The organism is endosymbiont 'TC1' of Trimyema compressum (genome assembly GCF_001584725.1).
Classification (GTDB): domain Bacteria; phylum Bacillota; class TC1; order TC1; family TC1; genus TC1.
This window is the reverse complement of record NZ_CP014606.1, coordinates 393,933-448,160: the sequence shown is the minus strand read 5'-3', so window position 1 is coordinate 448,160 and position 54,228 is coordinate 393,933. Positions and strand designations below refer to the sequence as shown.

Here is a 54,228-nt window from a genome sequence, read left to right as displayed (position 1 = left end):
GTTTTACTCAAGAGGATCTTTTAAAATATGCTGCATATGGTGAAAACTATTCAACCCACCCTATTGCTTGCTATATCTATTAGAAATGCTTATAAAGAAACAATTGATGAATCAAAAATTAGCAACTATAAAGAAATAGCTGGAAAAGGTATTTCAGCAACAATAGAAGGAAAAGAAATCCTCTTAGGTAATCAAAAACTCCTTGATGAGCAAAACATAAATAATCAACTTATTGAAGAAAGTGATTCACTTGGTACAAAAATAAATGTAATTATTAACAATGAATTTGCTGGTTACTTAATCATTGCTGATGAAATTAAAAAAGATAGTAAAAAAGCAATTGCTAGTCTAAAAAACTTAGGTGTTGAAAAAACTTTAATGCTTACTGGTGACAATGATGCCTTTGCAAAAATGTAAGTAAAGAGCTGGGAATCGATACATACTACAGTGAATTACTACCAGCTGATAAAGTTACTCAAATTGAAAAACTTGAAAAAGAAACTACTGGGAAAGGCTCTCTAATTTTTGTTGGAGATGGCATTAATGATGCACCTGTACTTGCTAGAGCAGATGTAGGTATTGCTTATGGGCGGTGTAGGATCAGATGCCGCAATTGAAGTAGCCGATGGTAGTCATTATGACGGATGAACCTTCTAAAATCCCAATTGCTATATCTATTGCTAAAAAACACGTAGAATAGTTTGGCAAAATATTATTTTCGCAATGGGCTTCAAAATTGTATTCCTCATATTAGGTGCATTTGGAGTTGCTACTATGTGGGAAGCTGTATTTGCAGATGTAGGGGTTGCTTTAATTACTTCTCTTCTATTTTTATAAATTACGAACAATAACTTCTCTTATTAAAATGGTACCCATTAACATAATAACTATTCCAATAGCTAGAATAACCATATTCCCAGTTTTAGGAAGGACAGCACCAACTTAAACTACCGTCAGCATCTTTTGGAATTTCTTTTTCAGTAAAAGTACCTGCTGTTCTTTCCATAAGGAAATCTTTGGTAGTTACTTCTCCAGCAGAAATAATAACATTTGAAAGTATTGTTGTATAACCTTCTGCAACAGCTGAAATAGTATATTCTTTAGCCTCTAAATCATTAATTTCATATTTACCATCCGGATTTGTTTGACTAGTCGCTATAACAATATTACCATCATTAAGTTCAATAGTAGTATTCATAATTGGTAAGTCAGTATCTTTATCCTTAACTGTACCAATTAAAGCTTGTTCTACTACTGGTTTACCAACAGCAATTGGCATTATATATTCTGAACCGGCTAAAAAAATCAAATGAATTCAAACGAAATGTAGGTACTAATTCACTAACCTTAAACTTCAATAAATAATTACCATAACCACCTGATAAAATATCCCTAATTAATGCTCCTTGTCCCCCCCAGAAATAAATACTTCTTCAAGATTTGGCTTAACAACAGTCCAAGTAACTTCATATTCATTAAACTGACCTTTAATTTCTTCAAATTGCTTTATAATTTCAGGTAAAACATCATATAACTCAAAATCTAGTAAATCATCTTCATTTACTTTTATATAAGCGTTAATATCCATAGTTACTTTTTGATTTTGCGTTGATATAGTCCGTATATTCTCAGGAATTCTTTCCACTAATGCATTTCCTGATAAATTAAAATAATAATTAATAGTACTACTAGCAAAATCTGGAAGTCTTTGTATTTTATTTTCCTCAAGTGATAAATGATATAGATTTGGCATATTGTCACTATTATAAACAACGGGAATTTCAGTAATATTATTAAAATCCAATATAATTGAATTCAAAGAAGTTAGCTTAGTAAGCGCATTTGGAATTTCAGTAAAATCATTATGAGACAAATTAATTGCTGTTAAACTACTCATATTTTCAATAGTATCTGGAATAGAAAATAAGTGATTTTCATTTAAGGCTAAATAACTTACAGATTCCATATATTCCAGTCCTGCTGGAAAATTAATTAAATTGTTCCTATCTAGAGTAACCGTTTGTATATTAGTATTTGCTAAACTACTAGGTAACTCTGTAATTTGATTATCTGATAAATTTAAATTATATAAATTAACTAGATTACCATATGAATCTGGCAAACTTGATAATTGATTATTCTCTAAAGATAATTCAGTCAAATTAACTAGGTTACCAATATTACTTGGCAATTGAGTTAATTTATTATCATTTACTTGCAAGTAATATAAATCTGTAAAATTACTTAAACCATCTGGTAATACAGATAGCTGATTCCCATTTAATTGCAATGATTGTAGTTTTGTCAAGTTAGCAAATGAATTTGGCAAAGCAGTTAAAGCACATTCTCTTGCATTTAAGTAAATCAAATCAGGGTAACTGCCATTAAACTCTGGTAAACTAATCAAATTTTCATTATTAGCTAAATTCAAGCTTTTTAATTTTTCAAGATTTCCAATGCTATTTGGTAAACTTGAAAACTTCGAATATTCTAATGATAAATACTCTAAATTAGCCATTTCACCTATTGACTCTGGAATGGAAGTTAAATTTAGTATCGCTTATTGTTAAAACGCGTAATAATGTTAAATCATCAATATTTTCTGGTAAAGTATCAATTGGATTGTTCCAAACTACTAGCGTATCAAGCGATGTAAATGTTTCAACGCCTGTTAAATCCCTTATACCTTTATTATATGATATTGACAGTGTTTTTAAGTTTTGTACATCAGTTGCTGTTATTGTATCATCTGCAGTTTTATAAAGCTTTTGGGCAACAATACTCGCCAGATTATTATCTGCAAAATTCTCATTGAATGTTTGTCCAACTCCAGCTGACACTTCTTTATCCATTGACATTAATCCTAAAATACCAACAAGCAGAACAAAATAACCAAGTAAAATCCCTTTTAAATTTTTTCCCATAATAAAACACCCCTATATGTATTATTTTACTGTTACATCACCATTGTAACCGGTACCTATACATCTAGAAGCATACACTACATATGAAAAAACAACAAAAATAAATAATTATTCAAAAATAGCTCCCAGCAAAACACTGTGAGCTTAAGCTTAAAGTATAGATTTCTAACTTTTTGCTGAGGTTTCTTTTTCACTCTTTGTAATAAATTTCCAAACAAAAGCTTCTATTAGTGCTCCAATTAACGGCCAACAATGAATAACCATAATTGAGAAAGCACTTCTCCTCCTACAAAAATTGCAGGGGCAATACTTCTAGCCGGATTAACAGAAGTATCTGTTAATGGAATACCTAAAATATGAACAAATGCTAATGTTAAGCCAATAACTATTCCTGATACAGTCGCCATTTTATCTGTAGAGGTAACTCCTAAAACAACAATAACAAACACAAAAGTTAAAATAATTTCAATAATTAATGCTCCCCACATACCTGTACCTAAAAAAGATTGTTCTCCGAATCCATTTTGCCCAAAGACCAGAAATTTCAGTTGCAGTGTCCATAATCAAAATTTTTAAAATTGCAATAGCTCCAATAGCACCAAGAATCTGAGCAATAACATAGCCAACAAAATCCTTACCACTCATTCTTTTACTTATAAGCATTGCAAAAGAAACAGCAGGATTAATATGACACCCCGAAATATTTCCTATCACATAAGCCATTGCCACAATAGATAATCCAAAAAGCTAAAGCAATCGCTACTATACCAGCAATTCCTGATATACCTCCTGAAAGATTTTACAATTACAATTTTGTTGGTTTCGCTTAACAACTCTTTCCCATCGAAAGCTTGAGGCGCAAACTCTAAAAAAGATTCATCAATAACAATAACTATGTTTAATAATTCAGCCTTCTTAACAATTTTTTTCTAAAAGCCTTTCTGAAATCAACTGTCCAGTAGGGTTATTGGGATAACATAAAAAAGTATATCAATGGTCTCATCTATTGCCTCCAATATAGAATGGTTTATTTTAAATTCAGGGGCATTTAAATAAAAATAAGATACTTCAACAATCATAACCTTTGCATGCCCTCTCATACTCCATAAAAGTAGGTACTGGAATTAAAGCTTTTTTTGGTTTCTGACTAGCAACTAAGAAAAAAATAACTCAACTGCACCATTTCCTAAAAAACAGTCTCATAATCTATCTTTTCATACTTAGCAATAATATTTTTTAAATCTCTATACTCTATATCAGGATATGAACTAATCCACTGATTATCCTCTAAAGCTTTACGTCCTATATACGATAATCCTAAAGGATTAATATTGGCTGAAAAATCTAAATAATCTAAAGGTTTTTTATTTTCATTTCTACTAACTTCAAATATATTACCACCATGAAAAAAGTCACTCATAATATGCCTCCCGAACCAATAATCGCAAATGCAACACCAAGTAAGAAAACACAGTTAATTAATTTTCTTCCTTTGATAAAAGTATATTCACTAATCCCATATACGTAATCTCCAATAAAAGGCTTATCTATTTTAATACCTGCATAATATGTTGGTCCACCAAACTGAATGCCAAGAGCACCAGCAAAAGCAGCCTCTGTATGAGCACTGTTTGGACTGGGATGATTTTTCCTATCTCTCAAAAAAACATGCCAACTTCTCTGCCAATCCAGCCTTAAAATTAAAGAACTCATTACAATAAATAGTCCACTAACTCTTGCAGGAATAAAATTTGCAACATCATCAACTTTAGCTGAAAAATAACCAAAATCAACATATTTTTCATTTCTATATCCAAACATAGAATCTAAAGTATTAATTGCTTTATAAGTTATCCCTAAAGGAGCACCACCAATCATAATAAAAACAAAGGAGCAATAATACCATCACAAATATTTTCCGCTAAGGTTTCTAAAGCTCCTTTTAGAACTTTTGTTTCATTTAGTTTCTCAGTATCTCTACCAACAATAAAAGACAATTCTTTCCTAGCAGCCTTAAGCCCTTGTGTTTTTAATGCTAAAACAACTTTATTGCCGGCTTCAATTAATCCTCTTGCAGAAATCGAAAAATAAATAAAAACACCTGAAATTATAATACCCAAAACCTGATTATAACTATCGGCTACCATAATAATAAAAACCATAGCAAAAGAAGTACTGGCTGTAATCAGCACAGCCAATAGCCCTCCAAACTTCAAATGATTTGACATAATTTTAAAAGCAATCTTCTCCTGTAATTTTGCAAACCAGCCAATTATGCGTACTGGATGTCCGGGATTATTAGGCTCTCCTATTAACCAATCAAGGAATGCCCCAATTAAAATAGCCATAGAACTCCTCTCAATTCTTAAGTGTGATAATTCTCTGATTGGCTGATCCTTTAAAAGGTTCCAGCATTGATTTTTCTTCCTCTATATAAGGACCATCTACTAAAATATCTGTTACAGCTAATAAAGCAGCCCAATAAGGTTCTTTATCTTCCCTTAACTGTTCTAATGTATAGCCAGTGTAAGTCATTAAGTTAAGACCTGCCTCTTTAATAGCGCTTCCTAAAATAGCTAATGCTTCGGACTGAACAAAAGGTTCTCCTCCACTAAATGTTACCCCGTCTAATAGGGGATTTTCCATAATTTTATTAAAAAGAGATTGTAGAGAAATAAAGGTTCCACCGTCAAATGAATGTGTTCCCTTATTATGGCAATTTAGACAATGATGAGGGCACCCCTGTACAAATATTACAAAGCGAATCCCTGGTCCATCAACAATTGATTCTTCAATTATATTAGCAATTCTCAGCTGATAAGCGTCCATGTTTAACACGATCTTTCTCCTCTGCTTTTTTACCATTGTTAAAACGATCTAAAGTACCAACTAAGTAACCTGTAATTCTTCTAATTCTCTCAAAAGGCTCATACCCTTCCAATCGATTACATTGAGGACAACGGTCTTTAATAATTCCTGTATAGCCACAAACAGGGTCTCTATCAACAGGATGATTAATGGAACCATAACCCATTCCTGCATCTTTCATAGCTTTAACAATTTTTTCAAAAGCATTAATGTTATCAACAGGATCACCATCAACTTCAACATAACTAATATGTCCACCATTGGTTAATGCATGGTAAGGACTCTCTATTTTGATTTTATTAAAAATGGTGGTATTGTAATAAACAGGTACATGGAAGCTATTGGTGTAATATTCTCGATCAGTAACACCTTCTATTGAACCAAATTTCTCTTTATCAATTGCCACAAAGCGTCCACTTAAACCTTCAGCAGGTGTGCCTATTAATGAAAAATTCATTTGATACGACTTAGAAGCTTGGTCTAATTTTTCTCGCATATATCCAATAATCTCAAGTCCCAGTTTTTGAGCTTCCTCAGATTCTCCATGATGTTTTCCAACAAGAGCCTTTAATGTTTCCCCTAAGCCAATGAAACCAATGGTGAGAGTACCATGTTTAAGGACTTCTCCAATTTCTTCATCTGGTTCTAATGTATCGGAATCTAGCCAAACCCCCTGCCCCATTAAAAATGGGAAATTCTTAATTTTCTTTTTAGATTGTATATAGTAGCGTTCCAGTAACTGATCGATTACTAAATATATTTTTTCATCTAAATCTTTATAAAATCCTTCTAAATTATCCTGATTTAAAATAGCTAAACGGGGAAGATTGATAGTTGTAAAGCTCAAATTACCGCGTCCATTTACTACTGCTCTAGAAGAATCATATTCATTGGCTATAACTCTGGTTCTACACCCCATGTAAGCAATTTCTGTTTCTGGTTTACCTGCTTCATAGTACTGAAGATTAAATGGAGCATCAATAAATGCATAATTTGGAAATAATCTTTTACCACTAACTTGGCAACTCATTTTAAATAAATCATAGTTATTGTCATCAGAAAAATAATTTATACCTTCCTTAACCTTGAAAATCTGAATTGGGAAAATAGGCGTTTCACCATTACCTAAGCCTTCTTCTGTAGCTTTTAAAATTCCTTCAATAACTAAACGGCCTTCTGGAGAAGTGTCTGTTCCATAGTTAATGGAACTAAAAGGGGTTTGGGCCCCTGCTCTACTATGCATTGTATTTAAATTATGAATAAATGCTTCCATTGCTTGAAATGTTCTTTTTCTAATTTCTTCTTCACTAACTTTAACAGCAAATTGCTGGGCTTTAGCTATAAAATCCAATTCCTTTATTTTTTCTAAAAGTTGCTCTTCTTCTTCTAAATAGGTTTCCATATTTTGTAGTTTAGGAATGAATCCCTTGTTTTCTAGCTCTACAAAAACTGCAGACACTTGGTTTTCGATTTCTGAAGTATCTAGTAATAATTCTAAACTTTTTAGGAGCTGATTTCTATATAATTTCTTATAAGTTTTTTCAACACCTAAAGCCATTCCATAGTCAAAATTAGGAATACTCTGTCCTCCATGTTGGTCATTTTGATTAGATTGAATAGCAATACAAGCTAAAGCAGCATAACTTTGGATATCATTAGGCTCTCTTAAATACCCATGACCTGTATTAAAGCCTCCAGCAAGTAGCTTGACAATATCGATTTGGCAACATGTTGTTGTCAATGTTAAAAAATCCAAATCATGAATATGAATATCACCATCTTGATGGGCTTTTTTATGTTCGGGCTTTAAAACAAACATTTTATAAAACTCTTTTGCGCCTTCTGAACCATATTTAAGCATAGTACCCATAGCTGTGTCACCATCTATATTGGCATTTTCTCTTTTAACATCGCTATCCTTAGCCTCTTTAAAAGTTAATCCATCATAGATTTTCATTAAACGGGTATCTTTTTCTCTAACTTGAGTTCTCTCATTTCTATAAAGAATATAGGCTTTTGCTACATTAATTTCTTTTTCCTCAATTAGTGTTTTCTCAACCATATCCTGAATACTTTCAATAGTAATAGGGTTGGTATTTACTTCTAAACTCCTAGCTACTTTTTTACCAATAGAAAAGCTTCGTTCATAATCATTTATACCTACACTTAATGAGGCCTTATAAATTGCATTAACTATTTTTTCAATATTAAAAGGTACTGCTCTACCGTCTCTCTTATAAATTGTTTCTAACATATTTTATCCCTCCATAAAAACCTTCTTTTATTTGCTGCAAATAAAAGAAGGCACTCGTACACCTAAATGTAAAATAGCCACAAACTCTATCTACCGCAGAGTATATATATGTGTGATGTTTCAGACAGGTATTCTGACTCAAAAGCATTTTATATTTTAACCTTCCCAGTTTCCCAGTGGTCTATCTAAAATATATTTCTTTTTTACAGGGGCGGGACCATTTAGGATTTTCGCCTAATTCCCTTTTAGCCTTAAAAAGGCACCTGTCACATGAATATTAACTTACATAGATAATTATAGAAAATACAAGATAGGCTGTCAACACATTTACAAAAACACTACATATAGTATTTATCTATTGAAATCTAGGTTTTCTGCCCTTTATTCTCATATAAAAATACAGGATTAAAGTTGACGTTAGAGAGCCTATAATAGCACCCATTAAAACATACGTCGGGAAATGAACTGCTAAATATAATCTTGAAATTGCAATTAATACGGCTAATCCTAAAAAATAATTTTTATATTTTGGCAAACCATAACTTAACATAATAGCAGCTGCAAAAGAAGTAGCGGAATGACCAGATGGAAAAGAAGCCATCGGTGCCTCACTAACTAAAACTGGTGATATAGGAAGCACAACAAAGGGTCTTGGTCTTCCAACAAAATGCTTTAACAATTCAACTTCGACTGTTGTCAACAATAGATTAAATAAAACTAAAACACCTAATAAACGATATTTCTTAGTTATTAAAAGCACAATACTAAACAAAATCCAGATAAATCCTAAATCCCCTAGTTTTGTAATAATTAGAAATAAGCTATCAAAAAAGGGATACTCCCCATATGGGTAAACTGATATAATTGCCAAATAAAGGCTTCTTCTATTGACTGTATTGTTGAGAACATAAATAATAATCCCCCTTGCTAATTTTTCAGTTAGTGTTAAAATTGTAGCATAGACCATTCTCTTTGTAAAACACTAAATGAGGTTTAATTATGAATGAAACAATAAAAAAACATTTTAGAAAGACGTTCTATCAGAAGTTATAGAACAGAGCAAATAAAAGAAGCAGATTTAAAACTTATTTTAAAAGCTGGCCAATATGCAGCAACAGGCAGAGGTAAACAACCTTGGCATTTTACAGTGGTTCAAAATGATATTCTTATAGATGATATTGCAGAAACATGTAAAGAAATGCTATTGGCATCAAAGAATCCTTTCCATAACCAAATAGCAGCCTTTCATACCCTTCCACCATGCCCCTAACGTTGTTTTTATTTCTGCTGAAGAAACTGAAGCTTATGGCGCTGTATATGCTGCCAATGCTGCTCAAAATATGGCAGTAGCTGCATGGTTATTAGGAATAGGATCATGCTACATTGCACCCTTCCAAGTAGCTTTCAGTGGTTCTAAAAGGGAATCCTATCTTGAGCGCTTAAATTTACCTGATAAAAATATGCGCCTCAGTTTTGTTTAGCTTTAGGCTATCATAAAGAAGATATTCCTGAAGCTACAGGTAGAAAACAAAATACAATAAACTTTATTCGCTAATTAATAATATTTCAAGAGCACTGGGTAACACCAGCGCTCTTCTATTTGTTAGCTGTTTTTCAATGTCTACCTATGGTACAATAACAGAAAGTAAAGGAGATTTATATGGATTTTATTGCTATTGACTTTGAAACAGCTAATCACTACAAAAACAGTGTTTGTTCTCTAGGTATGGTTTATGTAAAAAACAACATAATAAGCAAAAAAATGTTTCTAATGCTCTTTCAATTCACTTAAATCACCACCACGCCTTATCAGATGCTGAAGCTTGTGCAAAAATAGGGATTCAAGGCTTTCAAAAACTGGAAATTAATACATTTGAATACTCTAAAAAACAAATTACCTGTAGGCACATTCTACACATTAGAAAAAGGAGATTAACAATGGAAGAAATAGCAGATAAATCAACTTTTAGAAAAGATAGCAAAAGACTACGTGAGATACTCTCAGCTTTTAGAAAAGATAACATTATTGAAACAATTGTTTTTGGCAAAAATTCAGAAAACTTACGTTTAGCTTTTGAAGATTTAGGTCCAACATTTATTAAAATAGGTCAAATATTTTCAGTTAGAACGGATCTTCTTCCTGAGTCTATAATAAATGAATTAAAAAAACTTCAGGATAACACAAAAAGCAACGCCTTCGAAGCTGTCAAAAAAACAATCAAAGATTCTCTTGAAAAGCCACTAACATCACTCTTCTCAACATTTAATGAAACACCACTGGCATCTGCTTCTATGGCTCAAATCCATTTAGCTACATTAATGAGCGGAGAAACTGTAGCTGTAAAAGTACAGCATTCCAATATTAAAGAACTAATGCTTCAAGATATGGCTTTAATGGAAAAAGCCATTAAAATTCTTAAAAAATTACCTCTCAAAAAAGCAGTAGATCCGTAAGCCATTGTTAGAAAATTAAAAGCATCTGTTGAAAAAGAATTAAACTTTTTTTGAAGAAGCAGAAAACATACATCAATTCTATACGTTCAATGCCATGGTTAATTATATGTACTGTATAAAATGCTATGATGACTATACGACAGAAAAAATATTGGTAACGGAATATGTTGAAGGTACAAAAATCGATTCTATTATAAATGACAATAGCCAACCTGAAAGAAAACATCAAATTGCACTTCATTTAGTTAACAACTATATGAAACAAGTATTTGAAGATGGCTTTTTTCATGCGGATCCTCACCCAGGCAATATCTTTATTCTAAATAAAACAACTATAGCTTATATTGATTTTGGCATGATGGGTATCTTAACTGAAAAACTCATAAAACAGTTTAACCAATTTCTATATGCCATCTATTTAAAAGATATTGAACAATTAACTGAATCAATATTAGCGATTTGCACAGTTAATACACCTATTGATGAAAATAATCTTTATGAAGATGTAAATATTTTATTCAATACCTATTATTGATTTGCCTATTGAAGATATTGATATGGCAGCTATTTTTCAGCAAGTATTCTCCATTTGTAGGAAACATAACTTAATAGTACCAAATAATATTACACTCCTTTTAAAAAGCATGGTAACTATTGAAGGCATTATTCATGATTTAGATAACAATTTAACTATTATGAGTGCTGTATGCCCTTACACGAAACCGTTACTTAAGTAAAAATTTTGATTTAATTGATGAATTGAAAAAATATGGTGGTTCCCTAATACAAATGACTAAAGATGTTCCAAAAGTTCCTAGTAAAATTATTGGTTTAATCGATGGCATAAAAAAGGTAGAGTAAAACTACAATTAGAACACACAATGGCTTAGATAAAGTGGTTAAAGAACTAGATTCTATTGCTAACAAATTAATAATTGCCTTAATAGCCAGTGCCCTTATTATTGGTTCTTCACTATTGGTCCAAACGGAAAGCTTAAGAACAATTGATATTATTGGTTATTTATTAGCAGCTATAATGGGGCTGGTATTGATTCTTTCAATTTTATATAATAAAAGAAAGAAAAAATAAACTTGACTAAAACATAGGAGGTCCATTAATTGAATATAAAAAAAATAACTAAAAAAATCTATCTACCCAAGTTAAAGAAGTTCTATTAAATGAGATTGCCAATGAAAACTTTATAAAAAACGGACAACTACCTAATGAAATACTGCTAGCTGATTTATTAGGTGTTAGCAGAATAACCATTAGAGACGCTCTCAAAAGCCTTGAACAGGAAGGCTATATTACAAGAACTGCAGGCAGAGGAACATTCGCTAACTATGAAGCACTTAGCATAAAAAGCAGAATCTCAAACTCTTATGCTTTTTATGAGCTTTTGGAATTAAATGGATATCAGCCAAATTCAAAAGTATTTTCTATGAAAAAAGGCTCTGTTCCTACTACTATTTTAGATAAATTAAAAATAGAAGATGAGCCAATCTATATAAGGGAAGTACTATTTTATGCAGATGGTGTTCCAGCTATTTATTGTGAAAACTATATTAATGGAAACTTTATGAATGACTCAATATTAGAGGCAGTTCTCAAGGAAGATAATTCTTTTTTAAATACACTAAAAAACCTATGACTTTCCTGATACTGCTTACGACATTGCAACTACAGTGCCTTCATTAGTCGATAAAGAATTAGCAAAACTATTCAACAAGGAAGAAAAGGAACCGTGTTTATTAATAGAGTCTATTATTTACAATTTAGATAATCAGCCTTTAATATATAGCAAGGAATACTATAATAATGAAATTATCCAATTTAGTGAAATAAGAGTTAATAACTTTATCAGACCTTAAAAGGCTACTTCAAAACAAATTTGAAGTAGCCTTTTCCTTATAAACAAACTAACGAAAACAAGCTGCCACAATTCTTGCCTCATTACTAATTTTTTCTTCATCTAGATTTTTTAAAACACCATTTTCCCATACAATGCTACCATTTACCATAGTCATTTTAGTTGGTTTATGATAACCAACTTTACCAAGAAAGCTAGTTGGATCTTCTAAAGCACCAACAAATTCTAATCCAGATACATCAACTAAAAATAAATCAGTACCCTTTCCCTCTTCCAATATTCCGGTATCATTTTTGCCTAAAACTTTAGCGCCATTTACTGTTGCATTTTTCAAAACAGAATAAGCAGTAGGCCCAGCTTCTCTGCCTAATATTCTAGCTGCACACTGAAGCAAATAAGTTGTTCTCAGCACCTCTAAAATATTTGAACCATCTTGAACGCCTTGACCATCTGTTCCTAAACTAATACTTACCCCTAAGGATTCACATAAAGGAATATTGAGAATTTCTGCTCCTAAAATCATTTGAGGAATAGGACAATAGGCAATTGAACCACCATGGTTACCTATGGCTTTCAATTCCTCTTCATTAAAATAATTGCCATGAGCATACCAAACATCAGAACCAATCATCCCAATATACTGAGCCCATGCTAAGGAACGTTTTCCATAGCGGTTAAACATATATTCAATTTCCTCTTCATCTTCAGCTAAATGCGATGAATATGAATTCCTTTTTCTCTAGCAAATAGAACTATATCTCTATAAGTTTCCTCAGCTACTGAAAAAGGCGAACAAGGAGCAGCAACTACTCTTTGCATACCTAAATACTCTTCCTGATGATAGGTTTTTACAATACGCTCTAAATCATCAATAACCTCAGCTGCTGTTTCACCTAAAACATCAGGTGGCAATCCCCCATCTTTTTCAGTCATAGTCATACAACTTCGCCCTGAATGATAGCGAATACCAATATCTTTAGTCGCTTTAAACTGACTATCAATTAAATGGTCACGATTCCCTTCTGGATAAATATATTGCTGTTCAAAAATAGTTGTGCAACCATATTTTAATCCCTCTGCCATACTGATTAATGAGGCATAGTACAAATAATTTTTATTATTGTTTTTCCAGAGCAGATAGCAATAGGTCAGCCATTCAAAAAGAGTAATCCCTTTATTAAACTCAAGCTCAGGAATATTTCTTGTAAATACCTGAACATGTGATGATGGGTATTAATAAGACCTGGATAAGCAATAGCGTCCTTACCATCAACAACTTGAATAACAGTTTCATTTAAGTCCTTTCCAATTTTTTATTGTATTTCCTTCAATTAAAATATCGGTATCATAAAAGACTCTATCATCACTACTACATCTTACAATAGCTTTTACATCTTTAATTAATATTTTCTCCATTATTTAATTCTCCTTTGACTTTATTTTCTTTTCTAAATATTTCTTTAAAATTAAATACAATATTTAGAATAATAGCAACAACAGCTGCTACAATAGTACCACTATTACCTGTTAACATCTGAATATTTTCTGGGTAAACCACTTAAATAAGCCGGAACTACCCCAATACCTAATCCAAGGGCAATAGAGGTTCCAGCAATTAGCATATTTTTATTTTTACTAAAATCTACTTTCTGAAGCATTTCAATCCCCAACTGCTACCATTGAAAACATAATAATAGTTGCACCACCAAAAACAGATGCTGGTATGATAGTTGCCAAAGCCGCAAACTTAGGTATAGTTCCTAGAATAATTAAAATAATACCAGCAGCAACAGCTACAAAACGACTTGTAACTTTTGTCAAAGATAACAAACCAATATTTTGTCCAAAAGTAGTGTAAGGAAAACAGTTAAAAACACCACCTAAAATTGCACCTAGCCCTTCTGCTCTATAGCCTCTTGTTAACGCATTCTTATTAATTTCTGTTCCTGTTATATTGCCAATTGTAAAAAACAACCTGTTGATTCTGTCATAACAACTAAAATAACAATACACATAATAATACTCTGGATATCAAATACCGGTAATCCAAATGCAAAGGGTGTTACAACTCTAAAAAAATCTGCTTCTATTACCTGGCTAAAATCAACCATGCTAAATCCTGCTGCTACAGCAGTGCCACCAACTAAGCCAATAATAACTGCTATTGAACGTACAAAACCTGTAAAAAACTTATTGACTAATAGGATGATAATAATAACAAATATAGATAATAAAAAGTACTTTAATGCCCCAAAATCCGGATTGCCAATTCCACCCTGCCGCATTGTTAATACCAACTGGAATTAATGTAAGACCAATAACCGTAACAATAGAGCCATTGACAATATTAGGAAAGAAGTGCACTAATTTACTAAAAATGGAGCAATGAGTAAAGAAAAGATCCCTGCTACAATTACAGCTCCAAAAATGGCCTTAATCCCATGTTTCCCTCCAATGCCAATCATAGGAACCAACTGTCGCAAATGAAACCCCCATTATGGCAGGTAAACGTATCCCCACAAATTTCCCAATGCCTAATGATTGAATAATAGTTGCCAACCCACAAGTAAACAAGTCAGCAGCAACTAAGATTGCAATCTCATTCTGATTAAGTCCAATACTTCCACCCACAATAATAGGAACCACTACAGCCCCAGCATACATAGCTAACACATATTGTAACCCCAATACTGATAGTCTTCCAAAGGATAGTTTCTCTTGACTTTTCATTGAGCTCCTCCTATTGTCCTATTGTATTACAATAGGACATTTTCTTTCGTTTTAACTGCCCTTATTATTAATGTCAAGTATATTCTCTTTTAGAAATAAAAAAGAAGCTTGCACTATGGCTAACTTCTCTACTTATATTTCCAAGTAATTTATTAAATTCATTTTCTTTTCTCGGCTTAACTTTTTAAGAGCATATTCCCTTTTTAAAGCCATACTTTTATCATCATAAGACTCATAATAAACAAGTACTACGGGGCTTCTGCCTCGCGTATATTTTGCTCCTTTACCAGCATTGTGAACATTAATCCTTTCCTCTAAGCTATTGGTATAGCCTGTATACAAAGTATTGTCTGAACATTTTAATATATACATAATGCATAAATTCAATCACTTTCCTTTTACTTCATCCTACTATGTTTGAAAAACATTATCAACTCCATAAACTATCTTTTTTAAAAAATAAATACAATAAAGAAAAGTGAATCCATGGAGGTAAGTATGTTAGAAAAATTTGAAACCAATAAAGAAGATATCTTTATACTAGTCATTGACATACAAGAAAGACTCATAAAAGCTATGGAGGAAGGCCCTTCCCTTATAACCAATGTTCAAAAACTTTTAATGGGTGCTACTATTTTGGATATTCCTGTTATGGTTACAGAACAATACCCAAAAGGATTAGGATCAGCTATTCCGGCAATAACTGACTGCTTAAAAAATACCACGCCTATTTCTAAAATGACATTTTCAGCCTGTGCCCCTCAAGTACTTGAAGTTCTTAAAACACAGAATGTTAAGAATATTGTTATTGTAGGTATGGAAACCCATGTATGTGTATTTCAGACAGCACGCCAACTTCTAAAAGAAGGTTATGATGTTTTTCTTGCAGCCGATGGTATTTGTTCAAGAAACAAAGAACTAAAAGAAAATGGTCTTAACCTAATTGAGAATATGGGAGCTGTTATTACAAACGTTGAGACCCTTTTATTTAATTGGCTAGAAGTAGCAGGAACCGATAGTTTTAAAGCTATTTCAAAGATTGTTAAATAATTACTTTTAATAGAACTAGAGTGCCCATATTATTTATGGGCACTCTAGTTCTTGTCAACATCACTTTTTTCAATAATGGCTGTTTTTAGTGTTTCGTACTCTTCTTCTGTTATATTCTTTTGCTCTAACAAAGTTACCAATCTCCCAATTGATTCAACTGGAGAAAGTTCATAAAAATGTTCTTTCATACCCTTAAACTGATTTTCTATTTCAGCCACTATTTTATACATCCTATTTTTTTGAATAAAACCAGTACTAATAATAGTTGTGGGTATAGAAAAACTGGCAATACCTAAAATCGATAGTATCATAGCAGCTAATCGCCCGGGGACAGTAATAGGTACGATATCCCCGTACCCTACTGTAGAACCAGTTTGAAAAGACCACCAAACTGCATCAAATAAATTTCTAAACTTTTCTGGCTGAGCAGCATGTTCAAAGGAAAACACTGCGAATGCAGAAAAAATCATTAATACAATTAAAATAAAAAGCTTTTGATTAAAAGTCCTTTTTCTTTTTTGATTGCACCTTTAATCTGATTACCTAGCGTAACTGTATTTTGTTCTTCAATGTTCAGATTTCTAAATGTATTTAAACCAATAAGCACCTTTATTAGACGAAAGGCCATAGCTTCCGGTCGCACAATTGGTACAATAGATAATAATTGGATAATGCCTGCAAATGAAAATATATATTTAAACTTATGTTTACTTTGTGTAATATTCCAAATATATTCAATAAAAACACTTGTAGTCATAAATGTAAATATTATAAAAACAGGATGTTTAAAGTACAATTTTGGCATTAATGCTACTATTAAAATAACACCTGCATTAAGAAGTGTGTATAAATAAAATATAACCTTTAACTTCAAATTAAAAGTTAATTTTTCCCAATTAATAAAAATTTCTTTTAACTTCATCTTTATCACTCCAATTACAAAAATTGATGGTTATTATTCACTTTTTGTAAATTCAAACCATCAATTTAATGCTCTACCTTATAAATTTCTGTTGTTTCTTTATAAAGTATATGTTATTCTATTTTTTAGTCAACATGTAACTATTTATCAATTCCATTTTTTCTGTAGGCTATAATGAAAACTACAATTGAAATAATTAGCCAAGCAGCCATTACAAGAATATTTTCAATAGTAACGGGATACGAATCATGAGCCACCAGTTTTTGAAGAATACTGTTTAATGCTCCAGTATAAATAAATCTGGAAACAAAAGCTAATCCTTCATTAAATGTTGAGAACATTGGTAATAATAAAAATATTAACATAAATGGTGTAGAAATTAAAGATGTTGACATCTGATTTTTAGCTAATAAGCCAATGACAAATCCTAAAATAACGGTTATCATTGATGCCACTGTTGTCGATAAAACATATATTGGTATATTAATACCGTCAGTGCCACTTAAAGGTAAAATAATTAAATTAACAATTATCATAAGAATTAGTGCTGGTAATAAACTGCCTACAAAAAATTCCACTTTATTTACTGAAGATGTCATTAATGCTCTTAATGTATTTTTTCTTTTTCTTCAGCTAAAGGCATACTGCTAGCCATAATGCCAGTCATCATAACATTAAATAAAACACCAATTATTAAAAAAATGATAATAAAAAGCTACCTTCTGGGTTTTCTAAAACTTCTTTTTGCAAAACATACTGAAAAATAACTACACATCCAATTGCCATAATTTGACCTATTAATATTGAAGGATTTTTTAATATTGTTTGTAATTTCATCATAAAAATAGCACTTAGCTTTCGCATTGATATTGTCATTGTAATTCCCTCCCAGTTACTTTTAAAAATACTGTTTCCAGTGTAGGTTCTGCTGAGTGTATAGTTAATAAATCATCATTTTTCATCCACTGGCAAATTGAATCAATATTATCTGCCGTATTAACTAAAGTTATTGTTTCTCTATCTTTTAATAAAATTCTATATTCTTTTTGTTGATTATGCTTTAAACAAATTTCTGTTGGTGTTCCATATTCAACAATATAACCATCATTTAATAAAGCCACATGATCACAAAGTTTTGCTGCTTCCTCCATATTATGAGTTGTTAAAAAAATGGCTGTTCCATTTTCTTTTAATTCTAATAGCAATTTATGAATTTCAAGAGATGTAGATGGATCAAGTCCGGGGCTGGTAGGCTCATCTAAAAACAAAACCTTAGGTTCATGAAGAATAGCTCTAGAAGGAATTCGACTCTTATCAGCTGCTAGCAATTTTGCAAAAACAAAAGATTTTCTACAACTGTCATTCTTTCATATAGGCCACTATTATCTGTGACAATACCAATCTGACTATAAATGCTTTCAGTAATCTTTCTCGTATCTTGATTTAAAAGAGTTGCTGTACCACTGGTTTGCATCAATTGCCCTGTCAAAATTTTAATGGTAGTTGTTTTTCCCTGCTCCTGATGGCCCTAAAAAACCAATAATTTCTCCTTTGTTTACAGAAATACTAACATCTTTTAATGCTACATTTTCTCCAAAACGCTTGGAGATATGATCCATTTGAATCATAACCTTTTTTCATCCCCTGACCCTCCTTTTTGTAAGCCTAAATTGACTACTTATTAAAATTACTAAAAAATCCACTTCTGTCATTTAGTTAGCAATAAATGGTTAATTATTTAAGGTGAACTGTAACTTATTCAGCTTTAATAGTACCCTAAATATCAAGAAGTTTTCTTAGTTCATCTAACCTGGTCCTAGATAAAGGGACTTTTGATTGTATATTATTGCCCAATACTAATGTGTAATTATTTTTAGAATAACTGATTAACTCCCTTATAATCTGTAAATTTACCATATAAGATCGATGGCATCTAAAAACCAAATTTATTTAAACGATTTTCCAATTCACTCATTGTTAATCCAGAAGGAAATGATTCCTTACCAATTTGAATTTGGCTAACAGAGTTAATACTCTTAATATAATCTATTTCCTTAGGACTAAATAGAATAATCTTATCCTCGAATTTACATGAAATTTTAAAAACAGAGGGTTTAGCCCCTAACATCGACCCATCTATGCTTCTACTTTTATCTTCACTGACTTCTATTTTTTCCAGCCCTCCAAGACGATTGATGTAAATATTATCGGATAATAAAAAAGCTCTTCAAGGTAAGAAGCTGTAAAAATAATGCTTGCATTATTTTCTTCGAATACTCGAATACATTTTAAATATAATTCAATTCCCTCATCATCTAAATCTGTTAATGGACTTTCTATTAAAACTAAATCAGGGTTAAACAAAAAAATTCTCATTAAAGAAATTCTTTTTGTTGGGATAATGTAACTTTCTTTATTGACAAGTGCCAACTATCCATTAATGAAAATTGACTCATTAAAAAATCTAAATCATTATTGTTTCTTGATAACTTATTAAAGTATTTTAAATAGCTACCCACAGTCATAAACTTATATAAATCATCTTTTTTACGGTCAGATAGAATGGATTTAAAAGTTGATTTAATATTACCTATAGTTGGTAACATTGCATTTTCAATTAAATCAAATAAAACCCTAATTTCATTCTTAGTACACTTTATACCAATCAATTGATTCTCCGAAATTTTGAAATCAATATTTTTAAGCACAGTTTTACCATTAAGTTCTTTTAATATTTCTTTTAGTTCTAATACTGCCATTTATTCTCCCGCTTTTATATATTCATTAAACCTATTTTCCACTCAACTTTTATCGCTTTTTTATTATTAATGGTATTTTATCAATAAGATAGTATACATAACCAAGAAAAGTAAAGCCAATTGAAATTAAAAACACATTTCTCAATACTGCTACTCAACCCAGTAGATTTACATCAATAAAAAAGTAAGGATAATAGCTTCCACTTGGCGTTATAGGTCCTCCAGTATACGCTCTTATTACTGTAAAAACAAAGTAAGAAAAAGGTATAATTAGCCAACGAAAAGGATCATGCCATTTATAAATATTTCTTTTATCAAATAAAAACCAATCTAAAATAACCATTATTTGTACATAATAATGAGCAATAATACCCTTAGCAGAATATACTACATAGTCAGTAGACATTGTAAATAATGTTGGCACTAAAACAAAATGATATATTAAAAAAGTAATTGTAATCATTAATGTAAAAGCACCTTTTAGACTATTGCTGTAAGAGGATTCTTCTTTTTTTTGCAGAAAGTCCTTTTATTAAGCGCAATATTAATATTAAAAAATAAATAAAGCAAATTAAATTACTTAAAATAGTATAATACAAAAATATAGATGGCTTAAATCCACCCTCTAGGATACCTGTGTTTAGAAACAATCCATATCCGCAACCAATTAGCAAAGCTATTCTAAACAATAATACCACATATTTATTTTTTATAATCACGAACATCCCCTTTCTGATACCAAAATAATAATCTAAATACTAAAAATTAATAAAAATAACCAAAGGTAATTTTCACTCTTATAATAAGCAAAAAAACTTAAAATATAAGATGCCAACAATAGCAGAATAGTCATATTTGAAAGAACTGGCATTAAGTAAATAAAATCCATGGTTTAATGCACTCATTTATTGCTCTTATATTAATTAATAAACACATTATTGCCAAAATTATAGGCTACATAAGCACCTGACAGTAGAAAAACATGCTCTATAAGTATCTATAAAAAATATGACAGTACTTACCTCCTTAAAAATATAAACTAAAAGCCCCTTTAAAAGTGGCTTTTAAAATTATGGTGCCGAAAAGGGAAGACTATATAAACGATTTTTCATTGTCTGATTGGATGTAACTATCTTTATTTAAGTGTATTTAGGTTCATCAAAGTTTATATAATATACATATTCTATCTCTTGTTGCCAAAATGTTGCCACAAATATAGCAAAACTCCCCAAGCTCTTTGCATGGAGAATTGTACCACTATATAATTTCAATATAAGGTGGTTTATTTAGTCATTTTAATTATTACTAAATAATAATAACACGACCTTTTGTTTTTTTGTAAATAACTTAATTCTTTCTAAATCCTCTAACACTAGCAACTACTCCACTACCTATACTCAATAAGCTAAATAATAAACCTTCATAACCACCTGTTTTAGGCAACATCATTCATCTTGAAATATTACCTACCTTGTTATTTTGATTATCTAATTTATTTCCAGAATTTAATGATTCTGACTTCATATTTTGTTGCCATTGGGCATATAGTGTGATATCACTATTCGGCATAGTTGTTGTATCAAAATCCCACACTAATCCACTTCCGTCAGGAGCTGTATTCCAACCACTAAATATATAGCCTTCTCTTATTGGATTGTCTAATACCTTTGCTAAATCTCCTATTTTAACAACTTGGTTTTCTGGAGCAATTCCATTACCACCATTTAAATTAAAGGTTAATGTGTGAGCTGTAATTCTATTATTAGCTTTTAATGGTTGAATTACAGCTCCTGAAAAATCAGAGCTAATATAACCAACTGTTATTGTTTTATTAAAGTTAAAATTGACAGAGGTTGTGTCTTTTGTTAAACCATCCCATGTAATATCATTTCCATTTAGTGTATAATTTCCTGTTCCACTATTAGGTAGTACTGATTCTCCCATTGCTTCAATTGGCGTCACTAAAGTAAATCTTGGAGAATCAAAATATTTAAATTCTAAAACTATTATTTGATTACTTAAATAATAACCTTTCCAAATCTGTTAACTTTTATATGCTTTTAGGTAATACCATTAATTGGTTATCGCTTGAATCTAACCATTGCAATTTAGTTAAATTACCAATGTTTTCTGGTATTTTTACTAATTGATCATTATCTAAATACAGCACTTGTAAATTAGATAGAGCGGCCATACTTTCTGGCATAATCATTATTTGGTTATAGCTTAAACCTAATTCTTGTAAGCTAGATAAAGAACCTATACTAGTGGGTAGCATCATTATTTGATTATTATCTAAAGACAGTCTTTGCAAATTAGATAACTCACCTACGCTATTTGGAATACTGGTTAATTGATTGTTTTTTAAAAATAATGTTTGTAATTTAAATAAAGAACCTACATTTTCTGGTAGTATCTTTATTTGATTATTATATAAATTTAAATATTGCAAACTTGTTAAAAACCAATGCTTTGTGGAATGCTTGTTAATTGGTTGTAACCTAAAGATAATGTTTGTACGTTAGATAAATTGTCTATACTATTCGGAATACTTGCTAGCTGGTTACTATCTAAATACAATTTTTGTAGGTTAGTAAAGATATCTATACCTGTAATATCTATTAACATATTATCACTTAAATAAAGATACTCTGTTTCTAATATATTCTGGTCAATAACATCACTAACACTTTTTCCAAAATAACTTGCCATCACATCAGCAGTATGGGCGTTAGGAAATTGTTGTGCAAAAGTAACTTGTCCTTCAGTAGCAAACTTCACTCCAGTTGGAATAGTTGCATTCCCTACCCCTTGAGCATCAACAAGTGATTCTTTCGCTTTTAAAGAATAAGTTTGAATAAAGTCAAAGCTAGTAAACAATATAGCTATTATTAATAAACATACAATAGCTTTTTGAACATGGCCAGACTTTGACTTTTCATAATTTGACCCTATTTCTTATTTTATCTTGTCATTTTTATATTTTCTCAAGTGTATGCTATAATACGTTTATTTGTCAAGACTAAAAGTAATAAAAAATATATTTTTGAATAGGTATCGAAGTGATTGGTTAATAAAGGGTAAAAAATAAGAGCTAGAAATTAATCTAGCTCTTTTACTTGTTGCTTGTCTGTATATAGCAAAACTCACCAAGCTCATCGCCCAGGGAGTATTACCAAAAATAAAAATAATAAAATGGTTAGCGAGTCATATCAATTACTACTTATATGTCTTTTGTAAACATTTTTTATAATTTACCATTATTTTAACCATTGGGCATATAGCTTGACATTGTTTGCTGGCATTTTGCTTTTATTAAAATCCCATTTTGTACATTTTCCATCAGCTTTTGGACATATACTAAAAAAGTAGACAGGAAAAAGTGAAACATGTTTTAAATAAGTAGACACATAAGAAAGGATAAAATTATGAATAATTACAAGAAATACGATGAAGAATTTAAAAAAAGTATTGTTAATTTACACCAAAACGGTAAAACTCAATCCCAACTTTCTAAAGAATATGGTGTCTCCATGTCTGCTTTACACAAGTGGATTAAACTTTATTCTCAGGTTAGAATTGATGATGATACTATTCTAACCGCTAAGCAGATTAAGGATCTTCAAAAGCGTAATGCTCGACTCTAGGAGGAAAATATCATTTTAAAAAAAGCAATTGCCATATTCACGCCTCACTCAGACAAAGATTAATGGCTGTTCATACCCTTCGTTTTCAGCACGCTATCTCTTTTCTTTGTCATGTCCTTAAAGTGAACCGCAGCTCCTATTACAAATACTTTTCGGAAAAACTTTCTCCTAGAACTATTGAGAATTAAAAACTCCGTCAGCTTATTCTCGGAGATTTGTCATCTTACTAAGAGACGTATTGGCCCATCTAAGATTAAGGCTCTTCTTTCCTATGACTATGGCATCAACATCAGTATTGGTAGAGCGAGCCGCCTGATGACTGACATGAATCTTCCTAAAATGCCTACTATCAAACTTCGGTTTATTCATCCGAGGTCTATTCCCAATTTTGATTGCCCTAACTACCTAAATCAAAATTTTAATGTTCCTCAGCCCAATCAAGTCTGGGCTAGTGACATTACCTATATTAATTTAAATGCCTCTTTTGCTTATCTCTGTGTTATTATGGATTTATTTTCTCGTAAAATTATTGCTTGGAAGCTCTCTCTTAAAATTGATACTTCTCTTGTTAAGGATACTTTTATCAAAGCCTTTTATTCTCAAAAACCTTCTACTTCTCTTATTTTTCATTCTGACAGAGGTTCCTAATATACTTCTTTTATCTTTAGAAAGCTCCTTGATTCTTTTGGTATCATTCAATCTTTTTCTAAGCTTTCTCATCCTTGGGACAATGCTGTCGTTGAGTCCTTTTTAAATATATGAAAAAAGAAGAAATTCTTCGTAGGTCTTTTTCTTCCTTTGCTCAAATTAAGCTTTCCTGCTTTGAACACATTGAGGGCTTCTACAACCCCCTATACGTCCCCACTCTGCTAATAACATTCTTTCTCCTAATTCCAAAGAAGACTATTTTTTCACTTCTATTAAAACTTAATTTCACTTTTTCTATCTACTCTATTGACATTCTTCCAAGCCTTATCTATATAGGTAACATTCAATTTACTCTTGCGCTCCTCATTTCTATGTCGATTGTATATACTTCATTTGATCCAAAGACAAAGAGTTCATACAGAACAGTATCAAAGCCTCAAAAGGCATTTAAACCACTTCTAGAGTATATTAATGAATGCAAGAGAATAGATGGTTACAAAGATGAGTGGTTTCTTTTTGGCTTTACAAATCCACTACCAAACACAACAATTGAAATAAATAAAAATAAAGCATGTGAAGAATGTGGATTAAAAAAAATAAGACTTCATGACTTTCGGCATTCTCATGCTTCACTATTAATAAACAACAATGCTAATATTAAATTAATTTCAAATATGGTGATGTTTCAATGACACTAAATACATACAGCCATATGTTTCCAGAAGAAGAAAATAAAATCATAAAAATTATAGATAATTTATAATTTTGCCCCCCCAAAAATGCCCCCACAGAAAAATAAAAAGCTAGGATTACCTATTAAAAGGTATCCTAGCTTTTTTGGTGCGGATGAGAGGACTTGAACCTCCACGGTGTTACCCACTAGAGCCTAAATCTAGCGCGTCTGCCAATTCCGCCACATCCGCATTGGTGATCCATCCGCGACTCGAACGCGGGACAACCCTGATTAAAAAAGTCAGGTGCTCTGCCGACTGAGCTAATGGATCGTATGGGGTGGATGACGGGACTCGAACCCGCGACACCCAGAACCACAATCTGGTGCTCTACCAACTGAACTACAACCACCATACAAGAGCATTCATAACAAAATGCTACAGTTGATATTCTACTATTTTTTCACTACAATTACAAGAGTTTTATGGTTATTTATTAATAAATAACCATAAAACAGACAATCTTTTTAAAAAGACTGTCTGTTTTATATTATTTCTTATTGAATTTTTTACGCTTCAGGTTTAAACTGATCTTTACCTACACCACAAACCGGGCATTCGTATGAATCTGGTAAATCAGCGAATGCAATACCCTCAACGGCAGGGTCATGCACATAACCACAAACTGTACAAACATATTTTGTCATATCCATAGCATTCTCTCCCCTTTCTTTTTTAATTTCAGGTTGTTTTTCTGCTTTAGCTTCTGTACTTTTAGCTACTGTACCACCTTTTTTTAAGGTTCTGAAGTCACTGTAAGTCATAGGCTCGATACCTTTTTTATCTTCATTGACAAAGCCATCATCTACATTGACTACAAATAGAGTGTGGGTACCCACATCTAATGCATTAACAACATGGCCTTCTAAAATGCTTAATACTTCTTTTTTTAAAAGAGGCAAATCATTTTCTATTTCACAAGGGTAGTTTTTAAATTTATCAACTGTTCTACCACTTTGAAAACCAAAATGTCCAAGAATTCCTAAACTATCTTGTCCCATTACATGGACTGCAAGCTTTTTTGATTCCTTAACTAACTCATTTGTATAGTTTCCATTATTAAGAGCTACTCCTATCTGATTTGGTTCACTGGTTAACTGAAAAACTGTGTTTGCAGTTTGTCCATTTACTTTATCTCCAGATTTAGTCGTTACAATAAACATACCATAACTAAATTGACGGATACTAGTCTTTATTCTTTTAAGAGTCCCCTCATCAATTGCATTGGAATCTCCTTTTGTTTCAACTAATTCAAACATTGTATGATCAACACCACAAACTGGACAAATATCTGGTGGGTCATCCCCTTCAGCTTCATAGCCACATACTGTACAACTCCATTTTTTCATTGTTTATCATTCCTCCTTACATCTATTATCTTTCTCCCATTATAACACTTTGAATCTTGGATATATACTAAAAAGTAGACAGGAAAAATTAATGAAAGACAAACAAATAGAAAAAGGATTGAGGAAAACTAAAGAAATTCGGGGCATTGATAGGTAATTAGCTATATTGCTAGTATAATGTTTCTTAATAATTGCTATGGACGATAGTCCTAGAAAAAGTGTAAAGAAAATATTTTTAAAGCCAAAAAAAGACAGTATTCAATGTAAAGGAATTACCCTCTACTAAAATGAATACAGCCTGAAATATTATCCCTGAAATAATTAAATTTCTTAAATAGCGCCCCACATGTTTAGTGTAAAAACCTCCTTCACTAATTGCCCAAAAAAAGATAGGAGCAGCCAAACTGCCAATACCTCTACCAATATAATAAAAGGTAGAAGTTTGGGGAACAAGTATCATGGTAGTATGGTCAATTAACATAAATAAGCAGCCGAAATATTTTAGACTGCTATTTGTTAATTGAATGTTATCTTTAAGTGTTGCTATCATAATTCATATCCAGCTAATTTTTCTTTTAAAACTGCACCAGTATAGCCTCTATTAATACGAATCCGTTTTAGCTCAAAAGCGCCTTGTTCAGTTTTATTAGCAAAACCATTTACAGTTGTTACTGCTGAAAGATAACCAGATTTTTCTAAATAATTTTGAACATTGGTGCTAAATTTTCCAGCAGGATAACAGAAGCTTACAACAGGTTGTCCTACTAGAGCTTCTAAATCTTTTTTAGATTGAACAACTTCTTGCTCTAAAGTAGAGTCTGAAACATTGGCTAAATCTAAATGGCTATATGAATGAGAGCCAATTTCATGACCAGAAGCAGCCATTTCCTTTACTTGCTCTTTTGTCATTACACCACCATTGTCCAAATGGCTACTAATAATAAACTGTGTAGAAACAAAACCATACTTTTTCATCAATGGATAGGCATTATTATAAACTGTTACACTACCATCATCAAAAGTAAGCAATATAGGTTTTTTGGGTAAAGCCTTAGTCCCCATCCAGTACCCTTGTAAATCATTCATAGTAATAGGCGTAAAATTGTTGTCTTTAAAATATTGAAGATGTTCTTCAAGCTCACTAGTTCGCAAATAAAGTCCCTCTAATGCACCAGCCTCCTCATCAACTAAATGATACATTAAAATTGGAATCGTTGTATTTTCTCTTTCCTCTTTAGGTGGCAAAGATAAAGGTTTTTTTACTTCTGGTGTAACTGAAGCTTCTTTATTCTGCTCAGGAACATTAACTGGCTTATTGTTGTTCATAAAAAAAATAATTGTACCTGCAATACATCCAACAATGAGCATTAGCAGTACTAGTGCAACTATTAATTTCTTGCTTTTTTTGATTTTTTCTTTTTGTCTATTTGCTCTTTTCCCCATATTGTCCTCACTTATTCAAATCAAATTCTTTTAATAAATTATATTCATTAAATAATACTTTAAAAATCCTATTATTCACAGTATCAAATTTAAAATTTTCAATACCTGAAATTGGTAATAAATCCAAGGAAGTTCCCGTAATAAAAACGCCCTCATATTGTTCTAAATCCTGTATATTAATATCAGTTTCTACTATAGTAATTTCCTTTCTTTTACAAGCTTCACAAACTTTTCTTCTAGTAATACCAGGCAAAACCTTACTTGTGTATGGTGTGTAAATAGTACTATTTTTAATAAAAAATACATTAGAACGACTACCTTCCTTAATAGTACCATTACTTACAAGAAGCCCCTCAAAAGCTTTTTTAGCTTCAAGCTCTTCCTTTATTCTCTTTTTATACTCTTCTCTGAAAATCTTATTATTGGGATCTTCTCTCTCCATTTCAATTAAAGGTACCCAAATCCCTTTTTGATACCAAGATTTTGGTGGGTAAAAGCTAGGATTAAAAAACATCACATATTCCTTATTTTCTTTGTGAATACTTAAATAAATATTCTGCGAAATTAATGAATCAACGGCCATAATTAGCTTGTCGATACTTTTGGTTAAATCTCTTTCATTAAATTGACCAATCCCATTTTCAAGTCTTTCATAATGTTCTTTTAAAAACAAAGGCTTCCCTTCAACTATCCGAATAACCTCATAAAAATAATCTGTACCATACCACTTCCTATCAATACTATCTACTTCTAAAACTTGACCATTAATAATACATTTCATTTCGATTCTCCTTAATAACTTTTGCGCCAACTTTTAGGATACTTGTTTTTAAAAAAATCTGGAGCAACTTTTGCCCAACCTAAAGGATAGTTTTCAAGAAAGATTCCATAATACCCTTTTTCACCTTTATAGTCTAGTGTCTCTCCTTTTAAATAACGATTGGCTACTTCCATATTTACTGGTAACACATGTTTTAAGTCTTTCTTTAAAAACGTCATAATTAAAGCTTGTGAGGGCTCAAAACCATACTTCGTAACTTCTCCAATAGATAATCCAATTGCATCCAAATGACTTTTCTCATTAATCTCATATGGATAATCCATTAAATAATAGTGACTATCTTTTTCATAAAAATAGCCTGATAATGGCTTAACAATATTAGCCTTATAAAATTCCTTTACAGTCTCATCTATTTTCTCAACAGGTTGCCAATTAATTTTATTCTTGAAATTACCTGTTTTCTTAATTCCATTTTCACTTTTTCGTAGCAAAATTGCAAAATGACCTTCTCCCCTTACTTTATGAGGCCAAAAACGAGCAGCATTTTTCAAAGCAGGATCCCCTTTAATCCAATTTGGCCTTCCACTTGATATGCCATCTTCTTTTGGTAACTCTAAAATCTCATAATCTGGGTATTCATTAAACAGATATTGAATTGTTCCTTCATTTTCTGCTGGTGAAAAAGTACAGGTAGAATACATCAGATAGCCCCCTGGTTTTAAAAGCAGGTTTGCTGAATCCAGTATTTCCTTTTGTAAGCCTTCCATGTTTTCTGAACCAAACTTCTCATAAGCTTTTAAAAGTCCTTTTTCTTTGCGAAACATACCCTCTCCTGAGCAAGGAGCATCAACTAATACTGCATCAAAATAGCTACCATAAAATGTTGCCAGCTTTGCTGGTGTTGTACTGGTGACCACAGTATTCTCTACAGCCATAAGTTCCACATTTTTTAATAAGGCTTTTGCCCTTTTAGGACTAATTTCATTTGCCAATATAAATCCTTTATTTTCCATAGCTTCTACTAATTGAGTTGTTTTGCCACCAGGAGCAGCACATAAATCTAGTACCTTATCTCCTGGAACTACTGGCAAATTTACTGCAGGATACATTGCTGATGGCTCTTGAAAATAATAAAGACCACAATGATAATAAGGATGCACACTCAAGCGGTTGCTACCATCCACTTTATGATAATAATATCCGGTAGAACACCAAGGTACAGGTTGCACATCCTTTAAAATCTCTTTTTCAAAAGTCTCTTTACTTATTTTTAAGGAATTTAAACGAATACCATAATGGGCTGTATTTTCATAACTTTTAATAAAATCGTTAAAATCCTTCTCCTCCATTAATGCTTTTAGTCTATTTTTGAAATTTTCTGGTAGCTTCATGTTTCCTCGCTAATTTTAAAAATTTGTTAATATATTTCTGTTTCATTGGCATTCCCAATGTAGTTGCACCTTTATTGCCAAATTTCCCATGAAAGTCACTGCCTCCTGTAATGAGAAGATTAAACTTTTTGCTATTGCCAGCGCTCTTCTAATATCTTCTCTTGTATGACTATAATGATAAACTTCTATGCCTTTAATTCCAGCCCTAACAAGCTCCTCAATAATTTCCCAATTATTATAAACACCTATATGAGCAATTACAAGAATACCTCCAGCCTCTATAATGAGTTGAATGCCTTCATCATAGGGGCACAAATGGAACAGATTCTTTAAAGATGCCTTCGGACTCAAAAATATTAAATAAAGAACCATAAATACTGTCTGTATACCCTTTCATGAGAAGATGTTCCATAACATGTTGTTTATAAATAATCTTCTTTTCGTCTAGCCGCTTAAAAAAATCTTCTTTCTTTAAATTATAGCCTATTCTATTTATTTTTTCTATCATTCCAAGGACTAATTTATTTCTAGCTTTTCCCATTCTATTACAATATTCTATTAAATAACTGTTATTTATGTCATAGGCATATCCTAGAATATGAACCTTCTTTCGATGCTTAACATCTTTACATGAAAGTTCAATTCCAGAAACATAATCAATATTGCTTTTTTAGATAAAGAAAAAGCATTTAAAGTATCACCGACCGTATCATGATCTGTAATACTTAAATGCTTTATGTTTTCTTTAATGGCTAATGCAATTAATTGCTCTGTTGAAAAAGTTCCATCAAACCAATTGCTATGACAATGAAAATCATTGATCATTATCTGCATCTACCTTCTTTGCATGATATTCTAGTTACAGCTCTTTTTAGGGCAATTTCAGCTTTTAAATCAGCTTCAAGCCCTGCACCGCTTTTAAGGGCAGCTTCAGATCTTTCTTTTGCTCTTCTAGCGCGAACTAAATCTATATCCTCTTGTTTCTCAGCAGTATTTACAATAACACTAACATGATCATCAAAAACCTCTGCAAAACCATTCATCCCTAAAGCTATAAAAGCCTCTTCCTTACCTTTCTTGATATAGGATAGAACACCTATATCAAGAGCAGTCATAAGGGGTGCATGGTCCTTGAGAATATTAATAGGACCCATAGTCGTATCAATGTTAACCATTTCTACACTATCCTCTTTTAAAATCTGTCCATCGAAAGACAAAACTTCCAGTGTTAAACCATCCATTTTATTTCTTCTCCGTCAGTTTTTTAGCTTTTTCTTTAACTTCCTCAAAATCACCTACCATGAAAAATGCATCCTCAGGTAAACTATCTCCTTCACCTGCTAAAATAGCTTTAAAGCTAGCAATAGTTGCTTCTAATGGCACATATTTACCTGTCATTCCTGTATAGGCTTCAGCCACGTGGAATGGTTGTGATAAAAACTTCTCAATTCTTCTTGCTCTAGCAACAATTTGTCTATCTTCTTTAGAAAGCTCATCTACACCTAAAATAGCAATAATGTCTTGAAGATTCTTATAGTTTTGTAAAATTCTCTTAACTTCCATTGCAATTTCATAATGCTCATCACCAATAACACGTCTATCTAATTGTCTTGAAGATGATTCAAGTGGATCAACAGCTGGGTAAATCCCTTTCTCAACAATTGCACGAGATAAAACTGTTGTAGAATCTAAGTGGGAGAATGTAGTTGCTGGAGCGGGGTCAGTTAAGTCATCGGCAGGCACATAAACTGCCTGAACTGATGTAATTGAACCATCCTTTGTTGATACAATTCTCTCTTGTAATTCACCCATTTCAGTTGCAAGTGTTGGTTGATAACCAACGGCTGATGGTAAACGACCTAATAAGGCAGAAACCTCAGAACCTGCTTGTGTGAAACGGAAAATATTATCGATAAATAATAGAACGTCTTGTTTTTTCTCATCTCTGAAATACTCAGCCATCGTAAGACTTGTTAAGCCTACACGCATTCTAGCTCCAGGTGGTTCATTCATCTGACCAAACACAAGAACAGTTTTATCTAAAACACCTGATTCTTCCATTTCGTCTAAAAGCTCATGACCTTCTCTACTTCTCTCACCAACACCAGTAAATACTGAATATCCACCAGACTCTGCTGCAATATTTCTAATTAACTCAGTAATTAATACAGTTTTACCAACACCAGCCCCACCGAATAAACCAATTTTACCGCCTTTAGCATAAGGTGCCAATAGGTCTAGAACTTTAATTCCAGTTACAAATACTTCTGTTGCTGGGGTAACTTCCTCTAATTTTGGAGCCATTCTGTGAATAGGCCATTTTTCCGTTGGTAAAACCCCTTCCTTCTTGTCAATAGCATCTCCTAGAACATCAAAAAGACGGCCAAGGCATTCTTCGCCAACGGGTACACTAATTGGACCACCATCATCTACAACTTCCATACCTCTAACTAAACCATCTGTTGATGAAAGAGCAATACAGCGAACCGTGCTGTCACCGATGTCTTCCATAACTTCTAGGACAACATCAATGCCAACAGAACCTTCTTGACCTTCATTTTTGATATAAAGACCATTGTAAATATCTGGAATTTCTTCCTCAAACTTAACATCAACAACTGGTCCAATAACACTAATAATTTTCCCTTTATTCATGTTTGTTATCTCCTCAAACATTCCACGCCTCCAATTAGCTCAGTTAACTCACGAGTTATGGCTTCTTGGCGGGCTCTTTGGAATTGAATTTTCAATTGACGGGTTAACTTTTCACCATTAATATTAGCACCTTCCATAGAGGTCATTCTAGCACCATATTCTCCAGCCTTTGTTTCCACAAATCCTAAAAATGTATTTAAATTACAATACAAAGGCAGTATTGTGTCAACAAGACTTTTTTCATCAGGTTCAAATAAATAATCAATTTCGCTATGTAGCTCTTTGTTTTTGTCTTCTTCTAATTGATGAAAAACAATAGGCAATAATTGCTTTTTAATTGGATGTTGAGCTAATACTGACTCAAATTTATTATAAACTAGATAAATGGCTTTATATTCACCCTTTAAAAATAAATCCTCTAATTCTTGATAGAGCAATCTACTTTGATTAAACAGCTCTTCTTCCCATATTGTAGTTACTTCGTCAGATAATTTTAAAATATCTTTAGCTTTTTCAAAATAATCTAAGCCTTTGCCACCAATAGGTGCTATGTCTACAGAATCCTTTGGATTAAGTTTTTCATCTTCGGCAAAGTGTAGTAATTTAAAGTTAAATCCACCACAAAAACCTCTATCTGTTGTCAATACAACATAAAGCTCTTTGCCTTCCGTTCTGATTTCACTCAAAGGCGATTTTGCAATATATTCTGAGTCTCTTAAGTGTTGAACAATAGACTCAAGCTTTCTTGCAACAGGTTCTGTTTTTACAACCCTATCTTTAGCTTTAACCAATCGGGCAGCCGCAATCATCTTCATCGCTTTAGTAATTTTAAGTGTACTGTCCACACTTTTCATTCTTGTTTTAATCTGAAGTAACTGGGCCATGATCTCCCTCCATCTCTAAATGGGTTTTTCCAAACTCCTCAATGGATTGCTTTAAGGAATCAAAATCATCCGTAGATAATTTTTCTCCATTTTTTATTTTTGTAAATAAATTGCTATGCTTTGCTCTCATAAAAGTAATTAACTTACTTTCTACTTGAAACATATCCTCCATTGAAACATGGTCAAACAAACCATTGTTAGCAGCTAGAATAGCAATAACTTGCTCCTCAGCATCAATTGGATCGAAGTTAGGCTGTCTTAAAATACCAACTAATTTCTCACCTCTAACTAACTTTTGTCTTGTTTCCTCATCTAGATCTGAGCTGAACTGTGAAAATGCTTCTAATTCACGATACTGTGCCAAATCAATACGCAGTGACGCAGCCACTTGTTTCAGTGCTGGGAACTGAGCATTACCACCAACCCTGGATACTGAAATACCTGGATTAATAGCTGGGCGAATTCCTTCATTAAAAAGATCAGTCTCTAAGAAAATTTGGCCGTCTGTAATAGAAATAACATTTGTCGGAATATAGGATGAAATATCTCCTGCCTGCGTTTCAACAATAGGCAATGCAGTAATAGATCCTCCACCATTTTCTAAATTTACTTTTGAAGCTCTCTCAAGTAGACGTGAGTGTAAATAGAATACGTCTCCAGGATAAGCTTCACGACCTGGTGGTCTCCTTAATAACAATGAAATTTCTCTATAAGAGGCAGCATGTTTAGTTAAATCATCATAAACAATTAAGACGTCTTTACCTTGCTCCATTAATGATTCAGCAATGGCACACCCAGCATAAGGCGCAATATAAAGCATAGGAGCTGGATCGCTAGCTGTTGCAGCAACAACCGTTGTGTATTCCATAGAGCCTTTTTCAGTTAATTCTCTAATCAGAGTTGCAACACTAGATGTTTTTTGTCCAATTGCTACATAAATACAATACACATCTCTGCCTTTTTGATGAATAATGGAGTCCACAGCCAATGACGTTTTTCCTGTCTGTCTATCTCCAACAATTAATTCCCTTTGTCCTCTTCCAATAGGTACTAAAGCATCAACTGCTTTAATGCCTGTTTCTAAAGGTACATTAACGAAATCTCTTTCAATAATACCTGGCGCCTTCTTCTCTACAGGATATAGTCTTGTTGATTCAATTGGTCCTTTGCCATCTAGTGGCTCACCAAGAGCATTTACAACACGTCCTAAAAGACCTTCTCCACCAGGTACAGATAAAATTTCTTTAGTTCTTGCAACTGAGTCACCTTCTTTAATAGAAGTGTATTCACCTAGAATAATAACACCAACATTATTTTCTTCTAAGTTTAATACCATTCCTTGGACACCATTTGCAAATGTAACAACCTCACCAGCCATTACATTATCTAAACCATAAACAAGCGCAATTCCATCACCAACTTGAATAACTGTTCCTACTTCACTAACTTCTAACTTATTTTCAAAATTGGCAACGCGCTTTTTAATTATCTCTGTGATTTCTTCTGGTTTTAAATACATAGCGTTTACCCTTTCATCCATTTTGTTAAACGGTTTATTCTGGTTTCAATATCGTCTTTATAGACAACACCATCTACTTCTAATACTGCGCCACCAATTAAATTAGTATCAACAACAACCTCTAATTGAATTTGGCAATTAAAAGATTCAGAAAATCGTTTTTCTAATGTTTCTTTTTCTTCTGAGGAAATTGCATAAGGTGTTTTAAGAATCCCTATTCTAATTCCCTTGCCTCTTCTATACCGGTCAAGAAAACTTTTATAAACACTTTCAATGGTTAACTCTCTTTTACTCTCTAGTAGAACTTTAAAAAATTCTTTTACTAATTGAGATATTTTTTGTTCATCCATCATGTCCAATAATATATCTAGCTTTTCTTTACCATTAACTTTTTTTGATCGAAAGGTCTCTGTTAACAATGGGCTTTCTGTGAAATTAGCCGCTACAGCCTCTAGCTCATGTAAAACAGAATCCACTTGGTTTCTTTCTTGAGCCAATTGAAACAGGGCTAAACTGTATCGATCAGCTACAGCCACATTAACCATTTACCTCACCTGTTTCTTTCACAAAATCATTTACTAAATCCTTTTGCATCTCAGGGTCTATCTCTTTTTTAAGAATAGCTCTTGTCCCGTTAGCAACTAAAGTTGCCACTTCATCCTGAATAGAATCTAGTGCCTGACGTTTTTCTATTTGAATATCTTTTTTTGCTTGACTTAGCATACTTGCCGCTTCCTCTTTGGCTTGATCCTGCAAGTGCTGCTTAAGGGCTTCCCCTTCTTTACTGGCTGTATCAATAATAGTTTGATACTTCTGCTTAGCTTGAGTCATTAATCCAGTATAGGTCGCTTCTTTATCCTTCACTTCTTGCCAAGCAGAATCAACGCCAGCCATATTATCTTCAATTTCTTTTTTTCTAGCGTCGATCACTTTTCCTACACGTTTAAATAAAAATTTATTTAAAACAAATATTATGACAAGTATGTTTATACATTGAAATAAAAAATCCATAGGATTAAAGTGAATGGTTTGAAAAATACTTTCCATTTTGCATCACCTTATTTTTTTATTATTTATGCTATTTTTGCATAAAGTAGAATTGAAACAACCAACGCGAACAGTACCCCTGTCTCAACGAAAGCCATTGCGATTAACATCATCATTCTAAGTTTACCTTCTAGTTGAGGTTGTCTTGCTAAACCTTCAATAGCACTTTTGCCAATTAAGCCTTCACCTAGACATGCTCCTACAGCGCCTAAACCAATAGCGATCCCAATTCCAATAAATTCCATTTTTCTTCCTCCTTCATTTCATAAAGTAACTTAATTTTGATTTTATATATTTCTATTCTTCTTCCAAGCCTTCACTTGCATAAATTCCTATCAGAAGAGCGAAAACATAGGCTTGAATAGTTCCAGTTAGTAGTTCTAAAAAGTGGATAGGCAGTGGCACTAAGAAAGGCATAATTGCATAAAGTACACCTACTAAAATACCACCGGTAAATAAGTTGCCAAACAAACGCACTGAAAGCGATAATGGCCTTGTAAATAAGTCTATTACATTAAATACAACCATAAAGCCTAAAGGCTGGAAATAGCCTTTTAAATAGGCACCAGCACCTTTGTTTTTTACGATTACATACTGTGAATAAATAAATCCTACAATTGCGAGAGCAGCAGTAGTGCTGTAGCTAGCAGTCGGTGATTCGAGAATCGGAATGAACCAGATAAAGTTCATCATAAATATTGTTATGAAAATAGCAGCTAAAGCACCTGCCATTTGCAAGCCTTTTGGTCCGACTAAATCAACAGCGAAACTTCTGAACCAACCTACAATATTTTCAGCAACAACCTGTCGCTTCGTCGTAGGTACTTTTGACAGTTTCCTCGTCAAGATGAAAATAGTAATAAACAAAATAGCCATAATAATCCAAGTCGTAACCACAACAGAGGATATTCTAAAAAAGCCATCTTGAAAAAAAACTATCGGCGCTTTCTCATCTAAAAGTCCGCTGAGTTTATGAGCAAAATTTTCCATCGTCAGAATCCCTTCTTACTTAATTATTTTTCATTGTCTTCTTTTTCCTTTTGTTCTTCTCTCTCTTTGCTTCTTTCATCCATCCGAATAAAAGCATACAAATCTCCAATAAATAAAAAAGCGCCAAGAATACTTCCTAGAGCTACCCCTATAATTCTTCCTGTTTCGCTAAATTGGTTACCAATAAAATAGCCAATCAATGTACAAAAGACCATCATCATTCCTGATGAAGTTACAAAGGCTAGTTGTCTTCCTAATCCTTGTACATTGATTTTTTTCTTCTTGTCCTTCGACTCTTTCATTACATTCAACTCACTTTTTTATCTGTGGTACCTTTTTAAAACAATAATAATCCCATTATATGCAATGTAAATTGAAATTACAATACTTTTTCCTGAGGTATTATGCTAGAATAATAAATGAAACTAGTTTCACAAGCTTGTAAAAAGTATTTAAAAACAGCTACAATAAAGTATATAATAGGAATAATTAAAAAGGAGAATTTTATGTTTGATGGCGTACATATGAAAAAATCACAATAGCAATGGCCCCCATACTTCTAGGTAGTAAAATTGATAAAATGTACCACCCAAGTGAAAAACTAATTGTAATTAAACTAAATACTAAAAATAAATTATATAAATATAACAAATTATTAATCAGTTGTGACCCAAGCTTTTGCACAGCACATTTTACGACCCTAGCTTTAGGAAATCCTTTAACTCCTTCAATATTCTGTATGGTCTTGCGAAAACACTTAGAAGGCAGTACAATTGTCGATTTTAAACAGCTTGGGCTTGAACGCTTAATCGAGCTAACCGTCAGCACTTTTAATGACATTGGAGATAGAACTACAAAAACCCTTCATCTGGAATTAATGGGTAAATATAGTAACATTATTTTAGCAGAAAACAATATCATAATTGATGCTCTTTACAAATATCCAATCGGTGTGAATGGCTTTAGAGAAATACTGCCTAAAGGACTATATCAAATGCCTCCTATGGCTGAAAAAGAAAATCCCCTTACAATGACTGAAGATAGTCTTTCAAAATATATTTATTGCGAAGAAGATTCCGAACAATTACTATCTTCTTTTTTGCAAAAAATACTTGAAGGATTCAGTAAACAAACCATGATAAATTTCTTGAAAGAAAAGCACTTTGAAAACCTTTCATTAAAGGATATTGGAAGTTATGAAATTAATCAACTTATGGTGCTTTTTAAGGCATTAAGAAATGATATTGAAGAAACCAACCAAACAGAACTAGATAACTTAGATATAGCCTACAATACATTTTACCTTAAAAAGGGATTGGAAAATAAAAAGCAGAAACTAAAAACTATTGTGTCTAAGAAACTAAAAAAACAACAAAAAACTATTCATCTTGAAAAGATTGCATTCGCTGAAGATGGTGATCAGTATAGAGTTAAAGGTGAACTTCTATCAGCCAATATTTACCAGCTAAAAGAGCATATTTCCCAAATAACTGTACCCAACTATTTTGATGAAAATATGACTGAAATTACTATCCTCCTTGATAAAAGTTTATCCCCTTCAGCTAATGTAAAAAAATACTTTAAACACTATCATAAACTTAAAGAAGGTAAAAAGAAAAGTGAATATCTTTTAAAAGATATTCAAGAAAAAAGAATATCTTGAGACTATTCAACTAAGTTTTGATTTTACTGATACAATTGAAGATTTAAATAATATAGAGGAAGAGTTAAAGGATTTACAACTGATAAAAGATAAGAAAAAGAAAAAATCAAAAAAGTCGAATCTATTATGGACATAAAAAAGAAACAACATCGACTGGATATGTATTACTAATTGGAAAAAATAATAAGCAAAACGACTATATAACTTTTAAATTGGCAAAAAGTAATGACCTTTGGTTTCACGCAAAAGACTATCCAGGTTCCCATGTCCTTTTGAGAAACCCTAATAATGATACAATAGATGATAAAACAATTGCAGAAGTTGCTACCTATGCAGCAACTTTTAGTAAAGGTAATGAAGGACTAAAAGCGGATGTAGATTACACTAAAAAAATACATTAAGAAGCGTCCCTCACACTTACTAGGAAAAGTTTTTTATACAGATTATAAAACCATTCATGTAACGCTATAAAAGTATCCATATATTTAAACGTAAAACTTCATAAAGGGGATGCCTATTTAAATGGAAAATGTTACAATTTACATTAGGTATTACAATTTACGTAAGAGTGATAAAAAAGGAAGAAAATATGTATGATGTATTAAATATGGCTTTAACAGCCGGAATAATTATGTTGAGAAATGGTTCTGAAACTTATAGGGTTCACAATATAATTCACCAAATACTTTTTGCTAAAAAAATCAAGGAAGAAAGTATTGATATATTAGTAGTTGGCACGGGTATTATAGTAACTATTGTCCCCGATGATGATAGCCCGCCTATAACAATGAACAAAAGTGTTGATAAAAGAGTAAATAATCTTCAAAAAATTTCTCAAGTTGCCAGTTTAGCAAAACGTTTTTCTAATAGAGAAATATCTGTAACTCAAGCAATGAAAAAATTAAAAATTATTGATGATGCAATTTCTTATAATTTGCTTGTTAGAACACTAGCAATTTGTTTAGGAACGGCTTCTTTTTCAATTGCTTTTGGCGGATCACTCTCAGATGGCTTCTTTACATTTTTAGCAACAATAGTCCCTGCCTTTTTTATTAATTATGCAAAGAAAAATGATTTTCCTTTTTTCTTATCAAATATGGTAGCTGGTGCTTTAGTAGCTTTGTTTGCATTAGTTTTCTTGACTGCCCATTTAGTTATGAGCGTCAATAACATAATTGCCAGTGTTATTATTATATTAACGCCAGGAGTAGTTGCCGTAACAGCCATTAGGGATATGGTTAATGGTGACTTTATAACAGGTGCTAGCAGGGGCATAGATGCTTTAATTCAGGCTGCAAGTTTAGCATTAGGAGTCGGTGCATTGTTCTCCTTATGGTTTACAATTTTTGGAGGCATAATATGGATGGGTTAATTACAGTTGGACAAATATTACTAGCAGGACTAGGAACTCTATTTTTTGGGATTTCACTAAGTGCAGAAAAAAATGATCTTCCATATGTGGCATTTATTGGTGCTATTTGTTTCAGTACAAACAAATTTTTCTCAATGGTATTTTCATCACCAATACTCGGTACATTTATGGCTGCTTTAATGGTTTCTTTTCTGGCAATTTTCTTATCAAAACAAAGACAAAAACCAATGGCAGTTTTCCTCGCCTCAGGTATTGTACCTATTCTGCCAGGTTACTCAATTTTCAAAATGGTATTAGGATTTGTTGAACAGAATAGCAATGATATTATTGTCTATGGAACTATAGCACTACAAGCATTGGTTATTATTGCTGTTGGCGTTGTAATAGCATCATCAATTTCTAAAATTATTGACTATGTAATTAGCAAACGAATATCATAATAAATAATATATTTTGAGACAAAAAAATGCTGGAAACATACTATGCTCCCAGCATTTTTTTAATTATTTTCTTCCTTATTATTGTAATAAGGCATACATTGCGCAATCGCTTATTTAACTACTCGACTTCCAGGTTTAACAATTGGAATACAGTCTTTACATAAAGGGCACTCTTCAGCTTCATAAGAAATAACATTCATTGTTAAACAAGCAACTGTTTTTACACCTAAATCTACAGTTCCATTGCTTCTGTCCACTAATAAACCAACACCGACAACAATACCACCTTGTGCTTTCACTAAATTAATAACTTCAACAACACTACCACCAGTCGTTACAACGTCTTCCATAACCAATACCCGTTGACCAGGTTTTATTTCAAAATTTCTTCTTAAAACCATTTTACCATCTACTCTTTCTGTAAAAATAGATGGAACATCTAATTGGCTAGCCATTTCATATGATAAAATAATACCACCTGTAGCTGGTCCAATAACCATGTCAATCTGTTCTTCTTTGTAGTAATTAGCAATATGACCACATAAAGCTGCAGTGTATTTTGGAATCATCAACACTTTTGCACATTGCATATATTGCCCACTATGTCTTCCAGATGTTAATCTAAAATGACCATTCATTAAGGCTTCTGAATCTATAAAAATCTTTTCAATCTGTTCTTTTGTTAACATTAGGCTTCCTCCATTTCTTTTACAATGCTTCTAGCCGCTTTAACAACATCCTCAGCTTCAGTAATTGGTCTCCCAACTACAATGTAGCTTGAGCCTCCTTCAAGAGCTGCTTTTGGCGTTGTAATACGCTTTTGGTCACCAACAGCCCCACCTAATGGACGTACTCCAGGTGTAACTCTTAAGAAATTTTCACCACATTTATCTCTAATAAGGCCTGCTTCAAGAGGTGAACACACTACTCCATCTAACCCAGCCCGTTCAGTTAATTTTCCTAAATGAGCTACCATTTCTTTAGCGGTTTTTTGATAACCTATAGCTTGGACTTCCTCATCCCCTAAGCTTGTAAGAATTGTAACAGCTATTAATTTTGGAGCATCAATTCCTAAAGCACTTGCTTCTGCAACACTGGCTTCCTTAGCTTTTTTCATCATTTCATAGCCTCCTTGGCTATGAACATTGAACATATCAATGCCTAATCCAGTTAATACTCTTGCGGATTTAGCAACAGTATTAGGAATATCATGAAGTTTTAAGTCTAAAAATATTTTACATTCTCTATCCTTAATATAGCGAATAATTTCATTACCCATACTGGTATAAAGTTGTAACCCAATTTTAAACATACCAACTTCATTTTTCAGAGCATCTACTAATATTTTTACTTCTTCTTTTGTGTCTACATCTAATACTGCTATTAAACGTTCTTTTGCAGTCATCAACTGACTCCCTCCTTATTGATGAGCAATCCCTATAATCTCACTATAGTGGAATAGTCCCTCATCTTTACAATACTTATTAATACCATCAATTATATTTAAAGGAATAAATGGATCCACAAAATTTGCTGCACCAACACTAATTGCTGTAGCACCAGCCATCATGAATTCTAAAGCATCCTTGGTATTCATAATTCCTCCCATACCAATAATAGGAATATTTACAACTGGATATATCTCATAAACCATACGCAAAGCAACTGGTTTTATAGGAGGACCTGAATACCCCCCCACAACATTTGTAATAATAGGTTTTTTTGTTTTCACATCAATAGCCATTCCAATAAGTGTATTAATTAATGAAATAATATCAGCACCATTATCTTCTACACTTTGAGCCATTATTTTAATATCTGTTACATTAGGTGATAATTTTAAAATAACTGGTTTATCTGTGTTTTTCTTAACCATAGCTGTGACAGCACCAGCCATATCTGGACAAGTCCCAAAAGCAATACCACCATCTTTTACATTTGGACATGAAATATTTACTTCTAAAGCACTCACTCCTTCTATTGAAAGCTTTTCAGCCATATGACCATAATCCTCAATTGAACTTCCTGAAATATTCACAATAATTTCAGAACCATATTCCTTGATTTCAGGTAAAATATTTGTAATAAAATAGTCAACACCAGGATTAGCGAGCCCAATAGCATTAATAACACCACCACAAGTTTCAACTAAACGCTGAGGCTTATTGCCTAATCGCTTCTCTAGTGTAGTGCCTTTCACCATAATACCGCCCAACTGGCCAACATCATAAAAAGGCATAAATTCTTTGCCTGATCCAAAAGTTCCAGAAGCAACTGTCACAGGGTTCTTTAAAGAAAGCGTTCCTAACTTACATTGTAACAAACTCATGATAAGTCAACCTCCTCACTTTTAACTACTGGCCCTTCTGTGCAGACTCTAAGGTAATCTTGGCTCTTCGTTTTACAAACACAGCTTAAACAAGCACCTACCCCACATCCCATATAAGCTTCTAAGGATAAATATACTTCTGAATCTTGACTGTACTGCTGTAAGTATTTTGCCATTGGTTCAGGACCACAGGCGTAAATTGTACCAATTTTACTTTTATCATAAGATTCTAGAATAGACCCAACATGCCCTTCAGCACCTAAAGTACCATCCATTGTTGCAACCTGAACAGGACCTAGCGTTTTAAATAAATTAATGGCATAACTTTCAATTTTTGTACTAAAGCCTAGTATAAATGTAAAAGACAATTCCTGCATCTTAAGTATTCTTCCTAATAAAAATAGAGGGGCTATACCAATACCGCCTCCTACAAGCAGAATATCACCATTGGATTTTGGTAACGGAAAACTAGTGCCTAAAGGTCCAATAACATCTAAAGTTTCTAGGGGTTTTTTCTTTGACAATATTCTAGTGCCTTCACCCCTTATTTGATATAAAATACTGTATGTTCCTTTTTCTTTATTGCAGTCAAAAACACTAATAGGTTTTCTCAATAATGGTAATTCAGCACACTTAATTTGCAGAAATTGTCCTGGTAAAATAGCTGAAGCTATTTTACCAGATTGAACCTCCATTTTATAAATCATATTTTCAATAATGGCCTCATTACTTAAAATAGTGCCAACTTCCTTTAAAGCCACTTATCTCACCACCTGACTGTCTTTGACAGCATAGTCACCTTTAACTAAAGTTGTTGTAATAACGCCTTCTAAATCCCAACCTTCAAATGGCGTATTTTGACCCATAGATTCAAAAGTTTTTCCTTCAACTGTCCAGTCAATATTAGGATTGAAAATAGCAATATCCGCATTGCCACCTTCTTTTAAGGTACCGCCTAATTTAAAAATTTCACCTGGCTTATTAGCCATTTTTTCAATTAAATCCCTAAATGTAAATGTATTGTTTTTTACAAATGTAGTATAGAGAAGTGAGAAAGCAGTCTCTAAACCAACAGCACCAAAAGGTGCATAAGCATACTCTACTTCTTTTTCCCATCTAGCATGAGGGGCATGATCTGTAGCAATAATATCAATAGTGCCATCTAATACACCATCAATTAATGCTTGTCTATCTTCTTCACTGCGAAGAGGAGGATTAATTTTAGTGGATGTATTAAAGGAAGATACTGCTTCATCTGTAAGTACAAGATGATGAGGCGTAACTTCGGCTGTTACATTAATGCCTTTTCTTTTTCCTTCTCTAACTAATTCTACAGCATTTTTACTGCTAATATGAGCTATATGAATTTTTCCATCAACCATATTTGCCAAAGCAATATCTCTAGCTACGATTAAATCTTCTGCTTCTCTAGGAATACCTTTAAACCCTAAGGTAGTAGAGTAATAACCCTCATGAATAAAACCACCTTTTGCAAGACTCAAATCTTCACAATGTTCTATTAATATTAAATCGAACTGCTTTGCATATTCTAGTACCCTACGTACTGTATTAGCGTCTGGAACAGGTTTTCCATCATTACTAATAGCTACAATACCAGCTTCCTTCATATCTCCCATTTCAGTTAACTGATCTGTACTAATGCCTTTTGTGGCTGCTCCAATTACCTTTAAATTGACTTTATTACCTCTCATTTTTCTTTCAAGGGCTTCAACAGCACTTCTGTTATCAATAATTGGATCCGTATTAGGCATACAAGCAACTGTTGTAAAACCACCTTTCGCAGCAGCATTTAAGCCTGTTGTTACTGTCTCTTTATACTCTTGTCCTGGCTCCCTTAAGTGAACATGCATATCAATAAATCCAGGAAAAATATATTGTCCTGCTGCATCAATAATTTCCATATCTGCTTTTGGCTCTATCATAATATCAACTTTGCTGATTTTTTTACCCTCAATTAAAATATCGTACAAACCATCTTTATTTGTAGCAGGGTCGACAACGTAGCCACCTTTAATTAATTTCTTCATCACGACTGCCTCCTAACATTAAAAAAAGAAGCGCCATTCTAATTGCAACGCCATTTGTTACTTGCTCATCTACAACAGATTGGCTTAACTCGTAAACATCTGGCATAATTTCTACCCCTCTATTCATTGGACCAGGGTGCATAATCATGGCATCTTCTTTTAATAAATTCACTCTTTCTTTTGTTAAGCCCCAAAAATGATTATACTCTTCTAAGGAAGGTAATAATCCACTTGACTGCCTTTCTTTCTGAAGGCGCAATACATTAACAACATCAGCGCCCTTTAAGGCTTTTTCAACGTCTGTATAGACTTCAACGCCCATTTTCTGCATTTCAACAGGAATTAGTGTTTCTGGAGCCACTACTCTAACTCTAGCACCATATTTAGTTAATCCCCAGATATTGCTTCTAGCAACTCTACTGTGAGCAATATCACCTAATATAGTAATAGTTAAATCGGAGAAATCTCCTTTCTTATCCCTGATTGTAAACATATCCAGTAGACCTTGTGTTGGATGTTCATTCATCCCATCACCTGCATTGATAATGCGAGCATTAGTATTTTTGCCTAAAAAATGAGGTGCTCCTGAAGCGCCATGACGCATAATAAACAACTCAATACCCATAACTTCTAGTGTTTTAGCTGTATCAATTAGAGTTTCACCTTTTTGTACACTGCTTGTGCTTACTGCAAGACTCGTACAATCAGCACTTAAATATTTGGCAGCTAACTCAAAAGAACATTTTGTTCTTGTGCTATTTTCAAAAAATAAGGTAGCTATTGAACGTCCTCTTAAAGTAGGAACTTTCTTAATATCTCTAGAAATAATATCTTTCATAGGGACTGCTGTTGCTAAAATTTCGTCAATTGTATCTGTTGATACTGTTCTAAGTCCTAATAGATCTTTCTCTTGGAGCATAAATCCCTCCCCCTTATTCTTCTTCTTGTTCTTTGATAACTACTTTGTCTTCGCCATCTATTTCTCTTAGCGTTACATCAATTTTCTCTCTTTTTGAAGTTGGTACATTCTTCCCTACATAATCTGCTCTAATAGGTAATTCTCTATGTCCTCTGTCAATCATAACAACTAACTGAATTGAAGAAGGTCTTCCCATGTCAATTATGGAATCTAAAGCAGCTCTAATTGTTCTACCAGTATACAGTACATCATCTACTAGAATCACTGTTTTACCTTGAATGCCAGCTGGAATAATAGTTTGATGAATAATAGGTTGTTCAGATAATGCAGTTAAATCGTCTCTATAAAGATTAATATCCAATACACCCATTGGCAATGTAATACCGTGTATTTCCTTAATGCACTTTACAAGACGTTCCGCTAAAGGCACACCTCTCGTTCTAATACCTAAAACAACAGCACCTTCAAGTGTTTTATTTTTCTCTATAATTTCATGAGCCATTCTTTTCATAGCTCTATACATTTGTTCACTATCCATGATGATAGCTTTTTCTTTAAATTTCTTCATGGAAATCCTCCTTTTTTACAACAAAACAGTCTACCTGGAGACCAGATAGACTATAATTCTTCTGAGATATTTAAAATTACAGTTCACCTTTCTAGTCTCTCGTACTAGGTTAAAGATGTTTTTATATTTAATTAATCATACCCTTTATTAAGCCATTTGTCAATCAAAATAAAAATTACAAGAATCAGTATTTCCCAATATGAGCATCTATTGCATTGGCTGCCTTTTTAGTTTTTAGATACTCAGACTGCTTCAACAACTGTTTAGCGCCAGTTACAACATCTCCAGATGCATACTACTCCTTCTCGTGTTGTTTATCCATTGCTATTAGTAATAATTACCTTAATCACCTACATCTATACCTTTTTTTATAGTTGAAACAAAATACTTATCCGATCTTGGCTAACGGTAAGGCTTATTAAAAAGGGGGCTGTTCCACCTTTGACTGCAACTCTATATGCTTCACTTGTTAAGTTTCTTTTCACTTCAGATTATCCATAAGAATCTCCTAACTGTTAAGCTTAATTTTATCAGCTAGTCTTCCTTCTGACATAAAACCAACTGATTTTTCTAAAACCTCACCATTTTTAAAGAAAAAGGAAGTTGGATAACTCTCCACGCCATAGCTATTTACCAACTCCGGATTTTTATCTACATCAATTTTATAAACTATAAGTTCATTATTTAGTTTTTCATTTGTTGATTCTAAAACTTTGCTAAAATCCTGGCAATGACCACGCCACGTTGCAAAGAAAACCACCATTACCATTTCATTGTTTCTGTCTAGAACCTCTTTACTGAATTCATTTTCACCAATTATTTTAATCATCATTATCTCCTTTCAATTGCATAATTGTATTATACATTAAAAATTGCAATATGTAAAAATAATAGATACTAAAAAGGAGAAGGTCAACCTTCTCCTTTCACTTAATAATAGATACTATAGAATCTATATATTCCTTGTACTATACCATTTACAACTCTTGTTCTATAATTCGAATCTTTAAGCAATGCGGCATCACTTGGATTAGATAAAAAACCTACCTCCAAAAGAACTGAAGGTGCCTTAATTTCTCTAAGAACTAGGAAGTCAGCTCTCTTTACTCCTCTATTATATGATCCTGAATAATTTATCATTTCCTCTTGTATACATTTAGCTGCATAGGCAGATTTCACATTGCGAGGATCGCTATCGGAATAATATGAATCTGAATAAAACCTTTCTCATAATAGTATGTCTCAATACCACGTGCACTACTCACTCCACTATTGCCATGGATTGAAATAAACAAATCTGCAATTAGTATTATTGCCAATCCTAGCTCTATCCATAAGGCTAATACTAGGGCGCATTAACTAGAGAATATTCATATTCTCTAGTTAAGTATACATTTGCACCAGCTGCTCTTAATTGCTGAGCTAACTCAGCAGCTAACCACATATTACTAGCACTTTCATATAAACCATTTTGAACAGCACCAGGGTCAAAATTATTATTGTAATAGCTATCTATTATTCCATACCCAGGATCAATAAATATAATTTTCCCATTAATACCTGCTGTATGAACACCAGTATCTGGTAAATCACCAAGTCGATTTAAAGCAAAATTCTGAGAAGAATTAATGCTTCTTGCATTTTGTACAAGCGTACGGGGCTAGCTGATGCCTCTAAAAATTTGCCTGACCCCATATTTTTAAAGCTATAACTACCATCGCTGTTCCTTGATAAGCTCCATTCTTGATATGGATTGTTGTCTTGATTGAACCATTGTACTACTGGGCCGCCATCAACCAAAGCATGATATAAAGGCATTAATGCTCTATTGCTATTAAAATTTGTTATTTTAAAATTTTTATTTGACAATTGTTCTATTACGAACTTTTGGTCTGAACCTTTGTTGCTAGCAGCAAATCCCATTTTAGCACCATTGAATACATCAAAACTACTTGTTACTGCTTGTCCATTAGATTTAGATATTAATTCATAAATTCCACTAGAAACAGCAACATTTGTTGGATAAGCTGGTTCATCACCTGTTGGCAAAAATTTAAAATCCTGATAATCTAATCCAGTTACATTTTTCAATACAATACGTGAACCATTATCTGGAGATTGAACATCTAATGCCAAACCACCACCGCTTATTATACTGTACACCCCGTTTTTACTAGGGTTTTTAATAATTTTAATTTTTTGTGAAGCAACAGTATCCTTGGTTATCTGTATAACCTGACTGCCACTACTATAGCTAGAGATATCTAATACTTTCTTACTTTCGTTACTTATTATATAGCTACCTTCAGTAGTGTTCTGAACTTCAAATACTTGATTATTATAGCCATTATTAGCCCATTGTGAGAGTAAACCGCCATTATCTAAAGAACCTTCTCCAAATATTTCTAGATTTTTTTCAGACAGACTAGATTGTATTTTGTATTTACCATCTTCTACCTCAGCAACATGAGGAACTGTTGGTAATATACTAACGGGCTTCAACTGGAATTTTTTATTCGGATTTTTTCTGCTAATGTGCTATTCATAAGAATATCACCGTTAACATCAGCATTCTTAACTTCTATATAACTATTGTCGCTATTATTCTTAATTAATATGTTTCCTTGCTTATCTTTATAAAGCATCCAACGTTAGTTGTCCAATTTATGAATTTTCCACTGTGTTAATTTATTACTACCGTTTAAATCTAAAGCTTTTTTACTATGATAAAATGTAATCACATAAATGCCATCACTCTGTTTCTCAAAATAAGTAGTTTGGCTACTTTTATTAGACGCTGTATTTTGTTTTATTAAGTTACCATTCGCATAACCATCATTACCACTTTCTAATACTAATCCATTTGCTACAGAATTAATATAATAGTAACCATTAGCAATGTCTGTCACTGGTTCAAGCACTTCGGATCTCGGGTAAGCTGGTTCAGAACTCGAAGAATTAAATTGAAAATCCTGATTAGATGAGTTATTTACATTTTTTTAATATTGCAACTTCACCATTGTTTGCTGATGATATATCAAACACATTGCCACCAGAGCTAATAATATTGAAAGAATCTATGTTGTTTTTACTTTTCACTAATTTAAATATTTGTGAAGTATTGCCAAGGACATCATGTTGGATAATTTTAGTACCAATATTATAACTTACCATATCAAGGGATTTTTACTTTCATTACTAATAATATAGGTTCCTGAAGTGGTATTTTTAACCTCAAAAACTTGATTGTTCTAACCATTATTACCCCACTGTGACAATTGAACACCATTTTCAAATGACCCACCATATATCTCTAAATTTTTCCTGAGAAAGAAGATTCAATTTTATATAATCCATTTGCTACATCGGCAACATAAGGAATTGTCGGTAAATTTTTAAGCTTATTAAGCTTAAATTGTTTACTAGTATCAGAAGCATTAATTATACTATTTAATAACAAATCATCATATACATTATAACTTTTAATTTCTATAAAACTATTATCATATTTGCTCTTTATGTAGATATTATTTTGATTATCTTTGTATAAGAGCCACCGCTGATTATCTCCTTTATGAACACTCCATTGTGTTAGAGAACGACTGCTATTAACATCCAAAGCTTTTTTACTATGGTAAAAATTTATAACATAACTGCCATCGCTTTGTTTTTCAAAATAGGTTGTTTTACTGCTTTTATTTGAAGCAATATTTTGCTTTATCAATAAACCATTATCATAACCACTATCAACTGTCTCTAGTGCCAGCCCATTAGCAGTTGAATTAATCGAATAATAACCATCGGCTAAATCTGTTATAGGGATAAGATTATCTGGTACAACAGGATCGGTCTGATTAGCCATTATGCTTTTAAGAACAGTAACAATTTTTTGTACCATAATTTACATCTGTTGCCCAGCCAACAATGTCGTCTATATAAGTAGTTTTCCCAAAATTAACTGTAGTCTTAACTATATTATAACGAGGATCAACTAAATCCCTCCCATTAGGAATAAGCTCTTTAGTTACATAAGCATAAAGATGCTGAATATGTCCTTCAACACCATCTACAATGGATGAAAATCTTGCCCCATGTTCTCCAGCTACTAGTTTAACCTTTGTAGGATTGGCACCATAAATATACGCAACACTTCCAGCCTGTGTTGCAGATATTGCCGTTCCAGTTGCATAAATTCCAGCAAAATTGTATTGGTCTCTTTTGACAATACCAGTATATCTGAAATAATTAGTCTCTAACATAGATTGAGATAGCGCTACTTCTGGTCTAATACCATAAATAGGCGCGCTATGTTATAATAACTCTGTATCACCTCATCATAATAACTAGTATAATTGCTAGCACCTATAATATTTTTTAAATATTTTTTCACTGTATCCATTGATACAGTTGACTGTCCTCGAACAACCTCTTTACTTGCACTATAAAGATTTATAGACTTGGCTTGAAGCGCTTCAAGCTCTTCTAAAACAACATTATCTATCTTGTTTTCCACATAAGCATCTGCAGCTGATAATGGCTCCTTAATATCTAAATTTTCAGAATCACCTTCAGTTCCCTTAATACTACTCTAAGTAGTATTTTCTATATTTTCATTTAAATCTGTTGCCATAAGGCTATTATTAAAAATAACACCTCCTATTAAAGCAACAAAAATAAATATAGTAATTATTATTTTTTATTGTTTTCGTACTTTTCATTTGTTTTTCCCCCTTGTCCGTTCCACATGCTGATAACAATATTCACTATTTTTTATTATAGCATATTTGAATAAAAATGTGGATATTACATCATTATAGAGCTTACTCAATAAATCTAAACTATTTTCTATAGATTAAAGTAGGATGAAATAATATTATTTCATCCTACTTTAATCAGTCTATCTTTATAGGCTCTTTATTAACTCTTTTATTTCTTCAATTGGAAACCAATATTTTTCATTACAATATTGACAAACTACTTCTATACCTTCATCTGATGACAATGAAGTCAATTCACTTTCACCTAAGGAAATTAACGCTTTTTCAAAGTTATCCTTGCTACATTTACATAAAAAAGAGACTTCTTTTTTATCAAGTATTTTATAGTCTTCATCAAAGAAATACTGAACAAGTTCCTCAGGTGTATGATGTATAAAATAATCACTTATAGACATAGGCATTTCCTTAATACGTTCATCTAGAATAACACCTAATTCAAGTCTAGCATCAGGCATTAATTGAATCATAAAGCCACCTGCCGATTTAACAGAATAATCAATATCAACAAGAACCCCAACACCTACAGCACTCAATACTTGCTCAGAAGCATAGAAATATTCAGTTAAATCATCTCCAATTTCTCCTGTTAGAATAGGAACAGAACCGGTATAGGGTTCCTTCATACCAATATCCTTAGAAATATAGAGCATTCCTTCACCTACTGCCGTTCCAACATCTAGCTTTCCATTGTCTTTTCTAGGTATATCCGTTTTCGGAAAATCAACATACCCCTTAACTTCTCCGAAACTGTTACCTTCAGCCATTACAGTACCTAATGGTCCATTTCCTTTAAAGCGAATAGAAATTATTTCTTCTCCCTTTAAAGTCATTCCCATCATTACTGCGGCAGTTAAAGTTCTACCTAAAGCCGCTGTTACTGTTGGATAAGTGTCATGCCTTCTCCTGGCCTCTTCACATAAATTAGTTGAAATGGTACAGAAAAAACGGACCATACCATCCATGGCAACGCCCCTTAAGCAATAATCAACTTTATTTTTATTGTTTTCCATTTTCTAACCCTCTCTTAATTTATTTAGCAACTGCTGAAAATATAGTGGCAGACTTGTTTTAAACTCCAAATATTCCTGGCTAATTGGATGCATAAAACCTAAAGTTATAGCATGTAAGTATTGTCCGTCTAAAGGAATCTTTTTTGTTGCTGTACCATATAATGGATCCCCTGCTACCGGGTGCTTTAAATAGGCTAAATGAACTCTAATTTGATGGGTTCTTCCCGTATGAAGTGTGCAGAGTAACAATGTATTATTTGCCAGTTTTTCCTCAACTTCATAGTAGGTTTTAGCCCCTTTACCTTGTGCTAAAACAGACATCTTAATTCTACTCTTTGGATCTCTGCCAATAGGCAAATCAATTTCACCACTCCGCTCATCAATAATACCATTGACTAAAGCCATATACTGTCTTTTAATTGTATGTTCTTTAAACTGGACAGCTAATCCTTCATGAGCTTCATCTGTTTTAGTAATTACAAGAATACCTGATGTATCTTTATCAATTCTATGGACAATTCCTGGTCTCATGAAACCATTAATCGAAGATAAAGGGATGTCATAGTTAAGTAAGCCATTTACTAAAGTACCTTTGTAATGACCAGGTGCTGGATGAACTACAATTCCACGGTCTTTATTAACAACTAATATAGCATCATCCTCATACAATATATCTAGTGGCATTTTTTCAGGGCAAATATGGATTGCTTCTGGCGCTATCATTTCAACTAAAACTTGATCACGAAAAGATAGCACATAACGCTTTTTAACAGTTTGTCCATTAACAGTCACTGAACCATCTTCAATTAATTTCTCTATATGACTCCTAGAAAATGATAAGTAATTGCTTAAATACTTATCAATTCTTTCTTCCCTTAAAATTGGAATTTCCTTTATTTCCATTATTCCTATTCCTGACCTTCTATTTCAAATTGATCCTTATCTCTTTTATAGAAAAAGATATACTTAATAATTACTAAAACAATACCTAAACTAACAAACCAATCAGCAAAGTTCATTACAGCAAAAAATGGCACTTCTAAAAAATCTCTAACATATCCAAATATTAATCGATCAATTAAATTGCCTAGTGCGCCGCCTAAAAGAATAGCTTCCGGAATCACATTATGACCTTTTTTACGTTCTGAACGAATTTGAATTAAAATAATAATAACTACAATAGCGGTTAATGAAATAAACAACCATTGTGCGTTTTCCAAGATACCAAATGCGGCACCTTTATTTAAAATAAATCGAATATTAAAAACATCAGGAATTAGTATAATTTGTTGCCCCGCTGTCATTGTATTTCCAACAATGAACTTTGATGCTTGATCAATTAAAACCAGAACAATTATTACAACTAGCCACATATTTTTCCCCACCTTATATGCAAAAGGTTGGGGTACCCCAACCTTTATACTATTTACTTAATTAATGTTACCTTGTCGCCACTTCTGACTAATGCTGCATTTGCCTCATCAGTGTCAATGTGAAATTCTTCTACAAAGTCAGGGCTAATTCTAGCAATTACATTATCAAATACTAACGCCCTCTCACCTTCAATTTTAGCTTTTAAAAGCTGTCCGTCGATTATACCCTCTTTGTCGGCAAAAACTTGACTTAAATGCACATGTCGTGCAGCAACAATGACGCCTTCATTAATTTCAACTTCACCTTTAGGTCCGACTAGCTTAATACCAGGTGCCCCCTCTATCTTACCAGACTCTCTAACCATTGGTTTTACACCCAATTTAAAACAATCACTAACAGATACTTCCAATTGGTCTTTTGCGCGAATAGGTCCTAGAATTCTAACTGTTGGAAATGATCCTTTCGGTCCAACAACTGAAACTGTTTCTTCAGCACCAAATTGTCCTGGTTGTTTAACCTCTCTAAAAATATGTAATTCGTAATCCTCACCAAATAGAATTGCTAATGATTTTTTTGAAATATGAATGTGTCTTGCTGAAATACCTACTTCTACTAACATTTTGCACCTCTCCTTATAAGCTTTTTAACTACTGCTACACATTTAGGATATTGCATGAGATTGTACTCACACTATCTACAAACATCAAACATGTCTATATTTTCATATTCTATTGCTATTTGAGAAACAATAGCTAACTTGGAATTTTTAATTAAATTTATAAATAAATAACTTTATTAAAAAGTTTATTC

General features: G+C 32.5%; 77 protein-coding genes, 3 tRNA genes, 9 pseudogenes and 1 riboswitch (2 of these 90 running past the window's edge). Of the genes and pseudogenes, 17 read left to right on the top strand and 72 right to left on the bottom strand.

What is annotated here, in order from left to right; translation table 11 throughout:
• A pseudogene (locus AZF37_RS02925) lies at positions 1-837 on the top strand (heavy metal translocating P-type ATPase) (it extends 1,251 nt beyond the left edge of the window).
• On the opposite strand, the gene AZF37_RS13120 reads toward AZF37_RS02925, so the two are convergent.
• The 11 genes and pseudogenes from AZF37_RS13120 to AZF37_RS02870 form a co-directional block, all read right to left on the bottom strand.
• The gene (locus AZF37_RS13120; RefSeq protein ID WP_088369504.1) at positions 832-912 is read right to left on the bottom strand and encodes a hypothetical protein; all 81 of its coding nucleotides are present in this window, start codon (positions 910-912) and stop codon (positions 832-834) included. The pseudogene AZF37_RS02925 and the gene AZF37_RS13120 overlap by 6 nt on opposite strands.
• A 10-nt stretch (positions 913-922) precedes the next feature.
• Positions 923-1,279 (bottom strand): carboxypeptidase-like regulatory domain-containing protein, encoded by a 357-nt coding sequence (locus AZF37_RS02915; protein ID WP_088369503.1) that lies wholly within the window; start codon positions 1,277-1,279, stop codon positions 923-925.
• 117 nt (positions 1,280-1,396) lie between these two features.
• Positions 1,397-2,518, bottom strand: a complete 1,122-nt coding sequence (locus AZF37_RS02910) for a leucine-rich repeat domain-containing protein (RefSeq protein WP_088369502.1) — start codon at positions 2,516-2,518, stop codon at positions 1,397-1,399.
• Between the two features lies 1 nt (position 2,519).
• Positions 2,520-2,924, bottom strand: coding sequence for a hypothetical protein (locus tag AZF37_RS02905; RefSeq protein WP_088369501.1), 405 nt, complete (start codon positions 2,922-2,924; stop codon positions 2,520-2,522).
• Positions 2,925-3,163: 239 nt separating this feature from the next.
• Positions 3,164-3,412 (bottom strand): aquaporin, encoded by a 249-nt coding sequence (locus AZF37_RS12165; protein ID WP_281178898.1) that lies wholly within the window; start codon positions 3,410-3,412, stop codon positions 3,164-3,166.
• Positions 3,390-3,647, bottom strand: coding sequence for an aquaporin (locus AZF37_RS12160; protein WP_281178938.1), 258 nt, complete (start codon positions 3,645-3,647; stop codon positions 3,390-3,392). Before AZF37_RS12160 ends, AZF37_RS12165 begins: the two co-directional genes overlap by 23 nt.
• A 463-nt stretch (positions 3,648-4,110) precedes the next feature.
• Positions 4,111-4,344 carry an aminotransferase class I/II-fold pyridoxal phosphate-dependent enzyme gene (locus AZF37_RS02895; protein WP_088369500.1) on the bottom strand — a complete coding sequence of 78 codons (234 nt, stop codon included), beginning with the start codon at positions 4,342-4,344 and terminating at the stop codon, positions 4,111-4,113.
• A pseudogene (gene cbiB, locus AZF37_RS11425) lies at positions 4,341-5,272 on the bottom strand (adenosylcobinamide-phosphate synthase CbiB). Before cbiB ends, AZF37_RS02895 begins: the two are co-directional and overlap by 4 nt.
• Before the next feature lie 10 nt (positions 5,273-5,282).
• A complete protein-coding gene (gene nrdG, locus AZF37_RS02880) occupies positions 5,283-5,753 on the bottom strand; it encodes an anaerobic ribonucleoside-triphosphate reductase activating protein (RefSeq protein WP_088370644.1) in 471 nt (156 codons plus the stop codon).
• The gene (locus AZF37_RS02875) at positions 5,725-8,046 is read right to left on the bottom strand and encodes an anaerobic ribonucleoside triphosphate reductase (protein WP_088369497.1); all 2,322 of its coding nucleotides are present in this window, start codon (positions 8,044-8,046) and stop codon (positions 5,725-5,727) included. The genes nrdG and AZF37_RS02875 overlap by 29 nt, the downstream gene beginning before the upstream one ends.
• Positions 8,047-8,152: 106 nt before the next feature.
• A riboswitch (cobalamin riboswitch) is annotated at positions 8,153-8,328 on the bottom strand.
• 73 nt (positions 8,329-8,401) lie between these two features.
• Complete coding sequence (locus tag AZF37_RS02870; RefSeq protein WP_088369496.1) at positions 8,402-9,013, bottom strand: phosphatase PAP2 family protein; 612 nt, start codon at positions 9,011-9,013, stop codon at positions 8,402-8,404.
• 54 nt (positions 9,014-9,067) lie between these two features.
• Between AZF37_RS02870 and AZF37_RS13115 the strand changes: the two genes are divergently transcribed.
• From AZF37_RS13115 to AZF37_RS13100, 9 genes and pseudogenes are all read left to right on the top strand, one after another.
• Positions 9,068-9,316, top strand: a complete 249-nt coding sequence (locus tag AZF37_RS13115) for a nitroreductase family protein (protein ID WP_088369495.1) — start codon at positions 9,068-9,070, stop codon at positions 9,314-9,316.
• A complete protein-coding gene (locus tag AZF37_RS13110; protein WP_088369494.1) occupies positions 9,294-9,527 on the top strand; it encodes a nitroreductase family protein in 234 nt (77 codons plus the stop codon). The genes AZF37_RS13115 and AZF37_RS13110 overlap by 23 nt, the downstream gene beginning before the upstream one ends.
• Before the next feature lie 457 nt (positions 9,528-9,984).
• A complete protein-coding gene (locus tag AZF37_RS12155; protein ID WP_088369493.1) occupies positions 9,985-10,500 on the top strand; it encodes an AarF/UbiB family protein in 516 nt (171 codons plus the stop codon).
• Positions 10,501-10,558: 58 nt separating this feature from the next.
• Positions 10,559-11,035 (top strand): annotated as a pseudogene (locus AZF37_RS12150) (AarF/ABC1/UbiB kinase family protein); the annotation flags it as partial.
• A gap of 1 nt (position 11,036) precedes the next feature.
• The gene (locus AZF37_RS02845; RefSeq protein ID WP_088369491.1) at positions 11,037-11,237 is read left to right on the top strand and encodes a hypothetical protein; all 201 of its coding nucleotides are present in this window, start codon (positions 11,037-11,039) and stop codon (positions 11,235-11,237) included.
• Between the two features lie 158 nt (positions 11,238-11,395).
• Positions 11,396-11,590 carry a hypothetical protein gene (locus tag AZF37_RS02840; RefSeq protein ID WP_088369490.1) on the top strand — a complete coding sequence of 65 codons (195 nt, stop codon included), beginning with the start codon at positions 11,396-11,398 and terminating at the stop codon, positions 11,588-11,590.
• Between the two features lie 73 nt (positions 11,591-11,663).
• Positions 11,664-11,825: pseudogene (locus tag AZF37_RS13105) on the top strand (GntR family transcriptional regulator); the annotation flags it as partial.
• Positions 11,826-11,900: 75 nt separating this feature from the next.
• On the top strand, positions 11,901-12,152 hold the full coding sequence (locus AZF37_RS12145) for a UTRA domain-containing protein (RefSeq protein ID WP_088369489.1): 252 nt from the start codon (positions 11,901-11,903) through the stop codon (positions 12,150-12,152).
• Between the two features lie 34 nt (positions 12,153-12,186).
• Complete coding sequence (locus tag AZF37_RS13100; RefSeq protein ID WP_162473847.1) at positions 12,187-12,372, top strand: UTRA domain-containing protein; 186 nt, start codon at positions 12,187-12,189, stop codon at positions 12,370-12,372.
• A gap of 48 nt (positions 12,373-12,420) precedes the next feature.
• On the opposite strand, the pseudogene AZF37_RS11410 reads toward AZF37_RS13100, so the two are convergent.
• The 7 genes and pseudogenes from AZF37_RS11410 to AZF37_RS02805 form a co-directional block, all read right to left on the bottom strand.
• Positions 12,421-13,508, bottom strand: a pseudogene (locus tag AZF37_RS11410) (amidohydrolase family protein).
• 153 nt (positions 13,509-13,661) lie between these two features.
• On the bottom strand, positions 13,662-13,787 hold the full coding sequence (locus tag AZF37_RS12140; protein ID WP_281178897.1) for a hypothetical protein: 126 nt from the start codon (positions 13,785-13,787) through the stop codon (positions 13,662-13,664).
• Positions 13,768-13,905: a hypothetical protein gene (locus AZF37_RS11405; RefSeq protein WP_245612024.1), complete on the bottom strand. Its 138-nt coding sequence runs from the start codon at positions 13,903-13,905 to the stop codon at positions 13,768-13,770. Before AZF37_RS11405 ends, AZF37_RS12140 begins: the two co-directional genes overlap by 20 nt.
• On the bottom strand, positions 13,892-14,029 hold the full coding sequence (locus AZF37_RS11400) for a solute carrier family 23 protein (RefSeq protein WP_245612023.1): 138 nt from the start codon (positions 14,027-14,029) through the stop codon (positions 13,892-13,894). The genes AZF37_RS11405 and AZF37_RS11400 overlap by 14 nt, the downstream gene beginning before the upstream one ends.
• 1 nt (position 14,030) lies before the next feature.
• Positions 14,031-14,656, bottom strand: a pseudogene (locus AZF37_RS12135) (solute carrier family 23 protein).
• Positions 14,657-14,804: 148 nt separating this feature from the next.
• On the bottom strand, positions 14,805-15,101 hold the full coding sequence (locus AZF37_RS12650) for a solute carrier family 23 protein (RefSeq protein ID WP_342668679.1): 297 nt from the start codon (positions 15,099-15,101) through the stop codon (positions 14,805-14,807).
• A gap of 132 nt (positions 15,102-15,233) precedes the next feature.
• Positions 15,234-15,473 (bottom strand): GIY-YIG nuclease family protein, encoded by a 240-nt coding sequence (locus AZF37_RS02805; RefSeq protein ID WP_088369485.1) that lies wholly within the window; start codon positions 15,471-15,473, stop codon positions 15,234-15,236.
• A 126-nt stretch (positions 15,474-15,599) separates the two neighbouring features.
• Here AZF37_RS02805 and AZF37_RS02800 point away from each other — a divergent pair, with 126 nt between their 5' ends.
• Positions 15,600-16,151 (top strand): isochorismatase family protein, encoded by a 552-nt coding sequence (locus tag AZF37_RS02800; protein WP_162473846.1) that lies wholly within the window; start codon positions 15,600-15,602, stop codon positions 16,149-16,151.
• 44 nt (positions 16,152-16,195) lie between these two features.
• Here the strand turns inward: AZF37_RS02800 and AZF37_RS02795 are convergent, their stop codons facing one another.
• From AZF37_RS02795 to AZF37_RS02745, 13 genes and pseudogenes are all read right to left on the bottom strand, one after another.
• Entirely contained in the window at positions 16,196-16,621 is a 426-nt protein-coding gene (locus tag AZF37_RS02795) for a potassium channel family protein (protein WP_088369483.1), read from the bottom strand.
• An 8-nt stretch (positions 16,622-16,629) separates the two neighbouring features.
• A complete protein-coding gene (locus AZF37_RS02790; RefSeq protein WP_088369482.1) occupies positions 16,630-17,073 on the bottom strand; it encodes a hypothetical protein in 444 nt (147 codons plus the stop codon).
• 140 nt (positions 17,074-17,213) lie between these two features.
• On the bottom strand, positions 17,214-17,672 hold the full coding sequence (locus AZF37_RS02785) for a hypothetical protein (protein ID WP_088369481.1): 459 nt from the start codon (positions 17,670-17,672) through the stop codon (positions 17,214-17,216).
• A 94-nt stretch (positions 17,673-17,766) separates the two neighbouring features.
• Positions 17,767-17,949, bottom strand: a complete 183-nt coding sequence (locus tag AZF37_RS02780; RefSeq protein ID WP_088369480.1) for a hypothetical protein — start codon at positions 17,947-17,949, stop codon at positions 17,767-17,769.
• A pseudogene (locus tag AZF37_RS02775) lies at positions 17,946-18,701 on the bottom strand (ABC transporter ATP-binding protein). The gene AZF37_RS02780 and the pseudogene AZF37_RS02775 overlap by 4 nt, the downstream one beginning before the upstream one ends.
• Positions 18,702-18,849: 148 nt before the next feature.
• Entirely contained in the window at positions 18,850-18,990 is a 141-nt protein-coding gene (locus AZF37_RS11395) for a LytTR family transcriptional regulator DNA-binding domain-containing protein (RefSeq protein WP_245612022.1), read from the bottom strand.
• 16 nt (positions 18,991-19,006) lie between these two features.
• Complete coding sequence (locus AZF37_RS11390; protein WP_245612021.1) at positions 19,007-19,201, bottom strand: LytTR family transcriptional regulator DNA-binding domain-containing protein; 195 nt, start codon at positions 19,199-19,201, stop codon at positions 19,007-19,009.
• Between the two features lie 38 nt (positions 19,202-19,239).
• Complete coding sequence (locus AZF37_RS11385) at positions 19,240-19,449, bottom strand: P-loop NTPase family protein (protein ID WP_245612020.1); 210 nt, start codon at positions 19,447-19,449, stop codon at positions 19,240-19,242.
• Positions 19,449-19,832 (bottom strand): hypothetical protein, encoded by a 384-nt coding sequence (locus tag AZF37_RS11380; protein ID WP_245612019.1) that lies wholly within the window; start codon positions 19,830-19,832, stop codon positions 19,449-19,451. Before AZF37_RS11380 ends, AZF37_RS11385 begins: the two co-directional genes overlap by 1 nt.
• 154 nt (positions 19,833-19,986) lie before the next feature.
• Positions 19,987-20,352 carry a Pr6Pr family membrane protein gene (locus AZF37_RS02765; RefSeq protein ID WP_281178937.1) on the bottom strand — a complete coding sequence of 122 codons (366 nt, stop codon included), beginning with the start codon at positions 20,350-20,352 and terminating at the stop codon, positions 19,987-19,989.
• 929 nt (positions 20,353-21,281) lie between these two features.
• The gene (locus AZF37_RS02755; RefSeq protein ID WP_088369477.1) at positions 21,282-21,794 is read right to left on the bottom strand and encodes an InlB B-repeat-containing protein; all 513 of its coding nucleotides are present in this window, start codon (positions 21,792-21,794) and stop codon (positions 21,282-21,284) included.
• A gap of 88 nt (positions 21,795-21,882) precedes the next feature.
• The gene (locus tag AZF37_RS02750) at positions 21,883-22,284 is read right to left on the bottom strand and encodes a leucine-rich repeat domain-containing protein (protein WP_162473844.1); all 402 of its coding nucleotides are present in this window, start codon (positions 22,282-22,284) and stop codon (positions 21,883-21,885) included.
• A gap of 5 nt (positions 22,285-22,289) precedes the next feature.
• Positions 22,290-22,712: a leucine-rich repeat domain-containing protein gene (locus AZF37_RS02745; protein WP_088369475.1), complete on the bottom strand. Its 423-nt coding sequence runs from the start codon at positions 22,710-22,712 to the stop codon at positions 22,290-22,292.
• A gap of 548 nt (positions 22,713-23,260) precedes the next feature.
• On the opposite strand from AZF37_RS02745, the pseudogene AZF37_RS02740 reads away from it, so the two are divergent.
• A pseudogene (locus AZF37_RS02740) lies at positions 23,261-24,410 on the top strand (IS3 family transposase).
• 88 nt (positions 24,411-24,498) lie between these two features.
• Positions 24,499-24,819 carry a tyrosine-type recombinase/integrase gene (locus AZF37_RS02735; protein WP_088369474.1) on the top strand — a complete coding sequence of 107 codons (321 nt, stop codon included), beginning with the start codon at positions 24,499-24,501 and terminating at the stop codon, positions 24,817-24,819.
• A gap of 146 nt (positions 24,820-24,965) precedes the next feature.
• On the opposite strand, the gene AZF37_RS02730 is transcribed toward AZF37_RS02735, so the two are convergent.
• The 20 genes from AZF37_RS02730 to AZF37_RS02635 all read right to left on the bottom strand — a co-directional run bounded on the left by AZF37_RS02730 (position 24,966) and on the right by AZF37_RS02635 (position 37,219).
• Positions 24,966-25,050: transfer RNA gene (locus tag AZF37_RS02730), tRNA-Leu, on the bottom strand.
• A 2-nt stretch (positions 25,051-25,052) separates the two neighbouring features.
• A tRNA-Lys gene (locus AZF37_RS02725) sits at positions 25,053-25,131 on the bottom strand.
• A gap of 3 nt (positions 25,132-25,134) precedes the next feature.
• A tRNA-His gene (locus AZF37_RS02720) sits at positions 25,135-25,210 on the bottom strand.
• A gap of 157 nt (positions 25,211-25,367) precedes the next feature.
• Positions 25,368-26,207 carry a flavin reductase gene (locus AZF37_RS02715; RefSeq protein WP_088369473.1) on the bottom strand — a complete coding sequence of 280 codons (840 nt, stop codon included), beginning with the start codon at positions 26,205-26,207 and terminating at the stop codon, positions 25,368-25,370.
• Between the two features lie 235 nt (positions 26,208-26,442).
• Positions 26,443-26,757 carry a TraX family protein gene (locus tag AZF37_RS02710; protein ID WP_088369472.1) on the bottom strand — a complete coding sequence of 105 codons (315 nt, stop codon included), beginning with the start codon at positions 26,755-26,757 and terminating at the stop codon, positions 26,443-26,445.
• Positions 26,754-27,650 (bottom strand): polysaccharide deacetylase family protein, encoded by an 897-nt coding sequence (locus AZF37_RS02705; RefSeq protein ID WP_088369471.1) that lies wholly within the window; start codon positions 27,648-27,650, stop codon positions 26,754-26,756. The genes AZF37_RS02710 and AZF37_RS02705 overlap by 4 nt, the downstream gene beginning before the upstream one ends.
• A 7-nt stretch (positions 27,651-27,657) precedes the next feature.
• Positions 27,658-28,431 carry an aminotransferase class IV gene (locus tag AZF37_RS02700; RefSeq protein WP_088369470.1) on the bottom strand — a complete coding sequence of 258 codons (774 nt, stop codon included), beginning with the start codon at positions 28,429-28,431 and terminating at the stop codon, positions 27,658-27,660.
• 11 nt (positions 28,432-28,442) lie between these two features.
• The gene (locus tag AZF37_RS02695) at positions 28,443-29,822 is read right to left on the bottom strand and encodes a methyltransferase RsmF C-terminal domain-like protein (protein ID WP_088369469.1); all 1,380 of its coding nucleotides are present in this window, start codon (positions 29,820-29,822) and stop codon (positions 28,443-28,445) included.
• Positions 29,823-29,864: 42 nt separating this feature from the next.
• On the bottom strand, positions 29,865-30,137 hold the full coding sequence (locus tag AZF37_RS02690) for a PHP domain-containing protein (protein WP_088369468.1): 273 nt from the start codon (positions 30,135-30,137) through the stop codon (positions 29,865-29,867).
• Positions 30,124-30,363, bottom strand: a complete 240-nt coding sequence (locus AZF37_RS02685) for a hypothetical protein (RefSeq protein ID WP_088369467.1) — start codon at positions 30,361-30,363, stop codon at positions 30,124-30,126. The genes AZF37_RS02690 and AZF37_RS02685 overlap by 14 nt, the downstream gene beginning before the upstream one ends.
• A gap of 50 nt (positions 30,364-30,413) precedes the next feature.
• The gene (locus AZF37_RS02680; protein WP_162473843.1) at positions 30,414-30,647 is read right to left on the bottom strand and encodes a PHP domain-containing protein; all 234 of its coding nucleotides are present in this window, start codon (positions 30,645-30,647) and stop codon (positions 30,414-30,416) included.
• Complete coding sequence (gene atpC, locus AZF37_RS02675) at positions 30,647-31,063, bottom strand: ATP synthase F1 subunit epsilon (RefSeq protein WP_088369465.1); 417 nt, start codon at positions 31,061-31,063, stop codon at positions 30,647-30,649. Before atpC ends, AZF37_RS02680 begins: the two co-directional genes overlap by 1 nt.
• A 1-nt stretch (position 31,064) precedes the next feature.
• Entirely contained in the window at positions 31,065-32,477 is a 1,413-nt protein-coding gene (gene atpD, locus AZF37_RS02670) for a F0F1 ATP synthase subunit beta (protein ID WP_088370643.1), read from the bottom strand.
• 5 nt (positions 32,478-32,482) lie between these two features.
• Positions 32,483-33,361 (bottom strand): ATP synthase F1 subunit gamma, encoded by an 879-nt coding sequence (gene atpG / locus AZF37_RS02665; RefSeq protein ID WP_088369464.1) that lies wholly within the window; start codon positions 33,359-33,361, stop codon positions 32,483-32,485.
• Positions 33,339-34,880 (bottom strand): F0F1 ATP synthase subunit alpha, encoded by a 1,542-nt coding sequence (atpA, locus tag AZF37_RS02660; protein WP_088370642.1) that lies wholly within the window; start codon positions 34,878-34,880, stop codon positions 33,339-33,341. The genes atpG and atpA overlap by 23 nt, the downstream gene beginning before the upstream one ends.
• Before the next feature lie 5 nt (positions 34,881-34,885).
• Positions 34,886-35,425: an ATP synthase F1 subunit delta gene (atpH, locus tag AZF37_RS02655; protein ID WP_088369463.1), complete on the bottom strand. Its 540-nt coding sequence runs from the start codon at positions 35,423-35,425 to the stop codon at positions 34,886-34,888.
• Positions 35,418-35,927: a F0F1 ATP synthase subunit B gene (atpF, locus tag AZF37_RS02650; RefSeq protein ID WP_088369462.1), complete on the bottom strand. Its 510-nt coding sequence runs from the start codon at positions 35,925-35,927 to the stop codon at positions 35,418-35,420. The genes atpH and atpF overlap by 8 nt, the downstream gene beginning before the upstream one ends.
• Positions 35,928-35,953: 26 nt before the next feature.
• Complete coding sequence (locus AZF37_RS02645; protein ID WP_088369461.1) at positions 35,954-36,172, bottom strand: ATP synthase F0 subunit C; 219 nt, start codon at positions 36,170-36,172, stop codon at positions 35,954-35,956.
• A gap of 52 nt (positions 36,173-36,224) precedes the next feature.
• Positions 36,225-36,917 (bottom strand): F0F1 ATP synthase subunit A, encoded by a 693-nt coding sequence (atpB, locus tag AZF37_RS02640; RefSeq protein ID WP_088369460.1) that lies wholly within the window; start codon positions 36,915-36,917, stop codon positions 36,225-36,227.
• A gap of 23 nt (positions 36,918-36,940) precedes the next feature.
• On the bottom strand, positions 36,941-37,219 hold the full coding sequence (locus AZF37_RS02635; protein WP_088369459.1) for a hypothetical protein: 279 nt from the start codon (positions 37,217-37,219) through the stop codon (positions 36,941-36,943).
• 242 nt (positions 37,220-37,461) lie between these two features.
• Between AZF37_RS02635 and AZF37_RS02630 the strand changes: the two genes are divergently transcribed.
• The 4 genes from AZF37_RS02630 (at position 37,462) to AZF37_RS02615 (ending at position 40,392) form a co-directional block, all read left to right on the top strand.
• Entirely contained in the window at positions 37,462-38,580 is a 1,119-nt protein-coding gene (locus tag AZF37_RS02630; RefSeq protein ID WP_088369458.1) for an Rqc2 family fibronectin-binding protein, read from the top strand.
• 89 nt (positions 38,581-38,669) lie between these two features.
• Positions 38,670-38,981 carry an NFACT RNA binding domain-containing protein gene (locus AZF37_RS11375; protein WP_088369457.1) on the top strand — a complete coding sequence of 104 codons (312 nt, stop codon included), beginning with the start codon at positions 38,670-38,672 and terminating at the stop codon, positions 38,979-38,981.
• Between the two features lie 128 nt (positions 38,982-39,109).
• Positions 39,110-39,952: a threonine/serine exporter family protein gene (locus AZF37_RS02620; protein ID WP_088369456.1), complete on the top strand. Its 843-nt coding sequence runs from the start codon at positions 39,110-39,112 to the stop codon at positions 39,950-39,952.
• Positions 39,940-40,392 carry a threonine/serine exporter family protein gene (locus AZF37_RS02615; RefSeq protein ID WP_162473842.1) on the top strand — a complete coding sequence of 151 codons (453 nt, stop codon included), beginning with the start codon at positions 39,940-39,942 and terminating at the stop codon, positions 40,390-40,392. The genes AZF37_RS02620 and AZF37_RS02615 overlap by 13 nt, the downstream gene beginning before the upstream one ends.
• Before the next feature lie 110 nt (positions 40,393-40,502).
• Here AZF37_RS02615 and pyrE read toward each other — a convergent pair whose 3' ends face one another.
• From pyrE to AZF37_RS02510, 21 genes and pseudogenes are all read right to left on the bottom strand, one after another.
• Positions 40,503-41,081, bottom strand: a complete 579-nt coding sequence (gene pyrE / locus AZF37_RS02610) for an orotate phosphoribosyltransferase (RefSeq protein WP_088369454.1) — start codon at positions 41,079-41,081, stop codon at positions 40,503-40,505.
• The gene (gene pyrF, locus AZF37_RS02605; RefSeq protein ID WP_088369453.1) at positions 41,081-41,797 is read right to left on the bottom strand and encodes an orotidine-5'-phosphate decarboxylase; all 717 of its coding nucleotides are present in this window, start codon (positions 41,795-41,797) and stop codon (positions 41,081-41,083) included. Before pyrF ends, pyrE begins: the two co-directional genes overlap by 1 nt.
• Before the next feature lie 15 nt (positions 41,798-41,812).
• Positions 41,813-42,721: a dihydroorotate dehydrogenase gene (locus tag AZF37_RS02600; protein WP_088369452.1), complete on the bottom strand. Its 909-nt coding sequence runs from the start codon at positions 42,719-42,721 to the stop codon at positions 41,813-41,815.
• A complete protein-coding gene (locus tag AZF37_RS02595; protein ID WP_088369451.1) occupies positions 42,718-43,482 on the bottom strand; it encodes a dihydroorotate dehydrogenase electron transfer subunit in 765 nt (254 codons plus the stop codon). The genes AZF37_RS02600 and AZF37_RS02595 overlap by 4 nt, the downstream gene beginning before the upstream one ends.
• Entirely contained in the window at positions 43,483-44,769 is a 1,287-nt protein-coding gene (locus tag AZF37_RS02590) for a dihydroorotase (RefSeq protein ID WP_088369450.1), read from the bottom strand.
• A complete protein-coding gene (locus AZF37_RS02585) occupies positions 44,753-45,688 on the bottom strand; it encodes an aspartate carbamoyltransferase catalytic subunit (RefSeq protein ID WP_088369449.1) in 936 nt (311 codons plus the stop codon). Before AZF37_RS02585 ends, AZF37_RS02590 begins: the two co-directional genes overlap by 17 nt.
• 13 nt (positions 45,689-45,701) lie before the next feature.
• Positions 45,702-46,256 carry a bifunctional pyr operon transcriptional regulator/uracil phosphoribosyltransferase PyrR gene (gene pyrR, locus AZF37_RS02580; RefSeq protein ID WP_088369448.1) on the bottom strand — a complete coding sequence of 185 codons (555 nt, stop codon included), beginning with the start codon at positions 46,254-46,256 and terminating at the stop codon, positions 45,702-45,704.
• A gap of 508 nt (positions 46,257-46,764) precedes the next feature.
• The gene (locus AZF37_RS02575; RefSeq protein ID WP_172793065.1) at positions 46,765-47,085 is read right to left on the bottom strand and encodes a thioredoxin family protein; all 321 of its coding nucleotides are present in this window, start codon (positions 47,083-47,085) and stop codon (positions 46,765-46,767) included.
• A gap of 101 nt (positions 47,086-47,186) precedes the next feature.
• Positions 47,187-47,453 (bottom strand): annotated as a pseudogene (locus tag AZF37_RS13095) (N-acetylmuramoyl-L-alanine amidase family protein); the annotation flags it as partial.
• A 148-nt stretch (positions 47,454-47,601) separates the two neighbouring features.
• Entirely contained in the window at positions 47,602-47,793 is a 192-nt protein-coding gene (locus tag AZF37_RS12125) for an N-acetylmuramoyl-L-alanine amidase (protein WP_281178934.1), read from the bottom strand.
• 65 nt (positions 47,794-47,858) lie between these two features.
• The gene (locus tag AZF37_RS02560; RefSeq protein WP_088369444.1) at positions 47,859-48,758 is read right to left on the bottom strand and encodes an RICIN domain-containing protein; all 900 of its coding nucleotides are present in this window, start codon (positions 48,756-48,758) and stop codon (positions 47,859-47,861) included.
• A 149-nt stretch (positions 48,759-48,907) separates the two neighbouring features.
• A complete protein-coding gene (locus AZF37_RS02555) occupies positions 48,908-49,165 on the bottom strand; it encodes an RICIN domain-containing protein (protein WP_162473841.1) in 258 nt (85 codons plus the stop codon).
• A gap of 76 nt (positions 49,166-49,241) precedes the next feature.
• Complete coding sequence (locus tag AZF37_RS02550; RefSeq protein ID WP_088369442.1) at positions 49,242-49,430, bottom strand: hypothetical protein; 189 nt, start codon at positions 49,428-49,430, stop codon at positions 49,242-49,244.
• Positions 49,431-49,569: 139 nt separating this feature from the next.
• A complete protein-coding gene (locus AZF37_RS02545; protein WP_162473840.1) occupies positions 49,570-50,118 on the bottom strand; it encodes an RICIN domain-containing protein in 549 nt (182 codons plus the stop codon).
• 7 nt (positions 50,119-50,125) lie between these two features.
• Positions 50,126-50,515: a glucosaminidase domain-containing protein gene (locus AZF37_RS02540; RefSeq protein WP_088369440.1), complete on the bottom strand. Its 390-nt coding sequence runs from the start codon at positions 50,513-50,515 to the stop codon at positions 50,126-50,128.
• Positions 50,516-50,529: 14 nt separating this feature from the next.
• On the bottom strand, positions 50,530-50,769 hold the full coding sequence (locus AZF37_RS02535) for a hypothetical protein (protein WP_088369439.1): 240 nt from the start codon (positions 50,767-50,769) through the stop codon (positions 50,530-50,532).
• Positions 50,770-51,159: 390 nt separating this feature from the next.
• On the bottom strand, positions 51,160-52,044 hold the full coding sequence (gene hslO, locus AZF37_RS02530; RefSeq protein WP_088369438.1) for an Hsp33 family molecular chaperone HslO: 885 nt from the start codon (positions 52,042-52,044) through the stop codon (positions 51,160-51,162).
• A gap of 3 nt (positions 52,045-52,047) precedes the next feature.
• Positions 52,048-52,947, bottom strand: a complete 900-nt coding sequence (locus tag AZF37_RS02525) for an RluA family pseudouridine synthase (protein WP_088369437.1) — start codon at positions 52,945-52,947, stop codon at positions 52,048-52,050.
• A 5-nt stretch (positions 52,948-52,952) separates the two neighbouring features.
• Positions 52,953-53,417, bottom strand: coding sequence for a signal peptidase II (gene lspA, locus AZF37_RS02520; RefSeq protein ID WP_088369436.1), 465 nt, complete (start codon positions 53,415-53,417; stop codon positions 52,953-52,955).
• A gap of 53 nt (positions 53,418-53,470) precedes the next feature.
• Positions 53,471-54,037, bottom strand: coding sequence for a phosphate propanoyltransferase (locus AZF37_RS02515; RefSeq protein ID WP_088369435.1), 567 nt, complete (start codon positions 54,035-54,037; stop codon positions 53,471-53,473).
• A 185-nt stretch (positions 54,038-54,222) separates the two neighbouring features.
• Positions 54,223-54,228, bottom strand: the 3' end of a protein-coding gene (locus AZF37_RS02510) for a DivIVA domain-containing protein (protein ID WP_088369434.1). It continues 444 nt past the right edge of the window; the window shows 6 of its 450 coding nt (coding positions 445-450); its start codon lies beyond the right edge, outside the window; its stop codon occupies positions 54,223-54,225.

Bases quoted from the DNA above. Each gene is read 5' to 3' on its own strand.
- AZF37_RS02600 (WP_088369452.1), bottom strand. From the start codon at position 42,721: ATGAGTTTGTTACAATGTAAGTTAGGAACGCTTTCTTTAAAGAACCCT.
- AZF37_RS11400 (WP_245612023.1), bottom strand. From the start codon at position 14,029: ATGCTTCAGAAAGTAGATTTTAGTAAAAATAAAAATATGCTAATTGCT.
- AZF37_RS02695 (WP_088369469.1), bottom strand. From the start codon at position 29,822: ATGAAGCTACCAGAAAATTTCAAAAATAGACTAAAAGCATTAATGGAG.
- atpF (WP_088369462.1), bottom strand. From the start codon at position 35,927: ATGGAAAGTATTTTTCAAACCATTCACTTTAATCCTATGGATTTTTTA.
- AZF37_RS02905 (WP_088369501.1), bottom strand. From the start codon at position 2,924: ATGGGAAAAAATTTAAAAGGGATTTTACTTGGTTATTTTGTTCTGCTT.
- AZF37_RS02525 (WP_088369437.1), bottom strand. From the start codon at position 52,947: ATGGAAATAAAGGAAATTCCAATTTTAAGGGAAGAAAGAATTGATAAG.
- AZF37_RS02635 (WP_088369459.1), bottom strand. From the start codon at position 37,219: ATGAAAGAGTCGAAGGACAAGAAGAAAAAAATCAATGTACAAGGATTA.
- AZF37_RS11385 (WP_245612020.1), bottom strand. From the start codon at position 19,449: ATGAGAATTTTTTTGTTTAACCCTGATTTAGTTTTAATAGAAAGTCCA.
- nrdG (WP_088370644.1), bottom strand. From the start codon at position 5,753: ATGGACGCTTATCAGCTGAGAATTGCTAATATAATTGAAGAATCAATT.
- AZF37_RS02705 (WP_088369471.1), bottom strand. From the start codon at position 27,650: ATGGGGAAAAGAGCAAATAGACAAAAAGAAAAAATCAAAAAAAGCAAG.
- AZF37_RS11395 (WP_245612022.1), bottom strand. From the start codon at position 18,990: ATGGTAAATTTACAGATTATAAGGGAGTTAATCAGTTATTCTAAAAAT.
- AZF37_RS12140 (WP_281178897.1), bottom strand. From the start codon at position 13,787: ATGGAGAAAATATTAATTAAAGATGTAAAAGCTATTGTAAGATGTAGT.
- AZF37_RS02795 (WP_088369483.1), bottom strand. From the start codon at position 16,621: ATGATTTTTTCTGCATTCGCAGTGTTTTCCTTTGAACATGCTGCTCAG.
- AZF37_RS02785 (WP_088369481.1), bottom strand. From the start codon at position 17,672: ATGACATCTTCAGTAAATAAAGTGGAATTTTTTGTAGGCAGTTTATTA.
- atpG (WP_088369464.1), bottom strand. From the start codon at position 33,361: ATGGCCCAGTTACTTCAGATTAAAACAAGAATGAAAAGTGTGGACAGT.
- AZF37_RS02790 (WP_088369482.1), bottom strand. From the start codon at position 17,073: ATGAAGTTAAAAGAAATTTTTATTAATTGGGAAAAATTAACTTTTAAT.
- AZF37_RS11380 (WP_245612019.1), bottom strand. From the start codon at position 19,832: ATGGCAGTATTAGAACTAAAAGAAATATTAAAAGAACTTAATGGTAAA.
- AZF37_RS02910 (WP_088369502.1), bottom strand. From the start codon at position 2,518: ATGGCTAATTTAGAGTATTTATCATTAGAATATTCGAAGTTTTCAAGT.
- AZF37_RS13120 (WP_088369504.1), bottom strand. From the start codon at position 912: ATGGTTATTCTAGCTATTGGAATAGTTATTATGTTAATGGGTACCATT.
- AZF37_RS02685 (WP_088369467.1), bottom strand. From the start codon at position 30,363: ATGGGAAAAGCTAGAAATAAATTAGTCCTTGGAATGATAGAAAAAATA.
- AZF37_RS12155 (WP_088369493.1), top strand. From the start codon at position 9,985: ATGGAAGAAATAGCAGATAAATCAACTTTTAGAAAAGATAGCAAAAGA.
- AZF37_RS02575 (WP_172793065.1), bottom strand. From the start codon at position 47,085: ATGATTAAAATAATTGGTGAAAATGAATTCAGTAAAGAGGTTCTAGAC.
- atpH (WP_088369463.1), bottom strand. From the start codon at position 35,425: ATGGTTAATGTGGCTGTAGCTGATCGATACAGTTTAGCCCTGTTTCAA.
- AZF37_RS12650 (WP_342668679.1), bottom strand. From the start codon at position 15,101: ATGAAAAGTCAAGAGAAACTATCCTTTGGAAGACTATCAGTATTGGGG.
- AZF37_RS02680 (WP_162473843.1), bottom strand. From the start codon at position 30,647: ATGATCAATGATTTTCATTGTCATAGCAATTGGTTTGATGGAACTTTT.
- AZF37_RS02620 (WP_088369456.1), top strand. From the start codon at position 39,110: ATGTTACAATTTACATTAGGTATTACAATTTACGTAAGAGTGATAAAA.
- AZF37_RS02615 (WP_162473842.1), top strand. From the start codon at position 39,940: ATGGATGGGTTAATTACAGTTGGACAAATATTACTAGCAGGACTAGGA.
- atpB (WP_088369460.1), bottom strand. From the start codon at position 36,917: ATGGAAAATTTTGCTCATAAACTCAGCGGACTTTTAGATGAGAAAGCG.
- AZF37_RS02545 (WP_162473840.1), bottom strand. From the start codon at position 50,118: ATGGCTAATCAGACCGATCCTGTTGTACCAGATAATCTTATCCCTATA.
- atpC (WP_088369465.1), bottom strand. From the start codon at position 31,063: ATGGATGGTTTAACACTGGAAGTTTTGTCTTTCGATGGACAGATTTTA.
- AZF37_RS02715 (WP_088369473.1), bottom strand. From the start codon at position 26,207: ATGAAAAAATGGAGTTGTACAGTATGTGGCTATGAAGCTGAAGGGGAT.
- AZF37_RS02895 (WP_088369500.1), bottom strand. From the start codon at position 4,344: ATGAGTGACTTTTTTCATGGTGGTAATATATTTGAAGTTAGTAGAAAT.
- AZF37_RS12160 (WP_281178938.1), bottom strand. From the start codon at position 3,647: ATGGCTTATGTGATAGGAAATATTTCGGGGTGTCATATTAATCCTGCT.
- AZF37_RS02590 (WP_088369450.1), bottom strand. From the start codon at position 44,769: ATGAAGAAATTAATTAAAGGTGGCTACGTTGTCGACCCTGCTACAAAT.
- AZF37_RS02735 (WP_088369474.1), top strand. From the start codon at position 24,499: ATGTCGATTGTATATACTTCATTTGATCCAAAGACAAAGAGTTCATAC.
- atpD (WP_088370643.1), bottom strand. From the start codon at position 32,477: ATGAATAAAGGGAAAATTATTAGTGTTATTGGACCAGTTGTTGATGTT.
- AZF37_RS02805 (WP_088369485.1), bottom strand. From the start codon at position 15,473: ATGTATATATTAAAATGTTCAGACAATACTTTGTATACAGGCTATACC.
- AZF37_RS02700 (WP_088369470.1), bottom strand. From the start codon at position 28,431: ATGAAATGTATTATTAATGGTCAAGTTTTAGAAGTAGATAGTATTGAT.
- lspA (WP_088369436.1), bottom strand. From the start codon at position 53,417: ATGTGGCTAGTTGTAATAATTGTTCTGGTTTTAATTGATCAAGCATCA.
- pyrF (WP_088369453.1), bottom strand. From the start codon at position 41,797: ATGACTGCAAAAGAACGTTTAATAGCAGTATTAGATGTAGACACAAAA.
- AZF37_RS11390 (WP_245612021.1), bottom strand. From the start codon at position 19,201: ATGTTAGGGGCTAAACCCTCTGTTTTTAAAATTTCATGTAAATTCGAG.
- AZF37_RS02915 (WP_088369503.1), bottom strand. From the start codon at position 1,279: ATGCCAATTGCTGTTGGTAAACCAGTAGTAGAACAAGCTTTAATTGGT.
- atpA (WP_088370642.1), bottom strand. From the start codon at position 34,880: ATGTATTTAAAACCAGAAGAAATCACAGAGATAATTAAAAAGCGCGTT.
- pyrR (WP_088369448.1), bottom strand. From the start codon at position 46,256: ATGAAGAAATTTAAAGAAAAAGCTATCATCATGGATAGTGAACAAATG.
- pyrE (WP_088369454.1), bottom strand. From the start codon at position 41,081: ATGTTAACAAAAGAACAGATTGAAAAGATTTTTATAGATTCAGAAGCC.
- AZF37_RS02540 (WP_088369440.1), bottom strand. From the start codon at position 50,515: ATGTTAGAGACTAATTATTTCAGATATACTGGTATTGTCAAAAGAGAC.
- AZF37_RS02645 (WP_088369461.1), bottom strand. From the start codon at position 36,172: ATGGAATTTATTGGAATTGGGATCGCTATTGGTTTAGGCGCTGTAGGA.
- AZF37_RS02800 (WP_162473846.1), top strand. From the start codon at position 15,600: ATGTTAGAAAAATTTGAAACCAATAAAGAAGATATCTTTATACTAGTC.
- AZF37_RS02780 (WP_088369480.1), bottom strand. From the start codon at position 17,949: ATGACAATATCAATGCGAAAGCTAAGTGCTATTTTTATGATGAAATTA.
- AZF37_RS12165 (WP_281178898.1), bottom strand. From the start codon at position 3,412: ATGTGGGGAGCATTAATTATTGAAATTATTTTAACTTTTGTGTTTGTT.
- hslO (WP_088369438.1), bottom strand. From the start codon at position 52,044: ATGGAAAACAATAAAAATAAAGTTGATTATTGCTTAAGGGGCGTTGCC.
- AZF37_RS02875 (WP_088369497.1), bottom strand. From the start codon at position 8,046: ATGTTAGAAACAATTTATAAGAGAGACGGTAGAGCAGTACCTTTTAAT.
- AZF37_RS02550 (WP_088369442.1), bottom strand. From the start codon at position 49,430: ATGGTAAGTTATAATATTGGTACTAAAATTATCCAACATGATGTCCTT.
- AZF37_RS02585 (WP_088369449.1), bottom strand. From the start codon at position 45,688: ATGCTCCAAGAGAAAGATCTATTAGGACTTAGAACAGTATCAACAGAT.
- AZF37_RS02710 (WP_088369472.1), bottom strand. From the start codon at position 26,757: ATGATAGCAACACTTAAAGATAACATTCAATTAACAAATAGCAGTCTA.
- AZF37_RS11405 (WP_245612024.1), bottom strand. From the start codon at position 13,905: ATGTTAACAGGTAATAGTGGTACTATTGTAGCAGCTGTTGTTGCTATT.
- AZF37_RS02630 (WP_088369458.1), top strand. From the start codon at position 37,462: ATGGCCCCCATACTTCTAGGTAGTAAAATTGATAAAATGTACCACCCA.
- AZF37_RS02515 (WP_088369435.1), bottom strand. From the start codon at position 54,037: ATGTTAGTAGAAGTAGGTATTTCAGCAAGACACATTCATATTTCAAAA.
- AZF37_RS02870 (WP_088369496.1), bottom strand. From the start codon at position 9,013: ATGGTCTATGCTACAATTTTAACACTAACTGAAAAATTAGCAAGGGGG.